Origin of the sequence: Bosea vaviloviae (assembly GCF_001741865.1) — a bacterium.
GTDB lineage: Bacteria > Pseudomonadota > Alphaproteobacteria > Rhizobiales > Beijerinckiaceae > Allobosea > Allobosea vaviloviae.
The window spans coordinates 227567-282323 of record NZ_CP017147.1 but is presented as its reverse complement, the minus strand read 5'-3'; the positions used below and the strand labels follow the sequence as shown (position 1 = coordinate 282323).

General features: G+C 65.4%; 60 protein-coding genes and 1 tRNA gene (2 of these 61 cut by a window edge). 24 read left to right on the top strand and 37 right to left on the bottom strand.

Annotated elements, in window-relative coordinates:
• From BHK69_RS01340 to BHK69_RS01330, 3 genes are all read left to right on the top strand, one after another.
• A protein-coding gene (locus BHK69_RS01340; RefSeq protein ID WP_069688545.1) for a sigma-54-dependent transcriptional regulator crosses the window boundary here: on the top strand, positions 1–770 show its 3' portion. It extends 724 nt beyond the left edge of the window; only the last 770 of its 1494 coding nucleotides appear in the window; its start codon lies off the left edge, out of view; the stop codon is at positions 768–770.
• A 189-nt stretch (positions 771–959) separates the two neighbouring features.
• Positions 960–2861 (top strand): L,D-transpeptidase scaffold domain-containing protein, encoded by a 1902-nt coding sequence (locus BHK69_RS01335; RefSeq protein WP_083269048.1) that lies wholly within the window; start codon positions 960–962, stop codon positions 2859–2861.
• 180 nt (positions 2862–3041) lie between these two features.
• On the top strand, positions 3042–4850 hold the full coding sequence (locus tag BHK69_RS01330) for a peptidoglycan L,D-endopeptidase MepK (protein ID WP_069688543.1): 1809 nt from the start codon (positions 3042–3044) through the stop codon (positions 4848–4850).
• A gap of 247 nt (positions 4851–5097) precedes the next feature.
• On the opposite strand, the gene BHK69_RS01325 is transcribed toward BHK69_RS01330, so the two are convergent.
• Positions 5098–5712: a glutathione S-transferase family protein gene (locus tag BHK69_RS01325; protein WP_069688542.1), complete on the bottom strand. Its 615-nt coding sequence runs from the start codon at positions 5710–5712 to the stop codon at positions 5098–5100.
• Between the two features lie 184 nt (positions 5713–5896).
• Here BHK69_RS01325 and corA point away from each other — a divergent pair, with 184 nt between their 5' ends.
• Entirely contained in the window at positions 5897–6964 is a 1068-nt protein-coding gene (corA, locus tag BHK69_RS01320; protein WP_069688541.1) for a magnesium/cobalt transporter CorA, read from the top strand.
• Positions 6965–7066: 102 nt separating this feature from the next.
• Here corA and BHK69_RS01315 read toward each other — a convergent pair whose 3' ends face one another.
• Together BHK69_RS01315 and BHK69_RS01310 are read right to left on the bottom strand one after the other, a co-directional pair.
• The gene (locus tag BHK69_RS01315; protein ID WP_069688540.1) at positions 7067–7309 is read right to left on the bottom strand and encodes a DUF2312 domain-containing protein; all 243 of its coding nucleotides are present in this window, start codon (positions 7307–7309) and stop codon (positions 7067–7069) included.
• 111 nt (positions 7310–7420) lie between these two features.
• Entirely contained in the window at positions 7421–8239 is an 819-nt protein-coding gene (locus BHK69_RS01310) for an N-formylglutamate amidohydrolase (RefSeq protein ID WP_069688539.1), read from the bottom strand.
• A 126-nt stretch (positions 8240–8365) separates the two neighbouring features.
• On the opposite strand from BHK69_RS01310, the gene BHK69_RS01305 reads away from it, so the two are divergent.
• The 3 genes from BHK69_RS01305 to pyk are packed head-to-tail and all read left to right on the top strand — an operon-like array spanning position 8366 to position 11569.
• Positions 8366–9670, top strand: a complete 1305-nt coding sequence (locus BHK69_RS01305) for a glycerate kinase type-2 family protein (protein ID WP_069688538.1) — start codon at positions 8366–8368, stop codon at positions 9668–9670.
• 1 nt (position 9671) lies between these two features.
• Positions 9672–10115, top strand: a complete 444-nt coding sequence (locus BHK69_RS01300) for a DUF1036 domain-containing protein (RefSeq protein WP_069688537.1) — start codon at positions 9672–9674, stop codon at positions 10113–10115.
• A gap of 14 nt (positions 10116–10129) precedes the next feature.
• On the top strand, positions 10130–11569 hold the full coding sequence (gene pyk, locus BHK69_RS01295) for a pyruvate kinase (protein ID WP_069688536.1): 1440 nt from the start codon (positions 10130–10132) through the stop codon (positions 11567–11569).
• Positions 11570–11635: 66 nt separating this feature from the next.
• On the opposite strand, the gene BHK69_RS01290 is transcribed toward pyk, so the two are convergent.
• The 4 genes from BHK69_RS01290 to BHK69_RS01275 all read right to left on the bottom strand — a co-directional run bounded on the left by BHK69_RS01290 (position 11636) and on the right by BHK69_RS01275 (position 14579).
• Entirely contained in the window at positions 11636–12601 is a 966-nt protein-coding gene (locus BHK69_RS01290) for an alpha/beta fold hydrolase (protein ID WP_069688535.1), read from the bottom strand.
• 56 nt (positions 12602–12657) lie between these two features.
• A complete protein-coding gene (locus tag BHK69_RS01285) occupies positions 12658–13299 on the bottom strand; it encodes a tetratricopeptide repeat protein (RefSeq protein WP_083269767.1) in 642 nt (213 codons plus the stop codon).
• Positions 13300–13483: 184 nt separating this feature from the next.
• The gene (gene ykgO, locus BHK69_RS01280; protein ID WP_038363015.1) at positions 13484–13609 is read right to left on the bottom strand and encodes a type B 50S ribosomal protein L36; all 126 of its coding nucleotides are present in this window, start codon (positions 13607–13609) and stop codon (positions 13484–13486) included.
• Positions 13610–13787: 178 nt separating this feature from the next.
• The gene (locus BHK69_RS01275) at positions 13788–14579 is read right to left on the bottom strand and encodes an MBL fold metallo-hydrolase (RefSeq protein ID WP_069688533.1); all 792 of its coding nucleotides are present in this window, start codon (positions 14577–14579) and stop codon (positions 13788–13790) included.
• 448 nt (positions 14580–15027) lie between these two features.
• Between BHK69_RS01275 and BHK69_RS01270 the strand changes: the two genes are divergently transcribed.
• Positions 15028–15237, top strand: coding sequence for a hypothetical protein (locus tag BHK69_RS01270; RefSeq protein WP_148663288.1), 210 nt, complete (start codon positions 15028–15030; stop codon positions 15235–15237).
• Between the two features lie 87 nt (positions 15238–15324).
• Here BHK69_RS01270 and hemC read toward each other — a convergent pair whose 3' ends face one another.
• Positions 15325–16269, bottom strand: coding sequence for a hydroxymethylbilane synthase (hemC, locus tag BHK69_RS01265; RefSeq protein ID WP_069688532.1), 945 nt, complete (start codon positions 16267–16269; stop codon positions 15325–15327).
• Positions 16270–16510: 241 nt separating this feature from the next.
• On the opposite strand from hemC, the gene BHK69_RS01260 reads away from it, so the two are divergent.
• Positions 16511–17713 (top strand): MFS transporter, encoded by a 1203-nt coding sequence (locus tag BHK69_RS01260; protein WP_069688531.1) that lies wholly within the window; start codon positions 16511–16513, stop codon positions 17711–17713.
• Positions 17714–17739: 26 nt separating this feature from the next.
• Here BHK69_RS01260 and BHK69_RS01255 read toward each other — a convergent pair whose 3' ends face one another.
• From BHK69_RS01255 to motA, 13 genes are all read right to left on the bottom strand, one after another.
• Positions 17740–18309 carry a transglycosylase SLT domain-containing protein gene (locus BHK69_RS01255; protein ID WP_083269766.1) on the bottom strand — a complete coding sequence of 190 codons (570 nt, stop codon included), beginning with the start codon at positions 18307–18309 and terminating at the stop codon, positions 17740–17742.
• A complete protein-coding gene (locus tag BHK69_RS01250) occupies positions 18269–19486 on the bottom strand; it encodes a flagellar hook-length control protein FliK (protein ID WP_069688529.1) in 1218 nt (405 codons plus the stop codon). Before BHK69_RS01250 ends, BHK69_RS01255 begins: the two co-directional genes overlap by 41 nt.
• Positions 19483–20685 (bottom strand): MotC family chemotaxis protein, encoded by a 1203-nt coding sequence (locus tag BHK69_RS01245; protein ID WP_069688528.1) that lies wholly within the window; start codon positions 20683–20685, stop codon positions 19483–19485. Before BHK69_RS01245 ends, BHK69_RS01250 begins: the two co-directional genes overlap by 4 nt.
• Positions 20682–21965: a MotB family protein gene (locus BHK69_RS01240; protein WP_069688527.1), complete on the bottom strand. Its 1284-nt coding sequence runs from the start codon at positions 21963–21965 to the stop codon at positions 20682–20684. The genes BHK69_RS01245 and BHK69_RS01240 overlap by 4 nt, the downstream gene beginning before the upstream one ends.
• Positions 21966–21967: 2 nt before the next feature.
• On the bottom strand, positions 21968–22663 hold the full coding sequence (locus BHK69_RS01235) for a FliH/SctL family protein (protein WP_069688526.1): 696 nt from the start codon (positions 22661–22663) through the stop codon (positions 21968–21970).
• A complete protein-coding gene (gene fliF / locus BHK69_RS01230; protein WP_069688525.1) occupies positions 22660–24270 on the bottom strand; it encodes a flagellar basal-body MS-ring/collar protein FliF in 1611 nt (536 codons plus the stop codon). The genes BHK69_RS01235 and fliF overlap by 4 nt, the downstream gene beginning before the upstream one ends.
• Before the next feature lie 135 nt (positions 24271–24405).
• On the bottom strand, positions 24406–25644 hold the full coding sequence (locus BHK69_RS32995) for a flagellin N-terminal helical domain-containing protein (RefSeq protein ID WP_069688524.1): 1239 nt from the start codon (positions 25642–25644) through the stop codon (positions 24406–24408).
• A gap of 192 nt (positions 25645–25836) precedes the next feature.
• Positions 25837–26901 (bottom strand): EscU/YscU/HrcU family type III secretion system export apparatus switch protein, encoded by a 1065-nt coding sequence (locus tag BHK69_RS01220; protein WP_069688523.1) that lies wholly within the window; start codon positions 26899–26901, stop codon positions 25837–25839.
• 14 nt (positions 26902–26915) lie between these two features.
• Positions 26916–27971, bottom strand: a complete 1056-nt coding sequence (locus BHK69_RS01215; RefSeq protein WP_148663287.1) for a flagellar motor switch protein FliG — start codon at positions 27969–27971, stop codon at positions 26916–26918.
• Positions 27972–28004: 33 nt separating this feature from the next.
• Positions 28005–28406: a flagellar motor switch protein FliN gene (fliN, locus tag BHK69_RS01210; RefSeq protein WP_069688521.1), complete on the bottom strand. Its 402-nt coding sequence runs from the start codon at positions 28404–28406 to the stop codon at positions 28005–28007.
• Between the two features lie 64 nt (positions 28407–28470).
• On the bottom strand, positions 28471–28788 hold the full coding sequence (locus BHK69_RS01205; protein WP_069688520.1) for a hypothetical protein: 318 nt from the start codon (positions 28786–28788) through the stop codon (positions 28471–28473).
• Entirely contained in the window at positions 28769–29716 is a 948-nt protein-coding gene (locus BHK69_RS01200) for a flagellar motor switch protein FliM (RefSeq protein ID WP_069688519.1), read from the bottom strand. The genes BHK69_RS01205 and BHK69_RS01200 overlap by 20 nt, the downstream gene beginning before the upstream one ends.
• Before the next feature lies 1 nt (position 29717).
• Positions 29718–30629 carry a flagellar motor stator protein MotA gene (gene motA, locus BHK69_RS01195; protein ID WP_069688518.1) on the bottom strand — a complete coding sequence of 304 codons (912 nt, stop codon included), beginning with the start codon at positions 30627–30629 and terminating at the stop codon, positions 29718–29720.
• A gap of 157 nt (positions 30630–30786) precedes the next feature.
• Between motA and BHK69_RS01190 the strand changes: the two genes are divergently transcribed.
• The 3 genes from BHK69_RS01190 to fliI all read left to right on the top strand — a co-directional run bounded on the left by BHK69_RS01190 (position 30787) and on the right by fliI (position 34072).
• Positions 30787–31872 carry a DUF1217 domain-containing protein gene (locus BHK69_RS01190; RefSeq protein WP_148663286.1) on the top strand — a complete coding sequence of 362 codons (1086 nt, stop codon included), beginning with the start codon at positions 30787–30789 and terminating at the stop codon, positions 31870–31872.
• 2 nt (positions 31873–31874) lie between these two features.
• A complete protein-coding gene (flgF, locus tag BHK69_RS01185; protein WP_069688516.1) occupies positions 31875–32600 on the top strand; it encodes a flagellar basal-body rod protein FlgF in 726 nt (241 codons plus the stop codon).
• A 146-nt stretch (positions 32601–32746) separates the two neighbouring features.
• On the top strand, positions 32747–34072 hold the full coding sequence (gene fliI / locus BHK69_RS01180) for a flagellar protein export ATPase FliI (RefSeq protein ID WP_069688515.1): 1326 nt from the start codon (positions 32747–32749) through the stop codon (positions 34070–34072).
• 117 nt (positions 34073–34189) lie between these two features.
• Here the strand turns inward: fliI and BHK69_RS01175 are convergent, their stop codons facing one another.
• From BHK69_RS01175 to BHK69_RS01115, 13 genes are read right to left on the bottom strand one after another with little or no spacing between them, the layout of a single operon-like run.
• Complete coding sequence (locus tag BHK69_RS01175) at positions 34190–34645, bottom strand: hypothetical protein (RefSeq protein WP_069688514.1); 456 nt, start codon at positions 34643–34645, stop codon at positions 34190–34192.
• A complete protein-coding gene (locus BHK69_RS01170) occupies positions 34642–35154 on the bottom strand; it encodes a hypothetical protein (protein ID WP_083269046.1) in 513 nt (170 codons plus the stop codon). Before BHK69_RS01170 ends, BHK69_RS01175 begins: the two co-directional genes overlap by 4 nt.
• 6 nt (positions 35155–35160) lie before the next feature.
• Positions 35161–35823, bottom strand: a complete 663-nt coding sequence (locus tag BHK69_RS01165; RefSeq protein ID WP_069688513.1) for a rod-binding protein — start codon at positions 35821–35823, stop codon at positions 35161–35163.
• A gap of 54 nt (positions 35824–35877) precedes the next feature.
• Positions 35878–36279 carry a hypothetical protein gene (locus tag BHK69_RS01160; protein ID WP_069688512.1) on the bottom strand — a complete coding sequence of 134 codons (402 nt, stop codon included), beginning with the start codon at positions 36277–36279 and terminating at the stop codon, positions 35878–35880.
• A gap of 6 nt (positions 36280–36285) precedes the next feature.
• On the bottom strand, positions 36286–37041 hold the full coding sequence (gene fliR / locus BHK69_RS01155) for a flagellar biosynthesis protein FliR (RefSeq protein ID WP_069688511.1): 756 nt from the start codon (positions 37039–37041) through the stop codon (positions 36286–36288).
• A complete protein-coding gene (flhA, locus tag BHK69_RS01150; protein WP_069688510.1) occupies positions 37038–39125 on the bottom strand; it encodes a flagellar biosynthesis protein FlhA in 2088 nt (695 codons plus the stop codon). The genes fliR and flhA overlap by 4 nt, the downstream gene beginning before the upstream one ends.
• Positions 39126–39168: 43 nt before the next feature.
• Entirely contained in the window at positions 39169–39435 is a 267-nt protein-coding gene (locus BHK69_RS01145) for a flagellar biosynthetic protein FliQ (RefSeq protein ID WP_069688509.1), read from the bottom strand.
• Between the two features lie 10 nt (positions 39436–39445).
• Entirely contained in the window at positions 39446–39721 is a 276-nt protein-coding gene (locus BHK69_RS01140; protein ID WP_083269045.1) for a flagellar hook capping FlgD N-terminal domain-containing protein, read from the bottom strand.
• 9 nt (positions 39722–39730) lie between these two features.
• Entirely contained in the window at positions 39731–40195 is a 465-nt protein-coding gene (flbT, locus tag BHK69_RS01135; RefSeq protein ID WP_069688507.1) for a flagellar biosynthesis repressor FlbT, read from the bottom strand.
• Positions 40196–40215: 20 nt separating this feature from the next.
• Positions 40216–40563, bottom strand: coding sequence for a flagellar biosynthesis regulator FlaF (flaF, locus tag BHK69_RS01130; protein WP_069688506.1), 348 nt, complete (start codon positions 40561–40563; stop codon positions 40216–40218).
• Positions 40564–40606: 43 nt separating this feature from the next.
• Entirely contained in the window at positions 40607–41659 is a 1053-nt protein-coding gene (locus tag BHK69_RS01125; protein ID WP_069688505.1) for a flagellar hook-associated family protein, read from the bottom strand.
• 4 nt (positions 41660–41663) lie between these two features.
• Positions 41664–43142: a flagellar hook-associated protein FlgK gene (flgK, locus tag BHK69_RS01120; RefSeq protein ID WP_069688504.1), complete on the bottom strand. Its 1479-nt coding sequence runs from the start codon at positions 43140–43142 to the stop codon at positions 41664–41666.
• A gap of 31 nt (positions 43143–43173) precedes the next feature.
• Positions 43174–44442 carry a flagellar hook protein FlgE gene (locus BHK69_RS01115; RefSeq protein ID WP_069688503.1) on the bottom strand — a complete coding sequence of 423 codons (1269 nt, stop codon included), beginning with the start codon at positions 44440–44442 and terminating at the stop codon, positions 43174–43176.
• Positions 44443–44853: 411 nt separating this feature from the next.
• Between BHK69_RS01115 and BHK69_RS01110 the strand changes: the two genes are divergently transcribed.
• The 12 genes from BHK69_RS01110 (at position 44854) to BHK69_RS01055 (ending at position 52380) form a co-directional block, all read left to right on the top strand.
• Positions 44854–45528: a response regulator transcription factor gene (locus BHK69_RS01110; RefSeq protein WP_069688502.1), complete on the top strand. Its 675-nt coding sequence runs from the start codon at positions 44854–44856 to the stop codon at positions 45526–45528.
• Positions 45529–45700: 172 nt separating this feature from the next.
• Positions 45701–46081, top strand: coding sequence for a flagellar basal body rod protein FlgB (gene flgB / locus BHK69_RS01105; RefSeq protein ID WP_069688501.1), 381 nt, complete (start codon positions 45701–45703; stop codon positions 46079–46081).
• Between the two features lie 39 nt (positions 46082–46120).
• Complete coding sequence (gene flgC, locus BHK69_RS01100) at positions 46121–46540, top strand: flagellar basal body rod protein FlgC (protein ID WP_069688500.1); 420 nt, start codon at positions 46121–46123, stop codon at positions 46538–46540.
• A complete protein-coding gene (gene fliE / locus BHK69_RS01095) occupies positions 46540–46878 on the top strand; it encodes a flagellar hook-basal body complex protein FliE (RefSeq protein ID WP_069688499.1) in 339 nt (112 codons plus the stop codon). The genes flgC and fliE overlap by 1 nt, the downstream gene beginning before the upstream one ends.
• Positions 46879–46907: 29 nt before the next feature.
• Positions 46908–47696, top strand: a complete 789-nt coding sequence (gene flgG, locus BHK69_RS01090) for a flagellar basal-body rod protein FlgG (RefSeq protein ID WP_069688498.1) — start codon at positions 46908–46910, stop codon at positions 47694–47696.
• Between the two features lie 12 nt (positions 47697–47708).
• Positions 47709–48173 (top strand): flagellar basal body P-ring formation chaperone FlgA, encoded by a 465-nt coding sequence (flgA, locus tag BHK69_RS01085; protein WP_069688497.1) that lies wholly within the window; start codon positions 47709–47711, stop codon positions 48171–48173.
• Positions 48173–49294 (top strand): flagellar basal body P-ring protein FlgI, encoded by a 1122-nt coding sequence (gene flgI / locus BHK69_RS01080; protein WP_069688496.1) that lies wholly within the window; start codon positions 48173–48175, stop codon positions 49292–49294. The genes flgA and flgI overlap by 1 nt, the downstream gene beginning before the upstream one ends.
• A 2-nt stretch (positions 49295–49296) precedes the next feature.
• Entirely contained in the window at positions 49297–49983 is a 687-nt protein-coding gene (locus BHK69_RS01075) for a MotE family protein (protein WP_158516139.1), read from the top strand.
• Positions 49980–50684 (top strand): flagellar basal body L-ring protein FlgH, encoded by a 705-nt coding sequence (gene flgH / locus BHK69_RS01070; protein ID WP_069688494.1) that lies wholly within the window; start codon positions 49980–49982, stop codon positions 50682–50684. The genes BHK69_RS01075 and flgH overlap by 4 nt, the downstream gene beginning before the upstream one ends.
• Positions 50684–51196 (top strand): flagellar basal body-associated FliL family protein, encoded by a 513-nt coding sequence (locus BHK69_RS32990; RefSeq protein WP_069688493.1) that lies wholly within the window; start codon positions 50684–50686, stop codon positions 51194–51196. The genes flgH and BHK69_RS32990 overlap by 1 nt, the downstream gene beginning before the upstream one ends.
• A complete protein-coding gene (fliP, locus tag BHK69_RS32985) occupies positions 51196–51930 on the top strand; it encodes a flagellar type III secretion system pore protein FliP (RefSeq protein ID WP_069693265.1) in 735 nt (244 codons plus the stop codon). The genes BHK69_RS32990 and fliP overlap by 1 nt, the downstream gene beginning before the upstream one ends.
• Before the next feature lie 90 nt (positions 51931–52020).
• Complete coding sequence (locus BHK69_RS01055; RefSeq protein WP_069688492.1) at positions 52021–52380, top strand: response regulator; 360 nt, start codon at positions 52021–52023, stop codon at positions 52378–52380.
• A 48-nt stretch (positions 52381–52428) separates the two neighbouring features.
• Here the strand turns inward: BHK69_RS01055 and BHK69_RS01050 are convergent, their stop codons facing one another.
• The 3 genes from BHK69_RS01050 to BHK69_RS31810 form a co-directional block, all read right to left on the bottom strand.
• Entirely contained in the window at positions 52429–52608 is a 180-nt protein-coding gene (locus BHK69_RS01050) for a hypothetical protein (protein ID WP_069688491.1), read from the bottom strand.
• A 265-nt stretch (positions 52609–52873) separates the two neighbouring features.
• Positions 52874–52948, bottom strand: a tRNA-Val gene (locus BHK69_RS01045).
• A 101-nt stretch (positions 52949–53049) separates the two neighbouring features.
• Positions 53050–54757, bottom strand: partial view of a B12-binding domain-containing radical SAM protein gene (locus tag BHK69_RS31810; RefSeq protein ID WP_148663284.1) — the 3' portion only. The gene runs 260 nt beyond the window's last position; only the last 1708 of its 1968 coding nucleotides appear in the window; its start codon lies off the right edge, out of view; it ends in the stop codon at positions 53050–53052.

The following is a 54757-nucleotide window of genomic DNA, read 5'->3' as shown; positions in this document are numbered from 1 at the left end:
TCTTCCTCGACGAGGTCGGCGAATTGCCGCTCGACGCGCAGGTCAAGTTATTGCGTGCCATCCAGGAGGGTGAGGTCGACCCTGTCGGCGCCAAGAAGTCGGTGCGCGTCGATATCCGCATCATCTCCGCGACCAATAAGAGCCTGCTCGACCAGGTGAAGCAGGGCGAGTTCCGCGAGGATCTCTATTACCGCCTCAACGTCTTCCCGATCACGCTTCCGCCCTTGCGCCAGCGCCGCGAGGATATCGCCGATCTGGCGCGCGGTTTCCTGGCGCGCTTCGCCGCTGAGGAAGGCAAGAAGCTGCGCGGGCTCAGCGCCGAGGCGCTTGGGCTGATCAGCGGCTATGACTGGCCGGGCAATGTCCGCCAGCTCGAGAACGCGATGTTCCGCGCGGTGGTCCTGGCCGATGGCGACGAATTGACCGTGGCCGAGTTCCCGCAGATCGCGGCCCAGATGGAGGGCTTCGACATCCGCATCCCGCCGGTGTCGGCCTCGCTGATGCGCCAGGACATGCGCAACGACACGCCGCGCATCATCCAGATGCCGGTGCGCGATCCCAATTCGCTCGAACTTGTCGCGGGGTCCGACATGCGCAAGCTCGATGCTCTCGAGCGCGAGATCATCAAATTCGCGCTGACGCATTACCGCGGTCACATGTCGGAGATATCGCGCAAGCTCGGCATCGGCCGCTCGACGCTCTATCGCAAGCTCAAGGATTACGGGCTGATCGAGAATGAGTCTGGTGCTGAAGGCGAGGACGCGGCCTGACGCATGCAGCCGAATCGCAGCTCCCTATTCGCGAATGGCGGGGTCGGTTTCGGCCGAGATCACACTAAAAATTTAAAGCCGATCGGCACTGTCTGAATAGCGGGGGCTGTTGCGCCGCCGCATCTTGTCCAAATCCGCTGACTCACGCAGAAGCGGTGAGATCTCGGCGAACATTCGAGGATAGCCAGCATGCGTCGTCGCCACTGGGCGGGCTTGGGTTCAGCCTCGGTTCTGGCGCTTGCGCTGGGGCTGACGGCAGCGCGCGCGCAAGCGCCTTCTGCCCAAGCGCCCTCTACCATGGAACCTGCGCTCGGCCTCGCGTTGCCGGAGCAGCCGGCCCTGGTCATCCTGCGCGAAGAGCGGCCGGCCGAGGCCTCTCGGGAAGAGCCCGGCATGGTGACGGGAACGGTCGCTCCCTCAGTGGTGCCGCAGAACAATCTCGTGACGTCCGAGCCGCAGCCTACGCCTGCGACGACGCCCGGGGTCGATGACCGTCCCGCAGCGCTCGACATCCCAGCCGCCGACATCCCGGCCGTCGATCTGCCGCCGCTCGATCCGGCGCTGGCGCCGCCCGAGCCGCTGCGCTCGGCTGCGCCCAGCGAGGTCACGATTCCCCCGCCGGACCTGCCCAAGGTCGTGGTCGAATTGCCCTCCGGCTCCACTCTCGCCGGTGATATCGCGGCGCGCATGAGCGAGGGGCTGGCGCTGCCGCGCCTGGCCGAACGTGAGCGCAACGAGATCCTGGCCGCCTATCAGGCGCAGGAGAACCGGCCGCTGTGGATCGACGGCAAGGGCTGGAGCGAGGCCGCCAAGCATCTCGTCGCCCAGCTCGGCCGCGCGGCTGAGGACGGGCTGAGGCCGACCGATTATCCGCTGCCGGTGTTCGAGGCGAGCGACAAGGGCAAGCTCGCAGAAGCCGATGTCAGGCTCTCGGCATTGGCCGTGCTCTATGCCCGCGATGCGCGCGGCGGCCGCATCGATCCGCGCCGCCTGTCGAAGCTGATCACGCCGACGCTCTATCTGCCCTCGGCTACCGAGGTGCTGTCGGAACTGACGGCGGTGCAGGATCCGGGTGCGGCGCTCGCCGCCTATAACCCGCCGCATGAGCAGTATCGCCGCCTCAAGGCCAAGCTCGCCGAGTTGCGCGAGCATCTCGACGATACGCCGCTGGTGCGCATTCCGGCTGGCCCGCCGCTGAAGCTCGGCATGCGTGACGAGCGCGTGCCGCTGGTCCGGGCGCGACTGGGCCTGGGCCCGTCGGAGGAACCGGTCTTCGATCATTCGACCGCGCTGGCGCTTGCCGATTTCCAGAAGAAGGCCGGGCTGCCGGCCAATGGCGTGCTCAGCGAGCGCACGCTGGCCGCGCTGGGTACGCCGGCGACCGCGCGCGGCGAGCAGGACATCATCGCCCAGATGGAGCGCTGGCGCTGGCTGCCGCCCGATCTCGGTGAGAGCCACATCATCGTCAACGTGCCGGAGTTCATGGTCCGCGTCGTGCGCGACGGCAAGGTCGTGCACGAGACCCGCGCCATTGTCGGCAAGCCCGATACGGCGACGCCGATCTTCTCGCACAAGATGGACCACGTCATCGTGAATCCGTCCTGGAACGTGCCGCCTTCGATCCTGAAGAAGGAGTTCCTGCCGGGGCTCGCTGCCGATCCGAACTATGCCGCCAAGCGCGGCTATGTGGTGACGCGGCACGGCAACAACATCTCCGTCCGCCAGCCCCCGGGCGAGCGCAACGCGCTCGGCTGGATCAAGTTCATGTTCCCCAACGACCATGCCGTCTATCTGCACGACACGCCGAACCGCCGGCTTTTCGCCAGCGAGCGTCGCGCGTTCAGCCATGGCTGCGTGCGCGTCGACAATCCCTTCCTGCTGGCGGACCAGGTGCTCGGGCCGGACTGGTCGCATGAGCGGCTGAAGCGCCTGATTGGCTCGGGCGAGCGCATGATCAAGCTGCCGCAGCCATTACCGATTCATCTGGTCTATAATACCTATGTCGTAGGCGCCGACGGCCACATGACGGTTTTCGACGATCTCTACGGCTTCCATCGGCTCGTCCGGCAGGCGCTGGAGCAGCGCGGCTGAACCCATCCGGCGGGCTGGGCACGGTTTCGCCACGTTCCGCGGTTAGCGGAACTCGGCGGAAAATTCTGGGTATGGCGATTGCCGACCTGGTAACCTTGGATTAACTCTTCTCCGCAACTGTTCGTTCACGTTCATCGCGCCGCGTCAGGCGTGCACCGAGACGGGTCAAGCAGATTGGGCATGTCTATCGCCACGCGTTCGAGACGGCTTTCGGCGCTGCCGAAGCCGGGCTTCCGCCAGTTTTTGGCGCTGAGCGTGGCGGCCACGGCTCTGATGCTCGGCGTGCGCGGCACGCAGGATGCCGTCGCCAATGGCGACACGCGCACCATCACCATCACGCATATGCACACCAAGGAGGAGACGACCGTCACCTTCAAGCGCGATGGCCGCTATGATTCCGCTGCGCTGGAGAAGCTGAACTGGGCGCTGCGCGACTGGCGCACCGACGAGCCGATCCGGATGGACCCGCGCCTGTTCGACGTCGCCTGGGAGGTGCAGCGCGCGGTTGGTTCCCAGGAATCCTTCCACGTCGTCTCGGCCTATCGCTCGCCGGGCACCAATTCGATGCTGCGCCGGCGCTCGCGAGCTGTCGCCAAGAACAGCCAGCACATGCTCGGCAAGGCGATGGATTTCTATCTGCCGGATACGCCGACGGCCAAGATCCGCGAGGCCGGCATGCGGCTCCAGCGCGGCGGCGTCGGCTTCTATCCCGGCGCGCATACGCCCTTCGTCCATCTCGACGCCGGCTCGGTCCGTTCCTGGCCGCGCATGACGCGCGATCAATTGGTGCGGCTGTTCCCGGACGAGAAGACAGTGCATCTGCCGGCCGATGGCCATCCGCTCGCGGGCTATGAACTGGCCAAGGCCGATGTGATGTCGCGCGGCGGCTCGGTCGCCGGTTACGCGAGTGCCGATTCCGATGAAGGCGCGGTGATCTCGTCGGGTCGCAAGAGCTTGTGGGCGGCCCTTTTCGGCGGCGATGACGAGGAAGCGGATGCGCGCCCGACGCGCGGCCGCGGCAATTCGCCAAAGCCCCAGCCGACGGTCATGGCCTATGCCGCCCCCGCCCGGGATGACAGCAATTCCAATGATGGCGGGCGCTTCGCCGTTGCGGTGCAGGCTCCCGCTCCCGAACCCGCCGCCCGCACGGTCGTGCGCGAGCGCTCCGAGCGGCTGGCGCCGAGAATCGTCGAGCCGCAACCGGCGCAGGTCGCCGCCGTGGCGCCCGCCGCTGCACCGGCACCGCCGGCCGACGACAAGCGGCCGAGACTGATCGACGCCCCGATTCCGCTGGCGCGACCGCGCGGCCTGACCATGCCGCTGCAGCCCGGCGATTCGATCCAGGTCGCGGCCTTGCCGGCCTCCGGCGGCGCGCTCGCCTTCGCCCCGCAAGGTGCGACCGCAGAGGATCAGAAGCTTGTCCTGGCCTCGCTGCCGCCGCGCCGGCCCGACCAGATGGTTTCGCTGATCGAGGCCGTGGTGGAAGGCAAGCCCATGAACGCGCCTATGCCGCCGACCCGCCCCGCTGCCTTCGCCAATCTGGTGCTCGCGGATCTGCGCGGCGGGACGGGAGCCTCCGCCGAGACGCCGCAGGTGCAGCCGGCTGGGCGTCTGGTCACGATCACGCATCCGCTGCCGCCTGGCCGTCCGCGCGAGGACGGTTTTGTGCTGGCCTCGATGCCCTCCGTCAGCCGGCATGCGCCAAGCCCGGCTCCGGCGACCCCGATCGTGGCGCAATATGATGCCGACCGGACGGGGCTCGATTCGCTCTTCGCGACGGTTGTGCGCAGCCCGGCCACCGCCGGCAAGGCGGTCACGGTCGCCACCGCCCGCACCAAAGCCGGGCCAGCCAACAATGCCGAACCGATTCAGGCTCCGGGACCGGCGGCCTCTCTCGGCTTCAGCCATGCCGAGCCGAGCGACGCCAAGACGGGCTCGTTCAGCGGCCCGGCGGTCAGGCCGCTGCCGACGAATTTCGTCCAGAACTGAGCGCAGCTCGTTTTGACGGCCATCTGACGCGGCTGTCTGCGCTTCCGGTGCTCACGGACTTTAGTCCGCTGCGCTCCGGTTCTCGACAACCACGCCAGCCGACTCGCACGCCAGCCGACTCGAGCAGTTTCCGAACCAATTGGATCGTTCAACAGCTCTCGCTCTTTGTTTTAACGCGTTTTCTTCACGCGAACCGGTATCCACTTCGCTCGAAAACGCTCTAGCCAGAACGATCTGCGGGCGCGCTCTACGGTTCCTCGCGGTCGATCGGCCAATGCTTGAACACGTCGAGCGCCTCGCAGGCCTTCGCTTGCGCGGCCAGCGCCGGCCAGCGTTCCTCCGGCGCATAATCAGGGATCACGAAGCGGCAGAAACCCCAGGCGATCGCGGCGGAGATGTCGCCGGGCCGCAGGTTCGGCCCAGCGCCGAGTTCGCCGCGCTTGGTCGCCGCATCGAGCAGGTCGAGGGCGGTGTCGAGCTGCGCGACGATGCGCTCCTGCCAGGGCGCGTAGCGCTGTGCGTCGGGCCGTTTGCGCTCATACTCGATCGAGACGGCCTTGTCGGCGGCGACGATGCCGATACCGGTCAGGCCGAGATCGCGTGTCCGCGCGGCTGCATCGTTCGGGCGCAGCGAGCGGCCGGCGACATCCTCGAAATGCTGGATGATCAGATTGGAATCGGTGATCACCGTGCCGTCGTCGCAGACGAGCGAGGGCGCCTTGATCAGCGGGTTGATCTTGGCGAAGGCTTCCATGTGCCGGAACACCGAGACCGAACGGTGCTCGAAATCGAGCCCCAGGAGCCTCCCCGTGACGGCAGCGCGGCGGACATAAGGGCTGTCCAGCATTCCAACGAGCAACATGGCTGTCTCCAGTTCGGGTGCGCCGCAACAATGCCGCGAGGCCGGCGGGAAGCCACGCGAATTCGCGTGATTTCACGCATCACGGGGCGTGATGGAGCCGGGCAGCGCGAGAGGGAAAATCCTTGCCCGGGTCAACAAACGCGCTAGCCTGCGGGACAAGCCCCACGGTGGACGAGGTGCGCCGATGTCTGTCGCCGAAGAACGGTCTGCCGCCGAAACCCTGTCTTTTCCGCACGCCGCGCCAGCGCCCGCCAAGGTCCCCGAGCCAGGCCATCGCCACGAGACCGGCGTCGTCGCCTCCAGCGTCTATGCCCATGGCGTGCGCATCGCCGATATACCCATCGAGGAAGCTGGCGCATGGGCCCGCAAGGACGGCCATGTCGTCTGGATCGGCCTGCTCGAGCCCGATTCCGATCTGCTCCACCGTGTGCAGCAGCAGTTCAACCTGCATCCGCTTGCGGTCGAGGACGCGACGAACGCCCATCAGCGCCCGAAGCTCGAACAATATGGCGACGCGCTTTTCGTCGTCGCGCGCACGGCCCAGCTGGTCGACAAGCGCATCGCGTTTGGCGAGACGCATATCTTCGTCGGCAATGGCTATATCGTCAGCGTCCGCCACGGCGCCTCGACCTCGTACAAGACGGTGCGACAGCACTGGGAGACCTGTCCGACCTCGCTCGCGAAGGGGGAGGATTTCATCCTCTACGCGATCCTCGATTTCATCGTCGACAACTACATGCCGGTGCTCGAGGCGATCCATGAGGAGGTCGAGGAGATCGAGGACAAGGTGCTGGCGAAGCCGATGATCCGCGACGACATCGAGCGGCTCTACATGCTGCGGCGCGATCTTCTGCGCTTGCGCAATGCAGCCGCGCCTTTGGTCGATGTCTGCCAGCGCCTCGCCAATGCGAATGTGCCGCAGGTGCGCCCGACGCTCGCGCCGATGTTCCGCGACGTGACCGACCATGTCCGCACGGTTCAGGAAAAGATCGACAGCCTGCGCGAGGTGCTCGCCTTCGCCTTCGAGGTGAGCCTGCTCATCGGCCAGAGCCAGGAAAACGCGATCACCAAGAGGCTCGCCTCATGGGCTGCTATTCTCGCGGTGCCGACGGCAGTCGCCGGCATCTATGGCATGAACTTCAAGAACATGCCGGAGCTCGAACTCCAGTTCGGCTATCACACCGTCCTGGCGCTGATCGTCAGCTCCTGCGCGGTGCTCTTTTGGCGCTTCAAGAAGAATGGCTGGCTGTGAGCGGGCCTTTGCGCTCCGAAATCGGCAACACCCGCTCAGTCATCCCGGACAAGTGGCGCAAGCCGCGCTGATCCGGGATGACGTCGAGGGTGGATAAAAGGCTCAGGCGCTCTCGCCGACGGCCTGCAGGTAGAGGTCGAGGATGGCTTCCTCCTCGGCGCGCTCATTGGCGTCGCGCTTGCGGATGGCGATCACCTTGCGCAGGACCTTGACGTCGTAGCCATTGCCCTTGGCCTCGGCATAGACCTCCTTGATGTCGTCGGAGATGGTCTTCTTCTCTTCCTCGAGGCGCTCGATGCGCTCGACGATGCTCTTCAGCTGGTCGCCAGCAACCGGATCTTCCATCTGCATATCCTTAAGCGGTGGGGAAATTTGGCCGGAGGGTTCGCACCGCGCGGGGGCCGGCGTCAAGCGCGAAGCGGCACTTCGCGCGGGATGCTCAACAGCCGCGATGTCTCAGCCGGCGCGCAATGAGGCAAGACATCCGGGCAGGATTGCGGCCAGTCGCTCGCCCCAGTCGCGTGCGGTGGCGTCGCTGGCGATCAGATCCTGGCGCAGTTCGATCAGCGTCTCGTGCAAGCCGCGGCGCGTCGCGTGACGGTCGATCGTGTCGCCGGGCAGGCCGCCGCGATAGGGTTCGTTGTCGCCGACCACGAGATCGCCCTCGCGCTGCAAGGCGGCGATCAGCAGCTGCGACAATGCGCCTTCACCGTCCCAGAGCACGCCGACATGCCAGGGCCGCGCTGCGGCCTTCCAGAATGGCGTGAAGGAGTGCAGCGAGACGATCGCGGGCGGGTGACCGGCGGCGAGTGCGGCGTCTACCGCCGCATCGATCGCCGCGTCATAGGGCTCGTAGTAGCGCGCCACGCGCTCAGTGATGCCGGCTTGATCGATATGACGGTTGCCGGGCACGATCGCGCCGTCGGAGAGGCGCATCACCAGCGTCGGGTCGTCCAGGCCGCGATTGGGGTCGATCAGCAGGCGCGAGAAATTGCTCAGCACGGCAGGCGCATTGAGCGCCCGCGCCATGGCGCGCGTCATCTCGGCCGCGCCGATGTCATAGGCGATATGGCGTTCGAGCTGGGCCGGCGGCAGGCCGAGCGAATCGAGTTCGGGCGGGATCGCGTTGGTGGCGTGGTCGCAGATCAGCAGGATGCCGCTCGCGAGATCGCCCGGAATGACCTCGACCTCGCCGGGTGCGCGGAGCACCGCCGGCTTCAGCGCTATGGCCGGTCGGGTCTTGGCCGGTTGGGTCTCGGCCGGATCGATCCGCATGCGTCCCTCAAAAAGTATGATTATATCGGGAAAAGGCTGATGACGTTCGCCCGGCCGCGACTTAAAAGAATCAGCAACGAAAGTCGATGAAATCGACATGAAAGTTCGGGCGGAAGGTGGGCGGCGGTGCAGGCGAGACGTGACGATACGACAGGCTCTCGCGCAACCGCCCGTGTGATCTTCGATGCCGCCGTCGCGCGCGCCCATCCCGCCGGCTGCCTGCCGGCGCATCTGCCGGTTCCTCCGGCAACGGGGCGCCTGATCCTGCTCGCCGCTGGCAAGGCGGCGGGCAGCATGACCGCGCTGGCCGAGGCACATTATCTCGATTCGGGCTTTCCGCAGGACCGGCTCACCGGCCATGCCGTCGCGCGCCATGGCTATGAGACGGTGACCCGCCACATCCCGATGGTCGCGGCCGGCCATCCCGTACCCGATCAGGGCAGCGTCGACAGCGCGGCGCTGGCGCTGGCGCTGGCGGCCTCCGCCGCCGCCGACGAGCTCGTGCTCGTGCTGCTCTCGGGCGGCGGTTCGGCGAACTGGGTTGCGCCGGCCGGCAGCCTGACGCTGGCCGAGAAGCAGGCGGTCAACAAGGCGCTGCTGCGCTCGGGCGCGCCGATCGGCGAGATGAACATCGTCCGCAAGCGGCTTTCGCGGATCAAGGGCGGCAGGTTGGCGCTCGCCGCCGCTCCGGCGCGTTTGCTGACGCTTGCGGTCTCCGACGTGCCCGGCGATGAGCCGACAGCCATCGCCTCGGGGCCGACCGTGCCCGACCCGACCACGCTGGCGCAGGCCCGTGCCATCGTCGCCCGTTACAAGCTCGATCTGCCGCCCGCCGCGCGCGCGCTTCTCGATGACGATGCCAGCGAGACGCCCAAGCCCGGCCATCCCGCCTTCGCCAACAGCGAATTCCGCATTATCGCCCGCCCGGCCGATGCGCTTGCGGCGGCGAGGGAGGCTGCAGAGGCTGCAGGCTATGCGGTGCATGATCTTGGCGCCGATCTCGAAGGCGAGGCACGCGATGTCGCCAACGCCCATGCGGCGCTCGCGTGCAAATTGAAGGCGCTGGGCAAGCGCACCGCCATCCTGTCCGGCGGTGAATTGACGGTGACGCTGCGCGGGCAAGGCCGGGGCGGGCCGAATCAGGAATATGCGCTGGCGCTCGCCATCGCGCTCGCCGGCGAACCGGGCATCGTCGCACTCTCGGGCGATACCGACGGCACCGACGGCGGTGGCGGCGAGGCGACCGATCCGGCCGGTGCGGTGATCGATCCCACGACTTTGACGCGCGCTGCCGCGCTCGGCCTCGTTCCTGCCCAATCGCTCGCCGACAACGATTCGACGGGTTTCTTCGAGCCGCTCGGCGATCTGCTGCGGACGGGACCGACCCTGACCAATGTGAATGATTGCCGCGTGATCCTGATAGACCCTTGAGATGACCCGCATCAGCCCGACGATCTTGCGACTATGCCTGCTGGCGGCCTGCCTCGTGGCCGGGGCTTCGCCCGCCTTCGCCGATCTGCGCATGTGCAACACCACAGGCAGCCGCGTCGGCGTCGCGATCGGCTATCGCGACGCGCAGGGTTGGACCACGGAAGGCTGGTGGAACCTCAGCCCGCGCGGCTGCGAGACGCTGCTGCGCGGCACCTTGGCGGCGCGTTTCTACTATGTGCATGCTGTCGATTACGACAAGGGTGGCGAATGGACGGGAAAATCCGTCATGTGCACGCGCAACAAGGAATTCACGATCCGTGGCATCGAGGATTGCCTGGCGCGCGGTTTCGACCGCGCCGGCTTCTTCGAGGTCGATACGGGCGAGCAGAAAAGCTGGACGATCCAGCTCACCGACACCACCGGCAATGCGCCGCAACGCCCCTGAGGGATTGAAGAAGAATGAAGCGGGAACGCCGGATCAAGATCATCGCCACGCTGGGGCCTGCCTCCGCGACCGAGGAGATGTGCGCAAAGCTGTTCGAGGCGGGCGTCGACGTCTTCCGCATCAATATGAGCCACACACAGCGCGAGACCCTGCCCGAGAAGATCGCGATGCTGCGCTCGCTGGAGACGAAATTCCGTCGCCCGGTCGGGATTCTCGCCGATCTGCAGGGGCCGAAGCTGCGCGTCGGCCAGTTCGGCGGCGATGGCGGCGTGATGCTGGAGAAGGGCGCGAAGTTCACGCTCGATTCCGACCCCGCGCCCGGCACGCTCAAGCGGGTGCATCTGCCCCATCCCGAGATCCTGACCGCGCTGGAGCCCGGCCACAACCTCATCCTCGACGACGGCAAGATCCGGCTCGTGGTCGAGAAGGCGACGCGAACCCAGGCCGTGACCCGCGTCACGATCGCCGGCCGCCTGTCCTCGCGCAAGGGCGTCAGCCTGCCGGATACGACGATCCCGGTCTCGGCGATGACGGATAAGGACCGTTCGGACGCTGAAGCCGCGGCTGCCGCCGGCGTCGACTGGATCGCGCTCTCCTTCGTGCAGCGGCCCGAGGACATGGCCGATCTGCGCAAGATCGTGCAGGGCAGGGCGCTGGCGCTCGCCAAGATCGAGAAGCCCCAGGCCTTGCTGCGTCTGGAGGAGATCATCGAGGCGTCCGACGCGATCATGGTGGCGCGCGGCGATCTCGGCGTCGAGATGCCGCTGGAGAAGGTGCCCGGCACGCAGAAGCGCATCGTCCGCATGGCGCGGCGCAAGGGCAAGCCGGTCGTCGTCGCCACGCAGATGCTGGAGAGCATGATCACCGCCCCGGTGCCGACGCGCGCCGAGGTCTCCGACGTCGCCACCGCCGTGTTCGAGGGCGCCGATGCGGTGATGCTCTCGGCCGAGAGCGCGGCCGGACAATATCCGATCGAGGCGGTGACGATGATGAACCGCATCGCCGAGGAGGTCGAAAGCGAATCGGTCTACCGCACCATCCTGGAATCACAGCGGGCCGAGCCCGAGGCGACGGGCGCCGACGCCATCGCCAAGGCCGCCCATGAGATCGCCGACACGCTGAACCTCAAGGCCGTCTGCGCCTGGACCTCTTCGGGCTCGACGGCGATGCGGCTCGCGCGCGAGCGGCCGAATTCGACGGTGATCGCCTTGACCCCGAACCGGGCCACGGCGCGCCGCCTCACCCTGGTCTGGGGCGTGCATGCGGTCGTGACCAAGGACGCCAGCGACATCGACGACATGGCCTCGCGCGCCTGTAAATTCGCGGTGCGCGAGAACTTCGCCAAGCTCGGCGACCGCATCATCGTGGTGGCGGGCGTGCCCTTCGGCACGCCGGGCGCGACCAATATGGTCCGCATCGCCTTCGTGGCGAAGGAGCATGTCGAGCAGGCGTGAGGGCAATGTCGTTTCGTGCGCGTCGCAGCACGCAGCGCTGCAACGCGTGCGGGATGACACGGTGCGTCAGTTCAGCGCCAGCCCCGATCGGGGGCCGACCATCTGGTCGATCGCCTCGACGACGATCTCCGGCGCGGCGTGGTGCGGCATGTGGCCGACGCCTGGCAGCAGGATGAGCCGGCCCTGCGGCGCTTCGCGCGCGATCGCAGCTGAATGGATCGTGGGTGAGACGATGGCGTCGCTGTCGCCGGTGATCGCGGTCACCGGCAGCTTGAGTTCGCGATAGCGCGGGGCCTGCGCTGTGACGAAATCAAGGGTCGCGGCGATATCCTGCGAATTGGCCTGGAAGTCGGCCGGGCGCAGCAGCAACCGGATCTCGCCCGTATCGAGATAGCCGGGCGTCACCGCACGCGGTGCAAAGACGCTGCTCGCACCCTCGTCCAGCATGAGATTCGCGGCGGGCAAGGCGACGAGCCTGGTGAAGAGCGGGCCGATCAAGGGCGATGTCGCGAGGTGGTGATACCAGGCGATGCCGGTCGGCCAGGGATGGGTGACGCCGCCGAGCAGGACGAGGCCCTTCAACCGCTGGGGCCGGTCGAGCGCGATGCGGGTCGAGAGCGCGCCGGCGAGCGAGTGCGCCACTAGCACGAAGCGCTCGGGCGCGATCTGGTCGAGCGCCTGCATGATCGCCGCGGCCTGGCGTGCGGGATCGGCCATTGCCGCGCCGTCCAGCCTGTCGCTCCAGCCATGGCCCGGCCGGTCGAGCGCGATGACGCGGTAATGGCCGAGCTCGGGTCCGAGCGTCGCCAGCAGGTCGGCATGGTCCGAGGAGGCGCCATGGACCAGCACGACCGTGCCATGGCTTTCGCCGGAGGGCTGGAGCTCGCGGTAGTGCAGCCGGCCGCCGGCGAGGGCGGCGAAGGCGCCCTTGGGCGGGTAGAGCCGGGCGACCTCGGCGCCGAGCCATTCGGTTCGCAGCATCAGGCCGCAGGCGAGAAGAAGGGCAGGGATGACGAGCGCGCGGATCAGCATGCTTCGCTTACGCTGCCGCGCCGGCTTCGGTTTCGCCAGGGATCACGACGCGTGCTTCAGGCGTCGCGTCCGTCGACTTCGCTCGCTAGCGATTCGACCGCGCTCTTGATCGCCTCCAGCTGTGGATAGATCGCGAGCGCGCGGCGATAGGCCACCATGGCGTGCTTGTCGTCGCCCTGCTGCCGCAGGATCGAGCCGAGGCCGATCATCGCGCCATAGTGGCGCGGCTCGCGCTTCAAGGTCTCGCCGATGTCGAGCATCGAGCGAATCGGGTCGCCGGCGATGAAGAGCGCATTGGCGCGCTGGTTCCAGGCCTCGGCCCAGTCGGGCTCCAGGCTGATGACGCGGTCGAGCAGTTCGATCGCGAGTTCAGTCTGCTTGTCGCGCAGAGCCGTCTGGGCGCGCGTCATCAAGAGATCGGCGGTGTCGGAGCCAGAGCGCGCCCAGCGACGCTGGATCAGATTGGCGATGCCCTTGGCTTCCTCGGACGATTTGGCGGCGGCGAGGCGCTCGAACAGGCGGTCGAGCGTGGCGGCTGGTGTCCTCGGCGGGGCGGGCGCGGGCGCAACCGGATTATCGTCCTTGTCTGCGGGCGGGACGAAACCGGGGCGCGGCGGCGGGCTTTCCTGAGCGCGCAGCGGGGCGGCCGAGAAGGGCGCGGCTGCGGCCAGCGCCAGCGCGAAAGCGACGGGAAGCATGCGCGAATTGATCATGCACTGCAGTGTAAAGGAGCTGCTGCGTGCGTCAATTCACGGAGAGGCGAGTTGGCCACGACGCGAAGACTTGGCCACAACGCAAAAAGGCGGGATACGCCCGAGGGCGCCCCGCCATGCCGTCCAACCGGAGCGAGAACCGCGCGACGAAGCCGCCGCGCGCCAAATCTCAGCCCTGGCGCGCCTTGAAGCGCTTCTGGACCTTGTTGATGATGTAGACGCGGCCCTTGCGGCGCACGAGCTGGTTGTCGCGATGGCGCGCGCGCAGCGACTTCAGCGAATTGCGGATCTTCATGGTCTCAACTCCGTCGATCTGCCTTTGCGGGCAAACCGGTCAAAAACTAAGCCTTCCGACGCGAACCGGAGACCGGCCCTCATCGACCACGCGAATGGTGCGGCTGATGCGATGCCGGCTGTATACGGATTTTTCCGGATATCGCAAGGGCGAAGCCGGCTTGAGCGACCAAAAAACCTCAGGCGATCGCCGCCAGATAACGCTCGAAGGAACGCTCCAGCGCCGCCTTGGCTCCGCCGGCGATGACCCGGCCCTCGAAGCCGCCATAGACCTTGTCGAAGGCGTAAGGCTCCAGGATCGCCGCGATCCGGCGGATCGTCGCGGCGTTGACCGGGATCATGTTCGGATAGGAGTAGAGCGCGCTGACATGGCGGCGATCAGCTGTGACCTGCAGCACGTCGCCGGTATAGAGCGCTCCCGCTCCCGCTGCGTGATGCAGCACGGTCGCGCCGGCGAAATGCCCGCCGCAGCGTAGCAGGGTGAGCGCGGGGCCAAGCTTCAGCGCCTCGCCGTCCCAGTGCCTGATCGCCGGATCGGGCTCGGTCACCCAGACCCGGTCGTCGGCATGGAGATGCACCGGCACGTCGAGCGCCTGCGCCCATTCCGCCATCGCGGAGTAGAAATGCGGATGCGAGATCGCGATGCCGATGATCTTGCCGCGCGCCCGGACCGCATCGAGCGCGGTTTGTGTGACCAGGCCGATGCAGTCCCAGAGCAGATTCCCTTCTTCGGCCTCGACGAGCAGCGCGCGCTGATCGATGGCGAAAGCGGGCTGGATGCGCAGGCCGAGCACGCCATGGTCCGGCACACAGGCGACATGGTGATCGGCGGCGAGCTCGTCCGTCGTCAGCCAGTCCTGCCCGCCCCAGCGAACATATTGCCGTTCGTCGAGGCAGATCGGGCAGCCGGGCGGCGGTGTCGGGGCATCGGGAAAGCGCGCGCCGCATTGGCGGCAGAGGAAGCGGGGCATGGCAAACGCTCCGGGGCGGTAAGGTCACGATGCTAGCCTCGGCGGCGCGGCGGCGTTATCTGGCGCGGAGCCGGGCCGCCATGCATGCGCGCGACGCAACCATGGCGTCGGCATGGCCTAGAGGTTGTTATGGACTATCGGGATGATTTGACGCAGGCGATTTTGTGCGAATGCCAGGAGTTCGAGGACGCAAACCTGCCGGTTTGCTACGAAGAACGACGCCGCAGTCGCGCAAAAGCGCCGCGCCCTGCGGGTGAGGTGAAAACGGCGGAGCTGCAGCGTCGCATCGTTTGCCGATACCAATGGTATCGTCTGCGCAATGCTCCTCCCATCTCCGCCGTTTTGACCTCATCAAATCGTCCCGATAGTCCATAACAACCTCTAAGCAAGGGAACTTCTGGGCATTGCCGTGCGTTTCCAACCATTGATCTCTTTTGGGAAAATCATCGTGAAAACCCTGACCCTGACTTTGCTTGCCGTGACCGCACTCGCGCTTGGAGCCTGCGGCAACCGGACGGAACAGCGCATCGGCGGTGCGGCCGTGGGCGCGGGCACCGGCGCTGTCGTCGCCGGTCCTGTCGGAGCCGTAGTCGGTGGAGCAGCTGGCGCGATCGCGGCACCGACGGTCGTGCGCGAGACGCGTCGCTCCACACGCTGAGCCCGCTCGGCGCAAGATCGGCAGAAGGCAGAAAGGCCACCCTTGCGGGTGGCCTTTCGTCTTTGTGGGAATGGGGAGCGTTGCTTCCTACGCACCGACGAATTTGAAGTGGCCGCCGAAGCTTCGATAGGATGATTCGAGGATGGCGACGCCGCCGCGAAGCCGCAAGGTTTCGGCGGTGGCGAGCCCGAGTTCGACGGCCCGTTCGGCGGTGTCTTCTTGCGTGGCGACGATGCGCTCGCGCCCGTCGAGCGAGGTGATCTGGGCGTGCAGGACAAGGCGCCCGTCCTTCCAGCTGGTGCAGACGCCGACGGGCAGGCTGCAGCCCGCCCCCAGGGCATGCAACATCGCCCGTTCGCAATCGACCTCGGCGCGGGCCTTCGGGTCCTCGATGTCCTTCAGGATCGCCAGCACATCGGCGTCGTCGCCTCTGGCCTCGATGCCGAGCGCGCCCTGGCCGACGGCATGGGGAAAGAACTGCGGATCCAAAAGCTCCGTCGTGGCGCCCGCCAGCCCCAGGCGCTGAAGCCCGGCCTGGGCCAGGATGACGGCGTCGAGGCCATGCTCCCCATCGATCTTGGCGAGCCGGGGGCCGACATTGCCTCGGATCGGCACGACCTCGATATCCGGACACAGGCTCATGATCTGGGCGCGCCGGCGCAGGGAGCCGGTGCCGACCTTGGCGCCGGGCTTGAGATTGTCCAGGGTCGCGCCGCAGAGAACGTCGCGCGCATCCTCCCGCTCGGGCACGGCGGCCAGGACCAGCCCCTCACGTAGCGTCGTCGGCAGATCCTTCAGGGAGTGGACGACGATGTCGACTTCCCGGGAGACCAGCTGCTCCTCATGTTCGGTCGAGAACACGCCGATGATGCCGAACTGGTGGAATTCGGAGACGCGGTCCTTGTCCGCGATCGTCGCGATCGGGTGCAGCGAGAACTCGGTCTCGGGGTGCTTCGCCTTGATCAGGCCGATGACGTAATTGGTTTGCGCCATCGCCAGCGGGCTGCGCCGCGTGCCTATCTTGATGTGCATGGGGACGGTTCACCTGGGCTCGAAGCCCGCTCGCGGCCATTGATTTGAGGCGCTCTATATCAGGGGCGGGTGGCGGCGACGAGTGCGGCGTTCCACCGCTCTCCGATCGGCTGGGATGGGCCGGCCGGCCGCCACCGGCGCTGCGTCATGCGTATTCCAGGCCAGAGCTTGCCTCAAACGTCGATGGCGGTGCCCCGGCTGCGGTGTAAACGTCGCGGCCCCACGCTGCCAAGGCCACCCCATGCTCGTCTTCAAACCGCTCGCAGAGCGCCGCATCGCCTTGCTGTGGGGCAGCCAGCTGTTCTCCGCGACCGGGGCCGAGTTCTACATGGTCGCGGTGGTGTGGATCGCGACCTCGCTGATCGGGCGCGATGCCGGCTACATCTCGGCGCTGCAGGCGGGAGCGCTGCTCGCAGGCAGCCTGTTCGGCGGCGTCCTGACCGATCGCTGGCGCTTCAAGACGACGATGATCGTAACCAGCCTCATTCGGGCGCTGCTCCTTGTCGTCCTGTCCGTGGCCGGCATGCTCGGCCTGATGAGCCTGCCGCTGCTTGCGATCGTTGCCGGGCTCGTGGCGCTGGCGACCTCGGCCTATGATCCGGCACTGCAGGGCACGCTTCCGGTGCTGGCGCCCGAGCCTCGCTTGCGCCACGCGGTCAACGGGCTCTTCGACGCGACGCGGCGGATGGCGCGCATCCTCGGCCCGAGCCTGATCGCGCTGGTCAACGGCATCGTGCCGATCGGGCAGTTCTTCACGATCACGGCGGCGGGCTTCCTGCTCTCGGCGATCGGCGTCGGGCGCGGCCTGAAAGGCGTCGAGATTCCGCCGACCTCGACCGGACGGGGTTTTGCCGCGGTGAGGGATGCGTTGTCGGGAGGCCTGCGTGCGATGCGTGGGCATGCCGTCATGCGATATGGCCTGATCGCCGATCTCGTCGGCAATATCGCCTGGTCGATGGGTTTCCTGCTCGGCATGGCCTTGTATCTGCGCGCGACCAGCGCCGACCCGCTCACGGATTACAGCTTGATGATGACCGCCTATGGGCTGGGCAATCTCGGCGCGAACCTCGTCCTGGTGAGCCTGCGGCCGCAGCGTCCCGCGCTATGGCTCGTCGGCTCGAAATTGATCTTCGGTGCCGGCGTCATGCTGCTGCCCTTCGCGCCCGACCGTGCCTGGCTGATGGCCTTTGCCGCCTTTGCCGCCATCAACGGCCCGCTCGAAAATCTCGCGCTGCTCCACATCATGCAGCATGATTTTCCGCCGCAGCGCCTCTCGCAGGTCTACCGCCTGCAGATGTGCGCCGTCTTCGCCGGCTCGCTGATCGGCTATCTCGCAGCTCCCGTCCTGTTCGGCCAGTTCGGGGTCGGTGTGATGATCACGGCGGCCGGCGCGGCGACCTTCGTCATGGGCGTCATCGGCCTGGCGCTCTTCGCGCGGCGCTGACCGGCCTCACCCGCAGAAAGCTCTTGTCAGCCGCAAAACGACTTGGCTTTGTCGGTCCATTGGCCGAAACCGGTCGCGACCATGTTGCGGATGACGGTGCAGACATAGCGCTGCTGGGCCGGATTGTTGTTGGGCCCGGCGTGGTAGCGGGCGACCGCCATCGTCCAGCTGTCATGGCGCGCCTTCAGGCGCTTCAGGAATTTCGCGGAATATTCGACATTCAGCCCGGGCTCGAACATCGCGTCGAGGCTGGGGAACTGATCGCGGTGGTAATGGTGGTTGATCTGCATGCAGCCGATATCGATCAGCTTCTTGCCCTCGGCGCGGGCGGCGTTGAAGGCGCTCAGGGCCTCATCCTTGGTCGCGCCGAAGAAGGGCCGGCCCTGGATATTGAGTGCGTAGGGCTGCAGCGAGCTGCGCCGGCCGCTCTCGGTGAGGCCGACCGAATAGAGCACGCCGACAGGAATGTCGTAGGCCTTGGCGACGCGGATCATGTGCTCCTCGCAGACGGTCTGCGCGACCGCCGGCGAGGCCAGGCTAGAGATAGCGAGCAGGCTAAAGATAGCGCGAGGGATCGCGGCCCTTGCTGCGGGCATCATCCAGGTCATGGGATTCGTCCTTGCTGGGGGCGATGTCGGCAACCCAGCCGCGCTGACGCGGTTCCTGCCGGTGCTCGCCTTGTCGGGATTGCTCGAAGCCGCGCCCGTCTCCATTACGCCCGCCCGAGCGCTCGTCGGAGGCGTTGCCCTGTCCGGCCTGGCGGTCCGAGGCCGGGGCATCGATATGGACCGTTTCCACGGAGACGGCGTCGATCGAATAGCCGCTCGCCTTGATGACCTCGCGCAATGCATCCTTGTCATTGGCGAGCATCTGCGCCGTCTCGGCGCGACTGGCCTCGAGCCGGATCTCCATGCCGCCCTGCGACAGCCGCAGCTTGACGGTGATGTTGCCGAGCTCGACCGGGCGCAATTCGATATGGAGGATCTTGGTGGGCGCGGAGATTTCGGCCGGCTTGTCCGATCCGAGCTCCGGCACGGCCTCGGCGCGCGAGGCGGCCAGTTCGACGGCGGCCTGCCTGATCGACTCGACCACTTGCTGGAACGGCGACAGCCGCATGACCGGCGGCAGATAGGTCTCCTGGCGCGTGATGCTGATGGAGAGCGGTTTTGCCGGTTGGCCGTCTTCCTTGCCGGCCTCAGTGGCGCCGGCCTTGTCGTCGATCAGGTCATTGAGCTGCGACAAGGCCGTCGACCCGGGCATGTCCGGGCCGGGCTCATCGTCGCTCGGCATGGCGGGACCCTGCTCTCCGGCGGGCGCTCGGGCGGCGCCCTTGGCGGTGTCGGCACCGGCCTGGCGGCCAGCCTGCGCCAGCGCACTGCTCAAGGAGGCGAGCGAGGCGTCGCGCTTGGTCGGTTCCTTGCGCGGCTCCTGAGCGTCGCGGGCAGGGGTTTGCAGGGCGCCCAGCAGCAGCCGCGCCGCCGCGTCCGGCGAGGTCGCGGCTTCCGGCTGCGGGAGCATGGCCGCTGCAGCGCTCACGTCGGACCCAGCTGCCGTGCCATCCTCGCCGGGTTCCGCGAAGGCCACTTCCGCGCCCTTCTCGGCAGGAGCGAGCTTTCCCTGCGGCGCCGTGTTGGTCACGCTCTGGAGCAGGGCGCGAAAGGCGGAGCCGCGCTCCTCGCGCCCGCCGATCCCGCCTCGCGCCTTGGCATCCTTACCGGTCGTATTCGCGGCGGCCCGGCCTTGAGGAAGGGTCGGCGTTTCGAGGTTGCTCATGGCGTCTTCCTTGCCTTCGGCCGAGGATCGAGCAGGGCCTGCGATTCACGCAGGCTTCTCTCCGCCATGGTCACGAGCCGCTTCATGCCGGGGTCGATTCCGGCGGGCTCGGACTCGGCGTTCGGCGTCGTGGTGGGGCGGGCCGGTGCATCGACGATATGCGAGGCGACGCGCAGGGCCGTCTGCAGGATCTCGGTCTCGGCGGGGGGCAGGCGGGCGGGGTCGATCGTCTTCAGCGTGACGAGCGCACCGTCGGCACGATCGACCGCGATGCGCGCGGCGGCGGCATAAAGCGAGGTGCGCGCGGCCGTGTCGGGATCGGCGCCCGGCAGCCTGGCCGCCTCGTCGGCGGCACGGCGCGCCTGTTCGAAGCGGCCTTTGAGCAGGGCATCGCGCGCGATGATCAGCAGGACGGCACGGCGCTGCTCGCGGTCGAACGCTTGCAGCGTGGCGACGAGCCGGGGAAACTTGTCGGCATCGCGGCCGATATCGAAGCGGATCAGCCCGGCCGCGAAGCTCTGGCGGAAATTCTCGGCATAGACCGAGCGGTCGAAGCGGCGGATATATTGCGCGGTCGCTTTTTCCAGGCGGTCCAGCTCGTTGATCTCGGCCGCGATGAAGACCGCGCGGCGCAGCGCGCCTTCCTCCACCAACGAACCCGGAGCGAGCAGGCGGGCCTGGTCGAGCAATTCCAGTGCGCGCTTCTGGTCGCTGCGCATGATCAGGCTGGCCTGGATGAGCGCGAGATGCCCGGCGAGCGTTTCGTGCAGGGTCGCGGGGTCCAGCGGCAGCAGCAGCGTGCGCGCCCTGGCGCTGTCGCCGGTGACATAGGCGAGCGCGCCTTCCGCCAGGCCCTGCGGCAGGCCGACGGGCTCGCCGCGTGCGAGCAATTCGCGCAGCACGGTGGGCTGGCCGCCGCTCAGCACATATTGCACGATCGCGCGGGTGTTGCGCGGATCGGCCCAGATCTCCGGAGGTTGTTGCAGCAGGGGCTGCTCGACATCCCGCAGCAGCTTGGCCTGCGCCGTATGGGCGACCTTGCTGCCGGCGGCCGCCTCGTTCTGGAGCGACTGCAAGGTCCGCACGATCTGATAGGGCTGGGGCGATGCCGCCGGGACGGCCTCGGTCTGTGCCCGCACCGGCGACGTCAGAAGGCAGATCGCCGTGGCGATCCAGAGGCCTCGCGCGCTGCGTTTCATGCCCTCTTCTCTCTGACGAGGATCTCGATCCGGCGGTTTTCCGCTGCGTTGGGATCGGCCGCGCGCGGCTTGCGGCTGGCATAGCCCTCGACATGCTCGATGCGGGTCTCGTCGATGCCGCCCTGGATCAGCAGATCCTGCGCGGCATGGGCGCGCGCGGTCGAGAGCCGCCAATTGTCGTTCTGCCGGCCGCGGAAGAGCCGCCCATCGGTATGGCCGCGAATGATGATCGCACCCTCGCGCTTGTTCAGGACGGAGGCGATGCGCTGCATGGCCTTGACCGTCTCCTGATGGGGATCGGCCGAGCCGATCGCGAACATCCCGAAATTGGCGTCGTCGGTCAGGCTGATCAGCAGGCCTTCATCGGTCTGGCGGACATCGACCTGGGGGCTGTCGCGACGCTGGCTGTCCTCCTTGCCGCCTGAGATCGCAGCCGCGATCGCCCTGGCGACGGCGGTGTCGGCCGGGGTTTGCTCGGCGCCGGGCTTCACGCTCAGGGCCGGCTCAGGCCGGGCGACGCTGCGCGGGCTCATCGGCAGCGCCGCCGCGCCCGAGGTGGCGACGGCTCCCGGCTGTTCGGCGCCGGCCTCCTTCGCCTGGGCGAGAACCGGGGCCGCTTCCGGCTCCGTCCGCCTCAGTGCCGGCGCGATGGGCATGGCCACGGGCTGAGGCGCAGGTGGGGCCGTTGTCGGCGAGGCTGTCGCGACCGCTCTGCTGTCTGGCTTGACGGCGGGATCGCCCTGCAGCGCCTGGCGCCAGAAATTCGGGTCGAACGGATCGCGCGGCACCTCGTCGCCCTTCGCGCCGGGCGCACCCGTCGCGGCCAGGGGCTGGGGCAGGGCCTTGTCGGCCCTGGCTTCGACCTTGCTCGCGGCGACCTCGGCCAGGACAGCGTAAGGATCCTCGAAACCCGCCGCGCCCTGCCTTGGATCCCTGGCCGGAATGCTCGGGCGGCGTTCGGAGCCGGAGCCGGCCGCCCCGACCTCGTGGCCTTCATGGCGGATGGCGTGCTCGGCTTCGCCGGGGTCAGCATCCTGGGGATTGCGCACGCCCTTGCGGTCGGCGGTCGTGTCCGAGAGCCGGATCGGGTTGAAATATTGCGCGACGCGCGAGCGTGTTTCGCGGTTCGTCGAATTCACCAGCCAGAGCACCAGGAACAGCGCCATCATCGCCGTCATGAAGTCGGCATGGGCAATCTTCCAGACGCCGGTCTTAGGCTGGTCCACGACCCTCGCCGCGGAGCGGCGGACGATGATGATGTCCGGCTGATCCTTGCTCATGCTCACGCGTTCCGGTTCGTTTCTGGGCCGAGAGCTTCGGATCGGCGGCGCCTACGGTCGGGGCCCTTGCCCTCCAGCCGGGCGACCCAGGCCTCGATCCGGGTCTCGATGATGGTGTCCTGTGTCACGATGCTGACCTCGACTGCGTCGCTCTCGGCGAATTCCACCGCCCGGCCTTCCGGGAAGACCGAACGCAGCGTCGCCAGGAGGCGGGCTGGACCGCTGATGCGGATGAGCGAGCCGTCGCTTCCGGCGAGCAGCGGCGCGATCTGCTCGATCAACGCCCGGCTCGCGGCATCCCTCAGCTCTGCCTCCAGGAACGGGCGCAGCAGGCGGCCGACCGTGTCGGACAAGGTCTCGCCGAGCGCTTCGAGCGCCTTGGGAAGCTCCGCCTCCAGCCGCATGGCGACGTCACCGGCCCAGTTCCGGCGCTCGCCGGCGAGCGCCTCGGCAGCCTCCTGGCGCAACGCCGTGATTTGCCTCTCAGCCTCGGCGCGGCCCTCAGTGAGCCCGGCCTGGCGGCCGTTCTCGAAGATCTGGTCGAGATCGGGAGCCGGTTCGCGTGGCAGCTTGAGCAGGAAGGGCGGCAGCTCGACCGCGGCATGCTCGTTGGCCGCGCTCTCGGCGGCGATGTTCGGGGGGCTGATCTCCTCGATGTCGAAGCTCGGGATGAAGTCGCTGGCCGGAAGGTGCTTCACGCGCGGGCTCCTTCCTGGATCCACTGCTTGAGGACGGCGGCTGCCTGGGCCTCATCGAAGTCGATGAGCTGCTCCAGCTTCTTCAGCGGCGAGCGCTGCGAGGCCTGGGTGAGATCGCCGATCAGGTTGAGGCCGAGCTCGGGCCCCGCGATCTGGGCCGGGATGTCGCCGGCCGTGACTGAGGCGACGACCGGCGCGGGCTCGGGGCGCTTCAGCAGCGCGCCGATCGAGGGTCGCAGGCCGAACCAGATGATCAGCGCCGCCAGGGCCAGGATCGTGACCGCGTTGATCAGCGTCCCGGACTGGCGCAGCAGCGCTTCGCCGATGCCGATGGGGGCGGCGGGTTCGAGGGTGCGGCTGCCTTGCAGGAAGTCGACGGCCAGCACCTTGATGTTGTCGCCGCGCTGATTGCTGATGCCGGCGGCCGAGCTGACGACCTGCCTGACCTCGTCGAGCCGCTGGTCGATCTGCTCCTGCGAGGGCGCGACCCCGAGCGATTCGACCAGGCGCGGCCGGTTGATCAGCACCGCGATCGACATCTTCGCGATCGAGTAGCCGTCGCTGATCGTCTGCGTCTTCTTCGAGGAGATCTCGTAATTCGTCAGCTCCTCGCGGCGCTGCTTCTCCTCGCTGGAGCGCTGGCCGCCATCGGCGCGCACCGCGCGCTCGGGAACGTTCTGCTCGACCGTGGTCGGCTCCTGGGTCGCGGCGTTCTGCGAAGTGTCGTTCTCGCGCACCACGCGGACCGAGCGCTCGACCTTGGAATCGGGGTTGAAGACGGTCTCGCTGGTCTCCTTGCGGTCGGTGTTCAGGTCGGTCGCGACGCTGATCTCGAAATTCTCCAGGCCGAGATAGGGGGTCAGCGCCTTGCGGACATTGTCCTGGATCTCGCGATTGACGTTCTGCTGCAGCCCGGCGAGCTTGCCCGCCTGCATCTGGCCGGGTTCGCCGCCGGCGGCGAGCACGGTGCCGTCGGTGTTCAGCACCGTCACCTTCTCGGTGGTGAGGCCGGGCACGGCGGAGGCGACGAGATGGCGCACGGCCTGCGCGATGTTGCCGGCGCCCGAGGTCTCGGTGCGCACGACGACGCTGGCCGAGGCCGGCTGCTGGTCGCGGCGGAAGGAGCCCTTGTCGGCCAGGACGAGATGCACACTCGCCGCCTTGACGCCGCGCATGAGCTGGATCGTGCGCGAGAGCTCGCCTTCGAGGGCGCGCACGCGGGTGATCTCCTGCATGAAGGAGGTCAGTCCGAGCGAGCCGAGCTTGTCGAAGAGCTCGTAGCCGCCGCTGGTGCTGCGCGGCAGGCCCTTCTCGGCGAGCAGCATGCGCGCCTGGCCGGCCTGCGACGGCTTGACCAGGATCTGCGATCCCTCGGCGTTCACGTCGAAGACGACACCGGCCTCCTGGAGGGCGGCGCCGATGCGGTTGACGTCCTCGCGCTGGAGGCCGCTGTAGAGGACCGACATCTCCGGCCGGCTGAGATAATAGGCGCTGGCACCGATCGCCCCGAAGACGAACAGCCCGATCGCGGCGAGCGCTGCGAGGCGCTTATGCCCGAGCTGCTGGAGGTTGAGCCAAATCTCTTCAGCGTATTGCCGACCCGGCATCGTCGTTCCTTCGAGCTTCGGAGGTTATGACGGAAGTATTCCTCGCCAGCCTTGCGCGAGCATTGCGTCGCGCAACGAAAAGGCCACGCTCCGTGAGGAGCGTGGCCCGTTGGCGTCGGTCGTGGCGCGGAGGCGTCAGTTGCGGAACAGCGAGAGGATGCTCTGGCTGCCGGAGTTGGCGATCGACAGCGCCTGGATGCCGAGCTGCTGCTGCGTCTGCAGAGCCTGGAGGCGGGTCGATTCGGCATTCATGTCGGCGTCGACGAGCTGGCCGACACCGCGATCGAGCGAGTCGGTCAGGGCCTGCACGAAGTCCTGCTGAAGGCCGATGCGGTTCTTGATGGCGCCGAGGTTGGTGGCGGCATCGGTAATGTCACCCAGAGCATCGTCGACGGCCGAGATATAGGTCTCGAGCTTCGCGAGGTCGGCGGCGTTGTCGGTCAGCGCCGAGATGTCGAGATCGTTGACGCTGAAGGTTTCCCACGCTGTCCCGTTATAGGCATCGTAGGACTTGTCGAGGATGCCCTTGCCGGTCTGCGTCGCCGGAGCGGTCGCCAGCGCGGCCGGTGCCGTCAGACCGCTGGTGAGGGCGATCGTGATGCCTTCCGCATTGCGGTTGGCGAACTCCAGCTGCCCGCCCGCCGTATCGACAGCGACGGTCAGCCCCTCGATGCCAAGCTTCATGATGTCCTTGGCGATGCTCTCCAGCGTCGAGGTCGCCGTCGTCGCGACGTTCAGCGTGGCGCCAGTACCGACCTGGACGGTGATGGTGCCGGCCGCGGCGACAAAGGTGCCGGTGCTGGCGCCGGTGACCACGTTGGTGGCCGGTGTCGCATCAGCCTTGCTGTCGTAGAGCTTGATCGCCTCGAGGTCGACGGTCACCGTGTCGATCTGGACCACGCCACCGGCGCGGGAGAAGGACGAGACGACCGACTTCGTCGAATTGTAGCTTGCCGAAGCGGAGTCGACGGAGATCCAGTTCTCGCCATTGAACACAGCGGAGTCGCCGGTGTTCTTGAGCTGCTTCTGGAGTTCGGTGATTTCGCTCTGGATCTTGTCGCGATCAACGCCGGGGGTACGGGCGGCGACGAGCTTGGCCTTGATCTCCGAGACGACGTCGACCGTACCGTTGAGGCCGGTATACATCGTGTCGATGGTCGCAGCGCCCAGGCCGAGAGCGTCCTTGACGGCGCCGAGAGCCTTGTTGTCCGAGCGCATGGTGGTGGCGATCGACCAGTAAGCGGCGTTGTCCGAAGCGGTGGAGACGCGCTGGCCGGTGGCGATGCGGTTCTGCGTGGTGGCGAGGTTCTTGTTGGTCATGGACAGCGTCTGCAACGCGGTCATGGCCGAGGAGTTCGTGAGAAGGCTGGTCATGGTTTCTGTTCCTCTATCGATGAATGATGGGGAACATTCCGGATTTTAACCGGTATGGCAGGGCGGCATCATGCCTTTGACGATGTGGGACGCGCCCATCAGGTCAACCTGCCATCCACTCCCTTGTCGCAGCCGAAGCTTGCGCGAGGCTGACCCCAGAATTCCCAACAGCCTCTGGGCTGCATGGAGTGCTCAAGCCACCTTGCGGGCATAGACCAGGCACAGCAGCTCGGCGACGACCTTGTAGAACTCCGGCGGGATCATCTGGTCGATCTGCACGCCGGCATGGAGCGAGCGCGCCAGGACGCGGTCCTCGATCACCGGAATGTCGTTGGCCTCGGCAATCTCGCGGATCTTCAGGGCGATCAGGTCGACGCCCTTGGCGAGCACCAGCGGCGCGCCGCCTTCCTCGGGCACATAGCGCAGCGCCACCGCGTAATGGGTCGGGTTGGCGATGATCATCGTGGCGCGCGGCACGGCGGCCATCATGCGGCTTCTGGCGCGGTCGCGGGCCAGCGAGAGCCGGCGCGATTTCAGGATCGGGTCGCCCTCGGCCTGCTTGTGCTCGTCCTTGATCTCCTGCTTCGTCATCCGCAGCGAGCGGCGCCAGGATTTCTGCGTCCAGACGAGGTCGGCGGCGACGATCACGATCGTCGCGACGCAAGCCGCCGAAAGCAGCCGGGTCGCGATGGTGAGGACCAGTTCCGGAATCGTGCTTGGGTCCTGCAGCATCGCCGTCACCACCGTGTTCTTGTCCGATTTGAGGATCAGCCAGGTCGTCACCGCGATGGCGGCGAATTTGGCCAGCGACTTTCCGAATTCCATCAGGCCCTGCGCCCCGGCGATGCGCGACCAGCCCTTCCCGGGAGAGATGCGCGACCATTGCGGGCTGATCCGTTCCAGCGAGAACTGCGGCGCGTGCTGCAGGAACGAGGCGCTCAGCCCGAAGACCATGAAGAGCAGCAGGATCGGCCCGACGAAGAGGCTGGCCTGAACGGCGACGTAGACCAGGAGCGTCGTCGTGTTCTTGTTCGTCGAGATGTCGAAGCCGGCGGGATCGCTGAGGAAGTTCGAGAGGAAGCGCGTGAGCTCGCCGCCGCTGGCGCGGATCAGGAAGACGCTTGCGATCAAGGTCGCGGCGATGCTGGCGAAGATCGGCGCCTCCTTCGAGGAGGGCGTGTTGCCACGCTCGATCGCGTCCCGAATCTTCTTCTCGGAGGCCTCCTCGGTCTTGCTTTCCTGGTCTTGCTCGGACAACGCCGGTCACCGTCTCATTGGAAGTAAGCGCCGTCCTCGCGCTCCGAATTGAGCTCGATCTCGCCGCGGCCCGCCATGTCGAGCGCGATGTCGGTGATGGCGCGGCGCGCCTCGATGACGTCGCGCTGCAGCGCCGGCTCGCCGTTCTCGAGGTCCTGCTGCACGATGCGGCGCGCGCGCGTCGCCAGGGAGGACAGGATCTGCTCCCTGAACAGGGTCTCGGTTCCCTTGAGGGCCAGGACGAGGCGGTCGGTCGCCACCTGGTCGAAGATCGCCATGCGGTCGCGGGGCGAGAGCTTGACGATGTCCTCGAAGACGAACAGCAGCCCCTTCAGCATCTCGGCCGATTCCGGGCGTACGCGCTGCAGGCTGTCGAGCGCCTCCTCCATGTCCTGGCTGTCCATCTTGTTGAGGATGTCGGCCATGCGGGCATGGGTGTCGGCGCCCTTGTTGCGCGCCAGGTTCAGGGTGAAGCCTTCATAGAGCGCCTTCTCGACGATCGCGCCCGGCTGCTCCGCCACCGGCTTGAGGTTCAGCATTCGGCGCATCAGCTCGTGGCGCTGGCCGGCCGGCCATTGCGTCATGATCCGCGAGGCGCAGGACGGGCTGAGCTTGGACAGGATGAAGGCGATGGTCTGCGGATGCTCCTTGGCGAGATAGCCCGCCAGCACGCTTTCCGACATCATCGAGACGCGGTCCCAGATCGAGCGGTTCGCCGCATCCGCCGTCTCGCCGATGATCTCGGTGATCTCCTCGGCCGGCAGCATGCCGGTCAGCAGCTTCTGGACCTCGCGCGGCGAGCCGACCAGGTTCACGCCGCTGGAAAAGCGATCGCTGAACTCCTCCACCAGTATCGCGATATTATCGGCCGGGATCGGTCCGAGCTCGGCGGCGCAGCGCATCAGCAGGCGGATCTCGCCGGGCTCGAAATGCTTCAGCATCCGCCCAGCGAGGGGCTTGCCCATGGCCAGGACCAGGACGGCCGCCTTCTGCGCTCCGCTGAGCCCGTCACCCGCCGGGACGATGGCTGGCGTGGCGTTCGCCCTGTTGTCCTTCGCAGTCCCCGTCATCGACATGATCCACTCACGCTTCGAACTTGCCACTCACGCTTCGAATTTGGCCTGGACGCCGACGATCTCGGTGAGCGACACGCCGAAGCGGCTGTTGTCGTCCTCGACGATCACGACCTCGCCGCGCGCGATGATCCGCCCGTTCACGACGACATCGACCGGCTCGCCGACGCGATGGTCGAGCTGCACTACGGCGCCGCGGCGAAGCTTCATCAGATTGGCGACCTGCATGGTGGCGCTGCCCAGCACGACCTGGATATTGACGGGAATGCGCATGACGGCGTCGAGATTGAGCATCTCATTCGCCTCAGCGACGGCTCCGGGCGCTCTGTCCGCCGTGGCCGAAACGCTCTCGGTTTCCGCCTCCGCCAGACCGGCGGGCATCTCCTCCGACGTCAGCTCGGGCAGCTTCACGGATTTGTTTGGCTTCGTCATGGGGTTCTCCGGAGACTATGGGAACGCTCTGCCGGTCGCATCCGGCAGCGGGGATGAAGGCATGTCAGGCGGCGTTGGCGTCTCGGCTCGTGCGGGGCGAGATGCGCTCGGCGCGCGTGTTGGCTGATTTCAGCTCGCGCAGGAGATTACAGCCGGTGTCGATCCGCTGTCCGAGCTCCTCGACGACCTCGCGGCCGCTGGCCTGGAGATCGCGGACGGTGGACTGGATCGCGCCCAGAGCAGCCTCGGTCTGGCTGAAGACGCTCTGGAATTCGGCGTGGAAGCTGCGCATGCGCTTGAGCTCGCTGCGCATCCGCAGGACCTGGAGGCTGGTGAGCAGCAGCGCCGCGAAGAGTACGACTTCACCGAGATAGAAGGTCATCTAGAAACTCCTGTTCCTCGTTGGCGTGGTCCTGGATGCGCAGCACATAAGAGCCGTTGCGCTGCCCGAGCTGGCACCAGAAGACGGTTTCGTCATTGCACTGGAGTTGGATCTTGGATTGCGGCGAGGCCTGCAGCTCGATCACCTGCCCGATCTGCAGCGAGCCGATCTCGCCCAGCGTCATGGCGCGCTCCTCGAGGATCGCCGAGAGCTTGACCTCGGTCCTTTGCACCTCGGTATGGATCTGCTTGGTCCAGCGCGGATCCCGGGCGGAGGATTGGCCGGAATGGACATGGGCCAGGTTCTGGCGGATCGGGTTCAGCGCGGTCTGCGGGATGACGACGAACATCTGGCCGCAATTGTCGAGGCCCTGGACCAGGAACTGGGCCTTGACGGCGAGGTTGCTGCGGCTGCCGATCGTGGCGAAATACATGCGCGTCTCGACACGCTCGAAATCGAAGGAGACGTCGCAGACCGGGGCGAAGGCGCTCTTCAGGTTGCGGGCCGCGAGTTCGAACAGCGCCTGGGCCACCTGGATCTCGATATTGGTGTAGGGGCGCTCGTCATCGGGGAAGTCGGGCTCGTATTTGAACGGCGCCTCGCTGCCATCGGCCCCGAACATCACCTCCAGCAGGGTGAAGATGAAATCGCGGTCGAAGCCGATCAGGATGCGTGAATCCCATTCGCGCGCATGGAAGATGCCGGCGATTGCGTTGTAGGCATGGGCGTTGAGCGCGTCGCCGATGCGCTGGCTCTGGACGCCGGCGAGCGAGAAATAGGCCGGCGAGGAGGACATCTGCCGCACCGCGTCGGCACAGCTCGTCGCGAGCCGGTCGAAGACCATCTGCAGCATTGGCAGCCGGTCGATCGAGATGCCCGTCGAGTCGAGCAGCTTGTCCTCGCGGAGGGGCTGTGCAGCTGTGCTCATGTCAGGCGGCTTCCTGCTGGGGACGGTCGTTGGCGGCGACGGCGGCAGCGCCGCGCGGCGGAGCTGCGCTGATCGTCTTGTCTTCGACCTCGTCGATCGAGGGCCTCTCGCTGGCCGAGATGACCTTGCGGCCATATTCGAGCGCGACCTGCGGCGCGGCGCCGCCGATGAAGGCGAGGATGGTCTGCTTGACGACGATATAGACCCGCCCCTGCTTCTCTCGCGTCGTCTTGATCTTCTGGGCGATCGGCCCGATCACCGCATAGGAGAAGAAGATGCCGGCGAAGGTGCCGACGAGCGCCGCCCCGATGAAGCCGCCGAGCAGGGCCGGTGATTGGTCGATCGCGCCCATGGCCTTGATCACGCCCAGGACAGCGGCGACGATGCCCAGCGCGGGCAGGGCCTCCGACACCATGCCCAGCGCGTAATAGGGCTTCAGGCTGTCCTGGAGCTGGCTCGTGATCTCCTCGTCGAGGAGGGCCTCGACCTCATGGGCCTGTGCCTTGCCGACGATGACCAGGCGGAAATAATCGCAGATGAAGGTCGTCAACTTGGCGTCCGCCAGGACGCTGGGCGCATTGGCGAAGAGCGCGGATTCAGCGGGAGCTTCGACATGCGCCTCGACTTCGGCGCGGCCCTTGTTGCGCAATTCGCGCATCAATGCATAGAGGACGCCGAGGATCTCGAAGTAATGCGCCTGGCTCGGCACGGCGTTTCGCAGCGCTTCGGTCACCGCCGTGCCGGTATCGGCTACGGTCTTCATCGGGTTGGCGATGATATAGGTTCCGATCGCCGTTCCCAGGATGATGACCAGCTCCCATGGTTGCCAGAGCACGGCGACGTGCCCGCCCATGGCGGCAAAACCACCGATCAGCGAACCCACTGCTATCGTCAGTCCGATCAGTACGCTCAACGCGCCGCTCCTTCTCGCAATCTACATGGCGAGGAGTAGACGAGCTGGCTTGCGCGAGGCTGAAACCGGCGTGCTCATCTCGGTCAGGTCCACGCAAGCCTTGCGCGGGACCGTGATCGGCGAAGATCGCAATAACCCCGTTGCTGCGGAGGCGCCGATGACCACGACGATGATCGCTTATCAGGCGGTGACGCGGAACCTGACCCAGTCGCTCGCGCGGACAGCGGCAAAGCCTGACGTCGCCAGTCATGCAGCCTATTTCGAGAAGAACATCGGCAAGGTGAAGACGCTCGACGACTTCATGAAGGACGATCGACTCTACCGCTATGCAGTGGAGGCCTTCGGCCTGGGTGACATGGCCTATGCCAAGGCCTTCATGCGCAAAGTCCTCGCAGGCGGGGTCAAGGATTCCAACAGCTTCGCCAACAAGCTCACGGACCCGCGCTATCGCGAACTGGCGGCAACGTTCGATTTTTCGACCGAGACAGCCGACACGACCTATTTCCAGACCAATATCGGCAAGGTGAAGACGGTTACCAGTTTCACGGACAAAAGCGCCTCGCGCATGTTCGACTACGCGATCAAGGCGTTCGGTCTGGAATCCGTCGTCGACACGCCGAAGGAGAAGGAAGCCGTCACCCAGGCGCTCCATCTCGGAAAGGATTCGCCGCTTCACTTCGCCGATCCGGCGATCGACAAGCAGTTTCGCGCATTCCTGAAGGCCTTCGATTTTGCCGACAAGGGCGCAAAGGCAACCAGCGACAAGGCCATGATGCAGCAGACGGTCGATCGCCATAACGCGGCCGTCAGAAGCGACCAGACGAAGACCACGGTCGAGAAATACACGCGCCAGAAGCTCGAGCAGGATGCGGGCGCCAGCGACGACAGCGTTCGTCTCGCGCTCTATTTTGAACGCAAGGCGCCAACGATCAAGACCGCCTACCAGATCCTGGCGGACGCCGCCCTGTTGAAGGTCGTCCAGACGGCGCTCGGCATCCCCTCGGAGACCTCCGCGATGCCGATCGACAAGCAGGCGACGATGATCGAGAAGAAGCTCGACCTCAAGACGCTGCAGGATCCAGACGGGCTCAAGCGCTTCATGCAGCGCTTCACCAGCCTGGCGGGCGCGGGGAGCGGCGCTTCCTCGAACCCGACCATGCTGCTCTTCAGCCAACCCTCCTCCGCCCTCATCGGCCAGGACGTGCTGGCGAGCCTGCAGAAACTTCGCCTCGGAGGCATCTGACCATGCAGTCTGCCATCTATGTCGGCCTTTCGGCCCAACTCGTCCTCGAAAAGCGGATGGAGACGCTCGCCCGCAACGTCGCGAACATGAACACCGCCGGCTATCGCGCCGAGGAGGTCAAGTTCAGCACCTTCCTGTCGAAGAAGGGGCCCGACGGCGTCAACTTCGCCTCGGAGGGCGAGAGCTTCATCAACCGGATGCATGGCGGCGTCGACAAGACCGGGAACCCGCTCGACGTCGCGGTGGAAGGCGACGGTTTCCTCGCCATTTCGACGCCGGCCGGCACGGTCTATACGCGCGACGGCCGCATGAAGATCACGGCCCAGGGCGAATTGCAGACGCATTCGAATTATCCGGTCCTCGATGCCGGCGGCTCGCCGATGCTGCTCGATCCGGAAGGCGGCCCGCCCGTCATCGCCAAGGACGGCATGATCTGGCAGGGCACCCAGCAGGTCGGGGCGCTCGGCCTGTTCACGATCGACCCCAATGCGAAGCTGCAGCGCTACGAGAATTCAGGCGTGATCCCCGACAAGGCGGCGACGCCTATCCTTGATTTCGTCATCAATGGTGTCCGCCAGGGCTTTGTCGAAGGCTCCAACGTCAATCCCATCCGCGAGATGGCGAAATTGATCATGGTGACGCGCGCCTTTGAGAGCGCGGCGAATGCGATCGACAAGGGCGAAAAGTCCGTCGACGGCGCCATCCGTTCGCTTGGCGAGACCAGCTGACCGTCTGGCCGGACCGAGAGCAATGTCCGATCCGATTGGATGGTTCAATTGCCCCAGGTCCTTGTTCTAACGCGTTTCTTCACGCGAACCGGTATCCACGTCGCTTCAAAACGCTCTGACCCTTTCGCCCCCTGCACAGGATTGCGATGAACGCGCTCGCCCGTCTCGAACAAGCCATCGCCGGTGGGCCGCAAACGCATGAATTGGTGCGGATCAGCGGCGCGGTCTCAGAGGTCACGCCGGCTGCGGTGCGCGTCGCCGGGCTCTCCCGCTTCGTCCGGCTCGGCGAACGCATTGCGCTCTCCGCGAATGGGCGGGAGGAGTTCGGCGAGGCCATCCGCATCGACCGGGACGGCGTTCTGGTCAAGCCGTTCGCGACCACCGTCGGCGTCGGGCTCGGCGCGCGCGCCAGCGTCGCCGGCGCGATGACGCTGCGGCCGGCGCAGAGCTGGAAGGGCCGCGTGATCAACGCCTTTGGCGAGCCGCTCGACGAGGCCGGGCCGCTGCTGCCTGGCGATACCGCGATGCGCGTCGACGGGCCGCCGCCGGAAGCGATGAAGCGCGCCCGCGTCACGCGGCCGATCCGTACGGGCGTGAAGGTGATCGACCTGTTCACGCCGCTTTGCGCAGGGCAGCGCATCGGCGTCTTCGCCGGCTCCGGCGTCGGCAAATCGAGCTTGCTCTCGATGCTGGCGCGGGCGCCGGGCTTCGGCACGATCGTCATCGGGCTCGTCGGCGAGCGCGGGCGCGAGGTGCGCGAATTCCTTGACGACACCTTGGGCGCGATGCGCGCCAACGCGGTCGCGGTCGTCTCGACCAGCGACGAGAGCGCGATGATGCGCCGGCTTGCCCCGAACACGGCGATGGCGGTGGCGGAGTATTTCCGCGACCAGGGCGAGGATGTCCTGCTCATCATCGATTCCGTGACACGTCTCGCCCATGCCGCGCGCGACGTGGCCCTGGCGGCGGGCGAGCCCGCGGTTGCGCGCGGCTATACGCCGAGCGTGTTCAGCGCCCTGCCCAAGCTCCTCGAACGGGCCGGCCCGGGCATCGAGGGGGTGGGCGCCATCACCGGGATCTTCTCGGTGCTGATCGACGGCGACGACCATAACGATCCCGTCGCCGACAGCATCCGCGGCACGCTGGACGGGCATCTCGTGCTCGACCGCGCCATCGCCGATCAGGGCCGCTACCCGGCGGTGAACGTGCTGTCCTCGGTTTCGCGCCTGGCGCACCATGTCTGGACCCCGGAGCAGCGCGTCCTCGCCACCCGGATGAAGGGCCTCGTCGCGCGCTTCGAGGATACGCGGGACCTGCGCCTGATGGGCGGCTACCAGGCCGGAGCCGACGCCGAGCTCGACACGGCGATCGCGCTCGTGCCGCGCATCTACACGGCGCTGCACCAGGACATGGGTGCGCCGCTGAGTGCTGACGTGTTCCAGGATCTGGCGAGCGCGCTGCAGCAGGGGTGACTGGGTTTTAGACGGCACAGCGTCATTGCGAGCGTAGCGAAGCAATCCAGGAAGTCTCGCTCTACGTCCTCTGGATTGCTTCGCTACGCTCGCAATGACGCTGTGCCTTGCGGGTCGTCAGCTGCGCAACTGCTCCCTGCGCACATAATTGAATTCCTTGACGAGCACGTCCTTGATCAACTCGCCGCCGAGGCGGGCGTTGACATTGGTCTTCACGCTTTTCAGCAGCGCGTCGATATCGACCCGTTCCAGCCGCGAGAAATCGATCTGGGTATTCGAGTAGATCGCGCGCAGCGCCTCGTCCCGGACGAAGGGATGAGGCTTCACCGTCATCTGCCGCAAGGTGTGAGCGTCGGCCGTGAAGACGAACTGGGCCGCGACATAGCCCTTGACCTCGCCGCCGGCCAGGATCGGCACATGGATCAGGCTGGTTTCCTCATATTCCAGCCCCTCGAAGAAGGGCGTCTCCGTGGCGGGCGGCCGTTCGGCCCGCCAGGTCAGAGCGAGATGGCCCGAGATCAGGGTCACCCCGCAAACCCAGGCGCCGAGCAGGAAGAGGCGCGCCGTCGTCATATCGCAGGCGCTTTGGCGGGCATCGGCGCGGCGAGCTGCGAGGTGACCGTGGCGGAGTAGGTGCCGTCCGAATCTGCATCCATCAAAGTGGTGGCCATCGCGGCGGCGATCTCGCGGACCGCGTCGAGATGCATGGCGATGGCGAGGCGGTTGTGCTCGAGCTTCAACCGCAGCGTCGACAATCGCGCCAGGAGCGGGCCGTCGACGGTTTCGTTGCTGATCGCCCGTACGGCGCGGCTCGCATCCAGGAGCAAGCGGCTCTTGGTCTCGTTGAGGCGGTTGAGGTCGGCGTTCCTGAGCGCCATCAATTCGGTGGTCTCATGGTCGAGCACCTGTTCGAGATGATCCAGCACGGTCCACATGGCGCGCCCGGCCTCCGAGGGCATCTGCGGTGCCGCCGGGCTCGCGCTCCTGAGCGCGATGGCTCCGGCCGAACCCCAGGCGTCCGGCGTGTCCTGGGTCGGCAGGTTCGGTTCGAGCAATGCGATGTCGTCTTGCTGTTCGCTCATGATGCGTCACACCTGTCGGGTTGTGGAGGTTCGACCCACGCCGATCGCGCTAGGCCGGGTGATGTTCAGGAGCTTGCGTTCGACCGCGAGCGGAATGGCGAGGTCGCGCGAACTCGCGCCGGCGCTGGCCGTCGAAGCCAAGGTCTTCTGGGTCGTTGCGACCACCGTGCCGGGCTCTGCGCCCGCTGTGTTGCCGGACCGCGCCGCGAGCGCGGCCATGACCTTGCTGCGGATGCCGAGGCCGCCCGTCTTGGCGATCTCGCCGGCGATCTGCTCAGACAGCATCGAGCGCCAGACGCCGCCCGAGAGGCCGCTGCCGAAGGTGTTGGTCGTGGCCTCCGGCATCATCTGCTCGATGAAGGTCGAGATCACTTGCGCCTCGAACTGGCGCAGCGTCTTGGCGGTGGCGCTCTGGTCGCCTGCTGCAGCGGCAGACGGCTTGGCAAATGACGGCTTGGCGAGCGTCAGGCTGGCGAATTTATCGCGTGCGCCGGCCAAACCCGGAGCCTGCAGGACGGCGCCGGCGCCTTCGATGGCCGAGGCGAACTGCGTAGCGGCCGCGCCAGGCACAGCCATGCGGGCAAGCCGGTCGAAGGCTGCGCGCTGACGCTGCGGATCGGCGGCGAGAGCGACGTCGAGAACGATGTCGGATGGAGGAGAAATCGCCATGGTCGCCTTTCCAAGGTCATTGAACGATCACGCCGGGAGATTGCACCATCAGGCTTATTCGAGGCTTGCCGCTCGCTTGCCCTCGATGCTGTCGATGATCTCGACCAATACCTCGTCCTGGTCGGCACGAAGCTTGATCCGTCGAACATGATCGGCGAGGCGCGCGGTTTGTTTCTCGCGCCCGGTTTCCGCAACGACGCGCTTTGCTTGCTCGGCCGCGGCGGCCTGCAGCTCCCAGAGCGACAGCGAGACCCGATGCAGGCGCTTGGCCGTCATATCCGCGAACAGGCCGTCGACGAGGCCGTCGCCATTGAGCGAGGCGACAAGCGCGCGCGCCTCGTCCTTGGTCTCGGTGGCTTTCCGCTCGATCGCCTTCTGGCGCCATTCGGCGAGGCTGCGGATCCGCGACTGGATCGCCAGGATCCGCTCGATTGCTTTCAGGCGCTTGCGCGGCATCCCGGTTCAGCCATGCGCGAGCCAGGAGGAGAAGGCCGTGATGAACAGCCTCAGCGCCTCGGGCCCCGTGAAATAGAGCAGGAACAGGCCGCCGGCGATGACGAAGGGCAGCGAGATGAAATAGACCGGGATCTGCGGGGTGAGCTTGTTCATCAATCCGATGGCGAGATTGACGACCACCCCGTAGATCATGAACGGACTGCCGATCCTCAAAGCCAGGAAGAAGCTGTCCGAGGCGCGGTCGGCGAGCTGGATCAGGCCGGCCTGCGCATCGAAGGCGGTGCCCGGCGCGATGCGCGCATAGGAGCCGGCCAGCGCCCGGATGACCTCGGCATGCTGGTTCGTCACGAACATCAGCGTCGCCGCGGTCATCGTGATCAGCGTGACGAAGGGCGCCGACGCTTCCGCCTCGTCGATCGGCAAGCCCGGCAATTGTCCAAGCCCTGCGGTGGTCGCCATCGCGGTCGCGATCGTCTGCAGGGCGAGGAAGAAGAAGCGGGCCATCAGCCCGATCAGGGCGCCGGTCATCGTCTCGGAGACGATGAGCCGCAGCAGCGTCGCTGGGCCGGGATCGGCGCCGACAGTCGCGAAGGCCGGCAAGGCGAAGGGCGCCAAGGCCAGGGTGATGCCGCCAGCCATGAGCAGGCGCAGCCGCACCGGCACGCGCGGGCTGGAGAAGCCCGGCATCAGCATCAGGCATGCGCCGATGCGGCAGAAGATCAGGAAGGCGTGCAGCAGGATCTCGGGCGTGACCAGCGTCACGAGATCGTGCCCAGCAGATTGACCTCGAGCCCGCGTGCGATCTCGACATGGGAGAGGACGGGCAGCGCCGGGAAGATGCGCTCGACGATCATGCGGACGTAAGGGCGCGCATCGGGGCTGGTGACCAGGACGAAGTTCTGCGCCTGGTCCATCCGGCTGCGGATCGCGGTCGTCGCCTCGGCGGCGAACTCCTCGATGAGGCGCGGATCGATGTCGAATTCGATGACGTCGCCCTTGGCGTCGCGCCGGAGGCTCTCATGGAAGGCGAGGTCCCAGCGATTGCCCAGGCGCAGCATGTTGAGCACGCCGCCCTCGGCGAGATCGCCGCAGATCTGCTGGGCCATGCGCATGCGCACATGCTCCGCGATCGGCTCGGCCCGGCGCACATGCGGCGCGATCTCGGCGATCACCTCCAGGATGAGATGCAGGTTGCGGATCGACACCCGCTCCGACAGCAGCAGGCGCAGCACGGCCTGCAGGCTCGACAGTGACATATGCGCCGGGCAGATCTCGTCGAGCAGCTTCTTGTATTCGGGGCCGAGCCGGTCGAGCAGGCCGCGCATGTCCTTGTAGGACAGGAGCTGGCCGAGATTCTTGCGGATCGTCTCGCTGAGATGGGTGAGCAGCACCGAAAGACGGTCGACCGGGTGCATGCCCTCGCGCTTCACCTCATTGGCGTAGCTCTCGGAGACCCACATCGCCTTGACGCCGAAAGCCGGCTCACGAACTTCCTCGCCCGGCAGATCCGGCAAACGGCCATCGCCGACGACGACGAGCATGCTGCCCGGGCGCATTTCGCCGGAGGCGACGACCGTGCCGTGGATGCGGAACTCATAGGCCTTGGGTGACAGGCGCAGGCTGTCGGAGAGTTTGATCTCCGGCACGACGAAACCGTATTGCGCCGCGAATTTCTTGCGCATCTTGGCGACGCGATGGGCGAGTTCGCTATGGGAGTTCAGCATCTCGGCCGACAACTGCTTGCCCAGGCTCAATTCGATCTCGCAGATCGCCAGCGAGTCCTTGATCGTGTCCTTGCTGTCATGGACGGCCTGCTCGGCCTCCATGGCGCGGATCTCCTCGGCGGCCGCCTCGCGCTCGGCCAGGCGCTTGGGAATGGTGTAGCCGACGAAGGCCATCAGCCCGCCGAGCAGGGCGAAGGGCAGGAGCGGCAGTCCCGGTACCAGCGCCAGGATCAGCATCAGGAAGGCGGCGACGAAGAGCGCGCGCGGGTAATGCCCGAGCTGGCCGAGGATCGCCTGCTCGGCCGTCCCGCGCATGCCGCCCTTGGAGACGAGCAGGCCGGCCGCGAGCGAAACGATCAGGGCCGGGATCTGCGTGACGAGGCCGTCGCCGACGGCCAGTTTCACGAACACGTCGGAGGATTGCGACAGCGACATGCCGTGGCGCGTCACGCCGATGATGATGCCGCCCAGGATGTTGACGGCGGTGATGATCAGGCCCGCGATCGCGTCGCCGCGAACGAATTTCGAGGCGCCGTCCATCGCACCGAAGAAGGAGCTCTCCTCCTCCAGCTCGCGCCGGCGCCGCTGAGCCTCGGGCGCATCGATCAATCCGGCCGAGAGATCGGCGTCGATCGCCATCTGCTTGCCGGGGATGGCGTCGAGCGTGAAGCGGGCTCCGACCTCGGCGATGCGGGTCGCGCCCTTGGTGATCACGATGAAATTGACGGTGACCAGGATGATGAAGACGATCAGCCCGATGACGAAATCGCCGGCGATGACGAAGCGCGAGAAGCCGTCGATGATGTAACCGGCCGCGTGCGAGCCCTCATTGCCATGCGAGAGGATGACGCGCGTCGTGGCGATGTTGAGGGAGAGGCGCAGCATCGTCGCGACCAGCAGGATCGTCGGGAACGAGGAGAATTCGAGCGGCCTCTGGATCCAGAGCGCGACCATCAGGATCAGGACCGATAGGGCGATCGAGAAGGCGAGCCCCAGATCGATCACGAAAGCCGGGATCGGCAGGAACAGGATCGCCAGGATGCCGATGATGCCGACTGCGAAGCCGACATCGCGTCCGCTGTTCGGTACAGCCTTGCCCAATGAGACGTCCTGGATCGTCATGCTGAGTTTTGTCCTGCCGCCGGAAGGGGTTGCGGGCCCTGGGCTAGAACCCGCGCTCGATGCGCCCGTAGACGCGTTCGGTGAAGGCGAAGATTTGCGCACCGGTGAAGGATCCGGTGGTCGCCATCACCACGAGGATGACGACGATCTTGGGCACGAAGGTCAGTGTCGCCTCCTGCACCTGCGTCAGGGCCTGCATCAGCGCGATCGTGACCCCGATCGCCATCGCGGCGCCGACGGCCGGCCCGGCGCCGAGGATGATCGCCCAGACGGCGTCGCGCATCAGGTCGAGCGCATCGGCCTCGTTCATGGCGTGCTCCTCAGGTCGCGGTCGTCGTCTTCAGGCTGTCGAGGCTCGCGATGATCTGGTCGAGCTTCGAATTGGTCGAGACCGATTGCTCGACCTGAGACAGCGCGGCGAATTGCTGGACATATTGGGCCGGGTCCGTCGGATTGGTCGGATCCTGGTTCTTCGCCTGCGCGATCAGCAGCTTCAGGAAGGTATTGTAGTCGGCCATGCCGCTCGAGGTGGTCGATTTGGTCGTGCTGGCGCTCGTAGTCGAGCTCTGCGCGCTGGTTGTGCTGGCCACGTCCATGATCGCCTCCTAAGCAACCTGTGAGGTGAGTATCGGGGCTGCGATCGCCTTGGTCGGGACCACAGCATCGAGCTTAGACGCCGGAGCCTGTCCGGAGCTTGCGAGGATGGCGGCCTCAGTGGGGTAGAGGCAGCGCAAATGCTTCAACGCTTCGAAGAAGCGATCTTCCGTCACGAGGAGGTCGATGTGCTGGAGGCCGGCGAGCACAGTCGCATCCTCGAACATCTGCGCCGTGGTCATCAGCATGCGCTCGAACATCAGCTTGATGAGGCCGCTGTTCTTGGGCTCGATCAGCATCGCCTGGATGGTGAAATAGAGCTGCCGAAGCGGCGTCGTGGTTTCATCGGCCTGGATGACATGGCTCTCGAGCAGGAAGGTCGCATCGTTGAGCAGCTCGAGGCTGACCTTGCGATCGAATTTGAGGATCGCTCCGTTGATGTAGATCTTCTCGTTGGCGCGCAGGGACAGGTTCATTGTCTTTCTCACCTCCTGTCTCACGCCAGGCCGTCCCTGATCATCCGGTTGACGTCGATGATGGAGTCGAAGTCCTCGGACTGGCCGAGGCGCAGCAATTCGCCTTGCCTGAGCGCGAACAGGCCAATCGAGATGAGCGAGGCGCGCAGCGCCTCGGGGAGCGCGTTGTCGGAGTTCGCCAGATCCTCGATCAGCAGCGTCCAGAGGCGTCCGACGAAGGAGATCGCCTCGATCGTCTCGCGCGAGGCCGATCCGGTCGGTCGGGCCGTTTCGAGCAGCTTGACCGCCTGGTCCAGCGCTCGCCATTCGGTTGCTCGCGCGACGGTGCAATCGTCTTCGGCCGCGGCGATGTACGAGCTGTGATACATGGGTGTCCTCCAGCTTGATCGGGGGGTGAGCGGAGCGGAGTGCTCAGCGCATGTAGTTGAGGATGCTGAGGCTCTGCAGCTTCACGGTCAGCGCATAGGCCGTCTCCACCTGGGTGGTGAGCTGGTCGACGCGGACCTTCGCCTCATAGGGGTCGACGCCCTCATTGGAGAGGATCTGCTGGGCCAGGATGTCACGCTGGGTCGTGAGCCTCTCGCTCGCGGTGGTGACCCTGGCCTGTGCCGAACCCAATTGCGCCTGATTGGCGATGAGACCCTGGATGGCGCCATTGACGACCTTGATCGCCTCGTCGACCAGCGCCTGGTAGGCGTTCTGGTTCAAGCCCTTGGTGCCGGTATCGGCGACCATGGTGTAGACCTTCGCCAGATCGCGCATCTGCTGCGAATTGGCGTTGGCCGAGACCTCGACGACCTCGTTGGGAGAAATCCGGCTCTGGATGTTCCTGTCGAGTGCGGTCGACCAGTTCGCTCCCCAGGCAGGATCGGCGAATTCATCGGAGAAGTCTGTCTGCAGGAAGCTCGTCATGTCGGCGGCCGTGATGGTGGCGGCGGCCGGATCGTCCTGGGTGAAGCCGAAATAGCTGGTGAAGGCCGCATCGGCCGCCGCCTTGTTGGGGGCGGTGGCGCCCGAGAAATAGTCCGTCAGCGGCTGCTGCTGCGTGTTGATGCCGGCGAAGATGTATTGCCCGCCCATCGAGCTGTTGGCCGCGCCGATGGTGGCCTGAAGATTGTTCGTGGCCTCGGAGACGAGGACGTCGACGCCGCTCTCGCCGTTGCGGACGCTGAGCAGGGTCTTGAGGAAATTCTGGGCGGTGTCGAGCATGCCGCCGAGCGCCTGCTGCGTCACCTGGAGCCGTTGCGAGACGAGCCCGTTAGTGTCGATGATCCCGGAGGTGCGGTCGTGCTGGTTGCGCAGATTGACCGTCACGCCGGTGCGGGCGCCGAGGCTGAGGCCGATATCGGCATAGCGGCCCGTCGTCATCTCCTTGTTGGCGCCGACCAGTTTCTCCTGCGCCTTCAGGATCGTGCTGCGCAGCATGGTCGACAATGAGGAGGAGGAAACAGAACTTGTCTTCATGACGTCACCTCACGGCCTCGAGCAGCGAATTCAGCATCTTGTCGATCGTCGTGATCAGGGTCGAAGAGGCGCTGTAGGAGCGCTCCAGCTCCATCATCAGCGTCATCTCCTCGTCGATACTGACGCCGGTGGCGTTCGACAGGGCCTCGGAGGTGCGCTCCAGCAGGGCCTTTTGGTAGCCCAGCGTGGTGGTGCTGGACTGGCGCTGCGCTTCCAGCCAGCCGACGGAGGAGCTGGCGAAGCCTGTCAGGCTGGTGCTGGGGTCGGCCTTGGCCGCCGGATCGAAGGAGCGATCGGCCGCCAGGGCGGTCAGCAGGCCCTGGATCCGGTCCGAATAACTGGCCGCGCCGCTGGAATTGTAGACGTAGTTCGGGTTCGACGGGTCGGAGATGCCGCCGTCCCGGAGACGGTCGAGATCGCCGCCCTGGGTGGGATCGGCATTCGGGTTGATGCGGATCGAAGCCGCCAGGCCCGGCGAGACGGTGCCCGTCGCCGGAACCGCCGGGCCGCCGGGCCAGGTGAAGAGGCCGGCCTGGTCCGGCAACGTCGCCGGCGTGCCCTGGTCGCTTTCCGCGAAGGCCTCGACGAGGCCGCGGGCGATCTCGTCGAGCTGGTTCTGGTAGGTCACCGCGACATCGTCGCGGATGACCGAGGAGCCGTAGATCTGGCCGGATTTCAGCGGCATCACGGAGTTGGCGCCGGTCACGGCGACACCGTCGATGAAGACCGCGTTGCCGGAGGCGCCGGCGCCAAGAGCATAGCTCGGCGCCATCGTCACGCTGCGCGGCGTCGTCTCGAACAAGGTGACGCCGCCATCGGTGTAGATCACCATGTCGTTGCCCGAGCGGGTCGAGACGCTGATGCCGATCTCCTCCGAGAGTTGGGACAGGATGCGGTCGCGCGAATCGAGCTGGTCGGTGATGTCGGAGCCGGCCTGGGTGCCTTTGACGATCGCCCGGTTCACTTGCTCGAACTCGGCGAGGAGGTCGTTGACGCGGTCGACGCCGGCAGCCATGTCGGCATCCGCCTGTTCCCGGACGCCGCCGACCGTATCGCTGGCCTGGTTGAGCGCACGGGCCAGCGCGTCCGCGCCGCTCAGGACATTCTGAGCCAGCAACGGATCGTCGGGCGTGATGCTGTATTGCTGTAGCGCGTTGTTGAGGCTGCCGAGCTTGGCGGCGACCGACTGGTCGAGCTCGGGATCGTTCACCGTCGCCTCGAGTTGGTCGAGCCCGTTGACGATCGCCTGCTGGGCGGAGGTCGTGGAGGTCGCGCTGAGCTTGTTGGTGAACAGCACTGTGTTCATCGTCCGGCCGATCGAGGCGACCTTTACCGCGCCGCCATAGGTCGTGACCACGAGACCGCTCTTGCGGTTGTAGTATTCGCTGTCGGCGCCCGCGACATTGCGCGAGATGACGGCAGTCTGCAGTCCGGTCACGGAGAGCGACGACTGGGCCACGTTCAGGGCGGATGACAGGCTCATTGGAGTGCTTTCCGTTATCTGTCGCCGCGGCTCAGCGCTTCAGGTTGACCAGGACGTCGAGCAGTTCGGAGCCGGTCTGGAAGACCTTGGAATTGGCGGTGTAGCTGCGCTGCGACTCGATCATCGCGGTCAGCTCGGTTGCCAGGTCGACATTCGACTGTTCGAGCGCCTTGGAGTTGATGGAGCCGAGACCGCCGCTTCCCGGGAAGCCGACGATGACGTCGCCCGATAGCTGGCTGACCGCATAGACGTTGCCCGATAGCGGCGTGAGCTGGTCGACGCTGGGCACCGTGGCCAGCGGAATCTTGTAGGTGGCGATCCGGTTGCCGTTCTCGAACACGGCGTAGACCGTTCCGTCCGCGGCGATGTCGACGCTGTCCACGGCGCTGGGCGCGTTTCCGTTGACGGCGAGCTCCATGTTCGTGTCCATCGCGACCTGGGAGGTCGCTCCGAAATCGAGCGTCATCGTGCTGCCGCCGGGAATAGCGACACCGACCGTGGCCGGCGCGGTCGTCAACTGGCCGGCACCGTCGAAGGCCAGCGTCGCCGTCGCCAGTGGCGCAGAGCCGGCTGCGCCATAGGGGAAACCTCCGGTGGCGGGGTTGGCGTTGGCCTTCGCGAAGATCGCGGCCTGCCATGTATCGGGGCCTGTGCCAGTCTTCGTCATGTAAACGTCGAGATAAACCTTGTTGCCCAAGGTGTCGTAAGTCACGATCGACGCCTTGCTGGAATAAGTGCTTCCGGCCACGTTATCCGAGGGCAGGCTGCCCGCCGCGACGATCGTCGCGTTGGAGTTAAGAACGCCCTTGAGCGTTCCGCTCGTGGTGGCGTTCGCCTCATAGGCGACGTTGGCCAGATTGACGCGCTGCAGCCCGTCCAGGCTGTTGGCCACTACGGAGACGTCGCCATTGGTGATCGGGTAGCCCATCAAGTAAAAGCCGGCCGAATTGACCAGGTCATGGTCGCCGTTCTCGACGAAGGCGCCGGCGCGGGTCAGATAAGGCGTGCCGCCGGCATCCGAGACGACGAAGAAACCTTCCCCGTTGATGGCGAGATCGGTGGTGGAGGTCGTCCCCATGATCACGCCTTGATTGGAAATGGCGTAGCGGGAGGTCGTCGAAACACCGCCGGAATTGTATTCGCCCGCGCCTCCTTGAGAAATGAACGAGGAGAATTCCGTCGAGGCGCGCTTGTAGCCGGTGGTGTTGACGTTGGCGATATTGTCGCCGACCGCGCTCATCTTGCTTGCCTGCGCCGCCATGCCGGACACGCCGGTTCGCATGATGTCGAAAATGCTCATCGCCACTCTCCAAGCTCAAGTCTCGAGTGGCATTACGCAATGATTTGCTTGTGTGGAGCTTTCGTCTTGTTTCTTGTAAATCTTTAATAAATTTCTCATCGCGCAGACAGGAATTATACTGGATTCCTCTCTTTATATAATAGGGCCGTTTTTCGCGGCCCTGGAGACTCCCAGCGGAGGCTCCCCCAGAGTCGGTTTGCCTGGCTGCGGCGGCGCGAGAATCCCGCATGCTTAATTATTGGTTTATTCAACCAAATAAATACGTATCTGGATATTCATTCCGGGTTTTCGCAGCGTTGTTGTTGTTTTGCGTTGCAACAATATTATATTGACGCGCAACAATCCGACACACAATCTGCTATTGTTCCTTCCTCCTGTGAGGCGGGCCGAGCCTGACGCTGGGGGGTGTCTATGTATATTGTTGTCGATGATCGAATTTTGGTGACGGAGGGATATCAATCCCTTTTCACCGGCGAGGGCGTGCCATCAATCGGGTTCTCGCCATCCCGTTTCCAGGAGTGGGTGGAGGATACACCTGCCGACCATATCAAGAATGTCGAGGCCTTCCTTCTTGGTGATTGTGAAGGTCGCGCAAGTTTCCCCATGATGATCCGTCGCCGTTCGCAGGCTCCGGTCATCGCGATGAACGAGGCGTCCTCGCTCGAGAAGACCCTCGAACTCTTCGCCGCCGGCGTCGACGATGTGGTCCGCAAGCCGGTTCATGTTCGCGAGATCCTGGCGCGGGTCCATGCGATGCGGCGCCGAACCGACAAGCGGCGCTCCACCGACGATGAGATCAACCGGGGCGACATCACGGTGTATTTCGATGGCCGTGATCCCGATGTCGGCGGCAAGGTCATGATGCTGCCGCGGCGTGAACGCCGCATCCTTGAATTTATGATGCGCAATCGCGGACGCTGGGTCACCAAGTCGCAAGTCTTCAATGCGGTCTATGGTCTGTTCGACGCGGAAGTGGACGAGGCCGTCGTCGAAAGCCATGTGAGCAAGCTGCGAAAGAAACTTCGTGCCAGACTTGGCCACGATCCGATCGATTCCAAGCGTTACCTCGGCTATACGATACTCTGACCTTTCGGGCGCCGACCTTGAGGCCGGCGTCCCGCGATGAAGCCAAAACGCTTTGGCTCGATGTCGCCCTAAGCTCAATTTGAGCCGATGTTTTCCCTAAAATCCACAACAACAGCTTCACGCAAGTAACGCTTCGTATTGTTGCATTGCAACGATTTCGGGAGCGTCCCAGGTGGAGCCGATTTACCTCTTCGATATTGCCGCCAAGAAAGCGAATTGGCTTGCCGTTCGACAGAACGCCGTGGCGCAGAACGTCGCGAACGCCAATACGCCGCGCTACGGAGCGGTCGATGTCGAGCCTTTCGACGCCATCGTCAGGAAAACCACGCTCACCGTGGCGGCGACATCGCCAAACCACATCACCACGACGCCGGCAGAGACCATGACGGCCAAGCAGCGCAAGGGCGAGAGCTGGTCGGTTGTCCATTCCGGCAATTCGGTCAGCCTCGAACAGGAAATGCTCAAGGCCGGCGACATCGGCCGCAACTACGCGCTGATGACGAATCTCGTGAAAAGCTTCCACCGCATGATGATGACCGCAGTCAAAAGCTGAACCGCTCGGACCTAAGCTTGAAAGAGGCAAGATTAGACCATGATCGACCCTATTGACGCATCGCTCCGCATCGCCGGCGCCGGCCTCCAGGCCCAGTCGACGCGTGTGCGCGTGGTCTCCGAAAACCTGGCCAACGCGCAGTCGACGGGCAAGACCGCCGGCGCCGATCCTTACCGGCGCAAGACCGTGACCTTCGAGAATACCATGGATCGTGCGCTCGGCGCGGCGCTGGTCAAGATCAAGGGCGTCGGTGTCGACAAATCGGCCTTCCGTGTCGAGTTCGAGCCGAGCCATCCGGCCGCCGACGCGAAGGGCTACGTCAAGCTGCCCAACGTCTCGATGCTGCTCGAAATGGCCGACATGCGCGAGGCCAATCGCTCCTACGAGGCCAACCTGCAGATGATCAAGCAGGTGCGCTCGATGCAATCCATGACGATCGACCTGCTGAGGAACGGCTGATGTTGAACGCAATCTCCGCACTTGCCCCGGTCGCGGGCCAAATCGGGCAGGGGCTGCAGAGCCTCGCTGCTTCGGCCGTCCGGCCGGGCTTTACGGCCGAGGCCGCGACCCAGGCTCCGGGCGCCGATTTCGGCTCGGTCTTCGCGAGCGTCTCGCAGGGCTTCGTCGACAATCTGGCGCAGGGCGAGGCCGCAGCCGTCGCCGGCGTCCAGGGCAAGGCTGCCGTCCAGGACGTGGTCCAGGCGGTGATGTCGGCGGAGCAGTCGCTGCAGCTGGCGATGGCCATGCGCGACAAGGTCGTCTCCGCCTACCAAGAATTCATCCACATGGCGATCTGAGGAGCCAATTCCATGAAAGTCCAAATCTCATGAAAGTCCTCGCCATCGCCGCGACCGGAATGAGCGCTCAACAGTTGAATGTTGAGGTCATCGCCAACAACCTCGCCAATATCAACACGACCTCGTTCAAGCGTGCGCGGCCCGAATTCACCGATCTGCTCTACCAGACCGAGCGCTCTCGCGGCGTGCCCAATCGCGGCGGCGATGGCTCGATCCCGGAAGGCGCCTCGCTCGGCCTGGGCGTGCGCGCCGCAGCGATCCGCAACCTGCACATCCAGGGCGCGCTGACCCAGACCGGCAACAAGCTCGACCTCGCCATCGACGGCCGCGGCTGGTTCAAGGTCACGGCGCCGGAGGGCGAGACGCTCTACGCCCGCGCCGGAACCTTCAACACCAATGCCGATGGCGACATCGTCACGGCCGATGGCTATCTGCTCGACCCCGTCATCCGCGTCCCCGCCGATGCGACCGACATCACGGTCAACGAATCCGGGCTGGTGCTGGCCAAGATCCCGACCGAGGTCCAGCCGCGACAGCTCGGCCAGATCACGCTGGTCAACTTCGCCAACGACGCTGGCCTGGAACCGCTGGGCAGCAATCTCTACCGGGAAACCGTGGCCTCGGGCCAGCCAGTCGACGGCACGCCGGCGAGCACCAGCTTCGGCAAGCTGCGCCAGGGCTATCTCGAGGCGTCCAATGTCGATCCCGTGAAAGAGATCACGGCGCTCATCGCGGCCCAGCGCTCCTATGAGATGAACGCCAAGGTGATCACCGCCGCCGACCAGATGGCCGGCACCGTCTCCACCGGCATCCGGTAAGGAAGCCCAGCCATGACCCGAGTTCCGGCGCGATCATCGCTTCTGGCCGCCACCCTGTTCTGCCTGGGCGCAAGCTGCGCGCAGGCGGCGCCCGGCGACGTCATGCTGCCGGTGCCCGTCGTCACGCTTTATCCCGGCGACGTCATCACCGATTCCCATCTCGTCGACCGCGCCTTCAGGCTGGCGATGCGGGCATCGGTCGACAACCGCCTGGCGCTTGTCGGTAAGGTGGCGCGGCGCACCCTGCTGCCGGGCCAGCCGATCCCGATCAATGCGGTGGACGATGCCAAGATCGTGCGGCGCGGCGTGCCGACGCAGGTCGTCTTCCGCGAGAGCGAGATGGTGATCACAGGGATCGTCGAGCCGCTGCAATCGGCCTCGGTCAACGAGATGGTGAAGGCGCGCAATCCGGATACCGGTCTCACGGTCATCGGGGTTGTCCAGGCCAACGGCACCATCCGCGTCGGAGGCGAGTGATGGCGCTCCGGTCGAGACTGGTCGCCTTCATCTGCACGCTCATGGTGGCGGTTCAGGGCGCCGCTCCCGCCGGGGCGACCGTCCGCATCAAGGACATCGCCGGGCTTCAGGGCGTGCGCGACAATCAGCTCGTGGGCTACGGCCTGGTGATCGGCCTGCAGGGCACGGGCGATAGCGTCCGCAATTCGCCCTTTACCGGCCAGGCGCTGCAATCCATGCTCGACCGGCTGGGCGTCAATGTCCGCAACAGCACGCTGCGCACCCGCAATGTCGCGGCGGTTATCGTGACGGCTGACCTACCTCCCTTCGCCGGGCGCGGCAGCCGCATCGATGTCAGCGTCGCCTCGATGGGCGATGCGACCTCGCTGCTCGGCGGCACGCTGGTGGTGACCTCGCTGCTTGCGGCGGATGGACAGACCTATGCGCTGGCGCAGGGCCGGCTCAATGTCTCCGGCTTCTCGGTCCAGGGCGAGGCGGAGCGGGTGACGCAGGGCGTCGCCACCGCGGCGCGGATTCCGGGTGGGGCGCTGGTCGAGCGCCAGGTGGCCGACCAGCTCGCCAGCCTGCATGTCCTGTCGCTTGAATTGCGCAATCCGGATTTCGTCACGGCCGAGCGGGTTGCGGGCGCGATCAACGCCTTCAGCCGCGAGCGCTATAAATCGACCGTCGCCTTCGCGCTCGACCACCGCACCATCAGCCTGACGCGGCCGGTCAATCTCTCGACCACCCGCTTCATCGCCGAGATCGAGCGCCTGACGCTGGAGCCGGATTCGCCCGCCCGTGTCGTCGTCGACGAACGTACCGGCACGGTGGTGATCGGCCGCGACGTCAAGATCTCCACCGTCGCCGTGACGCATGGCAATCTCACTGTCCGCGTCACCGAGACGCCGACGGTGTCGCAGCCCGAGCCATTCAGCAACGGCGAGACGGTCGTCGTGCCCCGGACCACGGTCACGGCGACGCAAGGGGGAACAGGCCGGCTCGCCATCATCAACGGGGCGAACCTGCATACGCTGATGCGGGGCCTCAACCAGATCGGGCTGAAGCCTGCCGGCATCATCGCGATCCTCCAGGCGATCAAGACCGCGGGCGCCCTGCAGGCAGATCTCGTCGTTCAATAGCTTTGCTGCAGCATCGAGAGGCGCCGGGATCAGGTGTTGATCCCGGCGTTTTTCTTAAGATTTGCAAGATCTATTTCGCCGAGGTCAGCCTCGCGAAAGCATCGCACCCAATAATCTCATCATACCATTCAAGCGAGTTGCTCGTAATGCTGCTGAGGACATCTCTGGGCGGTCCGTTGCTGTCAGTCGCCATCCTGGCGTTGGCCGGCATGCCGCTGGCCTCGCAGGCGCAGACGCCGAGGACGACACCGCCCGCAGCAGCTTCGGGGACCTCCGACGCTGCGAATTTCTGCGCCAGCATCCGCGATTCCGCGGCCGAGGCCCGTTTCGCATGGCAGGCCAATACCTTGAAGACGCTCGAAGCCAAGCTGACCGACACGCTCAAGAAGCTCGAGGAGCGGAAAGCCGAGCTCGAGACCCTGACCGCCAAGCGCGATGCCGAAATCCAGCAGACCGAGACGCGCATCACCGAGATCTTCGCGCGGATGCGGCCCGAGGCGGCGGCGCTGCAGCTAGCGGCGATGGATGAGGCGATGGCCGTCTCGCTCCTGGGCAAGCTGCCGCCACGCACGGCCAGCGCCGTGCTGAACGAAATGGAGGCCGCGCGCGCGGCCCAACTCGCCGAAGCCCTGGGCGGCCGCCGTACGCCCGCCAACAGAACGCCAACAACCGGAGTCCAGACCCGATGAAGGCTCTCATCCTCGCGGCTTGCGCCGTCACGCTCGGCGGCTGCTCGCAAGACCTGGCCGAACTCAACCGCGAACCGCAATTGTCCCGCGTCGGGAGCGGGCTGTCGACGCCGCGCGAAGCGATCCCGGTCAGCCAGCAATCAGGCCGCCTGGTCGATGTTTCGTTCAACTCGATCTACACGCGCCACAGCGAGGATCTGTTCCGCGACACACGGGCAATGAAGCTCGGCGACGTCGTCACGGTGCGCATCTCGATCAAGGACAAGGCCAAGCTCGACAACAACTCCAACCGCTCGCGCAATTCGGTCGCCAAATTCGGGCTCGATTTCCTCGCCGCCTTCGGCGGCAATTCGAGCTCGGCCAATATCAGCTCGAATGTCGATTCCGAATCCTCGTCGCGTGGCAAGGGGCTGACCGATCGCTCGGAGGAGGTCGATCTCTCGATTGCGGCCGTGGTCACGGAAATCCTGCCCAACGGCAATCTGATGATCAACGGCTCGCAGGAGGTGCGCGTGAACTACGACATGCGCGTCCTCAACATCGCCGGCATGGTTCGGCCGCGCGACATCACCGGCACGAATACGATCTCCTACGACAAGATCGCCGAGGCGCGGATTTCCTATGGCGGCCGCGGCCGCGGCATGGAGGTGCAGCAGCCGGGCTGGGGCCATCAGGTCTATGACCGGGTCATGCCCTTCTGATGGCCGCGCCCAAGCTCAAATTGCCGGCTGGCCGGAAACGCTCCAGAGGTTCCCTACCGGCACTGCGGGCAGCCGTGCCGACCGTGCTGCTGACCCTGCTCGCGGCCGGCGCCGGGGCACTCTGGGGCACTCGTGTCATCGGCACGGTCGAGACCACCGTGATGAAGCGGATGGAGGAGGCCTCGCCCCATCTCAGCGTCAATCCTGCGATGGCCGGCGGGCTGGTGCTCAAGCGGCTCGCGCCGATCGTGACCAATCTCGCCGCGCCGGCGAATGCCTGGGTGCGCATCGAGGCGGCGCTGGTGCTGGAACAGAAGGCGGCACTCAGTGCCGAGCCGCTGATCGGCGCCATCACCGAGGACATCCTGGCCTTCCTGCGCAGCGTCACGGCGCGGCAGATGGAAGGCGCCGCGGGCCTGCGAAACCTGCGCGAGGACCTCACCGAGCGGATCGCGGTGCGCTCGAAAGGCCTCGTCCGCGACATCGTCATCGAAACCCTGGTCGTCCAGTGATCAAGCTAGCCACGACGCTCATTTTCCTGTTGGCCGGGGTCGCCGCCGCCGGTGCCCAGTCGCTCGGGCTCGACGGGTTGTTGCCCTCGGGCGGGGCCTCGGCTTCGGGCCGCATCGTGCAGATCGTGGCGATGCTGACGATCCTTTCGGTCGCGCCCGGGCTTCTGATGATGGTGACGAGCTTCAGCCGCTTCGTGATCGCCTTGTCGTTCCTGCGCTCGGGGCTCGGCCTGCAGAGCACGCCGGCCAATCTGATCCTGATCAGCCTGGCCCTGTTCATGACCTTTTTCGTCATGGCTCCGACCTTCGACAAGGCCTGGCAGAACGGCGTCCAGCCGCTGGTCGAGAACAAGATCAGCGAAGGCGAGGCCTATACCAAGATCACCGAGCCGTTTCGGGACTTCATGCTGACGCAGACCCGCCCGGCCGATCTGCGCCTCTTCGCCGATATCGCGCCGCAAAGCATCCGGCCGACCGACCCGACACAGAGCGTCGATCTGCGGATCCTGATCCCGTCCTTCATGATCTCGGAATTGCGGCGCGCCTTCGAGATCGGCTTCCTGATCGCCCTGCCATTCCTCGTCATCGACATGATCGTCGCGACGGTGGTGATGTCGATGGGCATGATGATGCTGCCGCCGACCGTGATCTCACTGCCCCTGAAGGTGATCTTCTTCGTCCTGATCGACGGCTGGAATCTCCTGATCGGCGGCTTGGTCAGATCGTTTTCCTAGATTTGTGTGGGGGTGTTCGAGTTGTGCCGTGGCTGTCCAAATCAGATGACCGGCGCGTCATCGCAGCGCGCTTGTTCTGGAGTGAGGTGAATGAAGATCCTGGCCATCGACGACACCAAGACCCTGCTCAGCCTGCTGTGCCTGACATTGCGCAATGCCGGCCATGACGTGGCGGCGGCGGAGAACGGCGAGGAGGGCTTGGCGACTTTCGACAAGTTCAAGCCGGATCTGGTGATCACCGACCTCAACATGCCGTTGATGGACGGCATCCAGTTCACCCGCGCCTGCCGGGCGAAGCCCGAGGGGGAGAACATCCCGATCATCATGCTGACCACCGAGAACGGCGCCGAGATCAAGGCGGAAGGTCGTCGTGCCGGCGCCAGCGCCTGGATGGTCAAACCTTTTGAGCCCTCGACCCTGCTCGGCATCGTCGCCCGCTATCAGGGCTGAGGGCGAGAACAGGGGTGTCGATGGTGAGGCTTGCGTCGGCGCCGCCCGTCAAAGCCAGTCGGACCAGCACTCCTGATGGCTTTCCCAGCGCTCGACCGCTTCCAGCAGGGCGAGGAGTTCCGCCTCTTCGCGCGAGCCTGCCGAGGCATGCGCGATCTCGTCGATCCGCTGTGTCGCGCGTTCGTGGTCGTCTTCGGTGTGAATGCGCACGCGCTGCTGCAAGGTCATCGGCAACTCCACTGATCGCGGGCTCATAACCCGCGTTCGATGTCAGTTTCACGAAGGCGATGGCTAGCAAGAAAGATGCCGGCGGCGGGTTTTTCGTTGCCCTATGCGGCTTGCCCGAGTCGCGCTGTCCGGGCGCGCATGGATCATTGCTGCGGCGGGCTGCTCGTGCGAATCGCGGCTCGGGATTTTGCGCTGCTTCCGGCCCAAAGCAAAAAGGCCGCCCTTTCGAGGCGGCCTTTTGTCCCGGTATCTCAAGGGCTTCATATGGTGGGCGCGACAGGGATCGAACCTGTGACCCCTACGATGTCAACGTAATACAGCATTCCCAAGAATGCAGCCCAGCAAGGCCTCATCCGTTTAAATGCAACGGCTTAGGCATTTTCCTTTTGCGGACTCGCCTGCCGGCACCGTATTTACGGTGACGTACTTCTTGTGGGGTCATTAAGGCAAAGGAGCACTCTCTTGAAGAGAGATGCCGAGGACAGCAGCAAACTCCGGACGAAGGCTAACACCCTTGGCCTTAATCCCTACCTGCACCGCCCAGGATGCGGCCCCCGTTCGGTCAGTCGAAGTTTCGAGCAGGAAGTCGAGCACCGATTGGTTGGACGGAAATCGTTTGGACAGTGCCACAAAGCAGGCGTAAGGGCTTTCATCTTGCAGCAACAGTCCGATGACCTCCGCGACTTCGTGGGATGCAAGCAGAGCTGTATCGAGTTCGATTGCCTGCCGCCCTAATTCTGTGCAGATCAGACGGAGCGGGGTCGATAGGTGCCTACCCAGCGTGGAGTTTTCTTCCGCGAGCCGCTCAGCGAGTACAAGATCCCCGCATTCCGGACCTAAAAAGCCAGTCGTCCCGGGTACAGTGTCTGCCAGGAGGTTCCACAAAGACGCGGCAGAATTACTTTCCAGAAATGACCTCCAAAGCCCATGCGACCATGGCGATCGAAGCGCAGTGAGCAAAATGTCAGCCCAATTATCCTCAAATTCGTAAGCCCTGCTCAAAAAACACCGCTCAGCATAGTGAAAAAACGATAATAGAGCTTCTTCCGAACCTGCGGCTTCCAGAAGGGGGGGAGCAAAGAAATAAGTGGGACAAATGATGTTCATTGTAGACGAGTGTGATGAATCACGGCGATACGTGATTGGCAAATCAGATCCTGGTATACCCGACCCTATCGATACTCCTTCGAATGCACGAGTTGCACCGCCCACACTGGCTTCTAGAAAATGCTTCTGAAAGCCGCATTGATCGAAAACATCGAGCGAATTTTTAAGCACCGAAGGCGACGAAAAAGCATTTCCCAGGAACATGGAAAAAGCTCTTTTGCGACCTTCATGAATGTTGGAGCAGACGGCAATTGTGTTAGCGAGATGCTGCACTGCATCTTTCGATCTGTAGGGGACTCTTGTCTTTCGTAAGTTCTCGTCATCAAAGGATGGGTAATCATTCCACCCGCCACGAAAACCCGAGCGATAAAGGAGATCGAGTGTTGAGCGAGTGATCCACTTAGGAAGGTGATATGCACGCCATCGTACCTTTGAAGTGCGCTTCGAGTTGAAGGCGATGAATTTTTCGGCGAGTTTGACCGCGAGTTCCTCGTTTCCAATATTGAGTTCTGAGCACACTAGCCAAATATTATTTAGCCCGAAAGAATTGAGAAACCCAATCTCCCCGAAAACAACGTCAAGATCCCTGTATCGAACGGTGCGCCCCTTCACGGTTGGTTCCGTGCAAAAATAGCACGCATAGGGGCAACCGCGCGCCAATTCCACCGCTATGCTTGGTTGATTCGTTCCGTACAGCGTTTCTGTGCCGTAGAATCTCTCTAAGGATTGTATGGATGTGGCATCATACTCTCTTTCCGGGTTTGGGCCGTAAAAACAGCGATGATTTGAAGCAACGGTGTCTTCGTTGTACCAAATCAAGTTGGGCACAGCGTGAAGATCGCGGCCCGCGATGAGGTTTTCGAAATAGGTAAACAATGGGTCGCCGTCGCCAGCGCACCCGTAGTCCAGCCCGAGATGTTCGAAAGTGCGAGATGCGTGAACGGTGAACCCGAACCCACCCCCAATTAGCGGTGCTGAACTCACTCGTCGGGCAATCTCGACTGCGAAGCGCGTGTCGTCGAGCGGAAAGAAATCGGACTTC

Excerpts from the sequence above, each read along its gene's own strand:
- BHK69_RS01335 (WP_083269048.1), top strand. The coding sequence starts at position 960 with ATGCGTCGTCGCCACTGGGCGGGCTTGGGTTCAGCCTCGGTTCTGGCG.
- BHK69_RS01330 (WP_069688543.1), top strand. The coding sequence starts at position 3,042 with ATGTCTATCGCCACGCGTTCGAGACGGCTTTCGGCGCTGCCGAAGCCG.
- BHK69_RS01325 (WP_069688542.1), bottom strand. The coding sequence starts at position 5,712 with ATGTTGCTCGTTGGAATGCTGGACAGCCCTTATGTCCGCCGCGCTGCC.
- corA (WP_069688541.1), top strand. The coding sequence starts at position 5,897 with ATGTCTGTCGCCGAAGAACGGTCTGCCGCCGAAACCCTGTCTTTTCCG.
- BHK69_RS01315 (WP_069688540.1), bottom strand. The coding sequence starts at position 7,309 with ATGGAAGATCCGGTTGCTGGCGACCAGCTGAAGAGCATCGTCGAGCGC.
- BHK69_RS01310 (WP_069688539.1), bottom strand. The coding sequence starts at position 8,239 with ATGCGGATCGATCCGGCCGAGACCCAACCGGCCAAGACCCGACCGGCC.
- BHK69_RS01300 (WP_069688537.1), top strand. The coding sequence starts at position 9,672 with ATGACCCGCATCAGCCCGACGATCTTGCGACTATGCCTGCTGGCGGCC.
- pyk (WP_069688536.1), top strand. The coding sequence starts at position 10,130 with ATGAAGCGGGAACGCCGGATCAAGATCATCGCCACGCTGGGGCCTGCC.
- BHK69_RS01290 (WP_069688535.1), bottom strand. The coding sequence starts at position 12,601 with ATGCTGATCCGCGCGCTCGTCATCCCTGCCCTTCTTCTCGCCTGCGGC.
- BHK69_RS01285 (WP_083269767.1), bottom strand. The coding sequence starts at position 13,299 with ATGCTTCCCGTCGCTTTCGCGCTGGCGCTGGCCGCAGCCGCGCCCTTC.
- ykgO (WP_038363015.1), bottom strand. The coding sequence starts at position 13,609 with ATGAAGATCCGCAATTCGCTGAAGTCGCTGCGCGCGCGCCATCGCGAC.
- BHK69_RS01275 (WP_069688533.1), bottom strand. The coding sequence starts at position 14,579 with ATGCCCCGCTTCCTCTGCCGCCAATGCGGCGCGCGCTTTCCCGATGCC.
- hemC (WP_069688532.1), bottom strand. The coding sequence starts at position 16,269 with ATGCACATCAAGATAGGCACGCGGCGCAGCCCGCTGGCGATGGCGCAA.
- BHK69_RS01260 (WP_069688531.1), top strand. The coding sequence starts at position 16,511 with ATGCTCGTCTTCAAACCGCTCGCAGAGCGCCGCATCGCCTTGCTGTGG.
- BHK69_RS01255 (WP_083269766.1), bottom strand. The coding sequence starts at position 18,309 with ATGCCCGCAGCAAGGGCCGCGATCCCTCGCGCTATCTTTAGCCTGCTC.
- BHK69_RS01250 (WP_069688529.1), bottom strand. The coding sequence starts at position 19,486 with ATGAGCAACCTCGAAACGCCGACCCTTCCTCAAGGCCGGGCCGCCGCG.
- BHK69_RS01245 (WP_069688528.1), bottom strand. The coding sequence starts at position 20,685 with ATGAAACGCAGCGCGCGAGGCCTCTGGATCGCCACGGCGATCTGCCTT.
- BHK69_RS01240 (WP_069688527.1), bottom strand. The coding sequence starts at position 21,965 with ATGAGCAAGGATCAGCCGGACATCATCATCGTCCGCCGCTCCGCGGCG.
- fliF (WP_069688525.1), bottom strand. The coding sequence starts at position 24,270 with ATGCCGGGTCGGCAATACGCTGAAGAGATTTGGCTCAACCTCCAGCAG.
- BHK69_RS32995 (WP_069688524.1), bottom strand. The coding sequence starts at position 25,644 with ATGACCAGCCTTCTCACGAACTCCTCGGCCATGACCGCGTTGCAGACG.
- BHK69_RS01215 (WP_148663287.1), bottom strand. The coding sequence starts at position 27,971 with ATGACGGGGACTGCGAAGGACAACAGGGCGAACGCCACGCCAGCCATC.
- fliN (WP_069688521.1), bottom strand. The coding sequence starts at position 28,406 with ATGACGAAGCCAAACAAATCCGTGAAGCTGCCCGAGCTGACGTCGGAG.
- BHK69_RS01205 (WP_069688520.1), bottom strand. The coding sequence starts at position 28,788 with ATGACCTTCTATCTCGGTGAAGTCGTACTCTTCGCGGCGCTGCTGCTC.
- BHK69_RS01200 (WP_069688519.1), bottom strand. The coding sequence starts at position 29,716 with ATGAGCACAGCTGCACAGCCCCTCCGCGAGGACAAGCTGCTCGACTCG.
- BHK69_RS01190 (WP_148663286.1), top strand. The coding sequence starts at position 30,787 with ATGACCACGACGATGATCGCTTATCAGGCGGTGACGCGGAACCTGACC.
- flgF (WP_069688516.1), top strand. The coding sequence starts at position 31,875 with ATGCAGTCTGCCATCTATGTCGGCCTTTCGGCCCAACTCGTCCTCGAA.
- fliI (WP_069688515.1), top strand. The coding sequence starts at position 32,747 with ATGAACGCGCTCGCCCGTCTCGAACAAGCCATCGCCGGTGGGCCGCAA.
- BHK69_RS01175 (WP_069688514.1), bottom strand. The coding sequence starts at position 34,645 with ATGACGACGGCGCGCCTCTTCCTGCTCGGCGCCTGGGTTTGCGGGGTG.
- BHK69_RS01170 (WP_083269046.1), bottom strand. The coding sequence starts at position 35,154 with ATGAGCGAACAGCAAGACGACATCGCATTGCTCGAACCGAACCTGCCG.
- BHK69_RS01165 (WP_069688513.1), bottom strand. The coding sequence starts at position 35,823 with ATGGCGATTTCTCCTCCATCCGACATCGTTCTCGACGTCGCTCTCGCC.
- BHK69_RS01160 (WP_069688512.1), bottom strand. The coding sequence starts at position 36,279 with ATGCCGCGCAAGCGCCTGAAAGCAATCGAGCGGATCCTGGCGATCCAG.
- flhA (WP_069688510.1), bottom strand. The coding sequence starts at position 39,125 with ATGACGATCCAGGACGTCTCATTGGGCAAGGCTGTACCGAACAGCGGA.
- BHK69_RS01145 (WP_069688509.1), bottom strand. The coding sequence starts at position 39,435 with ATGAACGAGGCCGATGCGCTCGACCTGATGCGCGACGCCGTCTGGGCG.
- BHK69_RS01140 (WP_083269045.1), bottom strand. The coding sequence starts at position 39,721 with ATGGACGTGGCCAGCACAACCAGCGCGCAGAGCTCGACTACGAGCGCC.
- flbT (WP_069688507.1), bottom strand. The coding sequence starts at position 40,195 with ATGAACCTGTCCCTGCGCGCCAACGAGAAGATCTACATCAACGGAGCG.
- flaF (WP_069688506.1), bottom strand. The coding sequence starts at position 40,563 with ATGTATCACAGCTCGTACATCGCCGCGGCCGAAGACGATTGCACCGTC.
- BHK69_RS01125 (WP_069688505.1), bottom strand. The coding sequence starts at position 41,659 with ATGAAGACAAGTTCTGTTTCCTCCTCCTCATTGTCGACCATGCTGCGC.
- flgK (WP_069688504.1), bottom strand. The coding sequence starts at position 43,142 with ATGAGCCTGTCATCCGCCCTGAACGTGGCCCAGTCGTCGCTCTCCGTG.
- BHK69_RS01115 (WP_069688503.1), bottom strand. The coding sequence starts at position 44,442 with ATGAGCATTTTCGACATCATGCGAACCGGCGTGTCCGGCATGGCGGCG.
- BHK69_RS01110 (WP_069688502.1), top strand. The coding sequence starts at position 44,854 with ATGTATATTGTTGTCGATGATCGAATTTTGGTGACGGAGGGATATCAA.
- flgC (WP_069688500.1), top strand. The coding sequence starts at position 46,121 with ATGATCGACCCTATTGACGCATCGCTCCGCATCGCCGGCGCCGGCCTC.
- fliE (WP_069688499.1), top strand. The coding sequence starts at position 46,540 with ATGTTGAACGCAATCTCCGCACTTGCCCCGGTCGCGGGCCAAATCGGG.
- flgG (WP_069688498.1), top strand. The coding sequence starts at position 46,908 with ATGAAAGTCCTCGCCATCGCCGCGACCGGAATGAGCGCTCAACAGTTG.
- flgA (WP_069688497.1), top strand. The coding sequence starts at position 47,709 with ATGACCCGAGTTCCGGCGCGATCATCGCTTCTGGCCGCCACCCTGTTC.
- flgI (WP_069688496.1), top strand. The coding sequence starts at position 48,173 with ATGGCGCTCCGGTCGAGACTGGTCGCCTTCATCTGCACGCTCATGGTG.
- flgH (WP_069688494.1), top strand. The coding sequence starts at position 49,980 with ATGAAGGCTCTCATCCTCGCGGCTTGCGCCGTCACGCTCGGCGGCTGC.
- BHK69_RS32990 (WP_069688493.1), top strand. The coding sequence starts at position 50,684 with ATGGCCGCGCCCAAGCTCAAATTGCCGGCTGGCCGGAAACGCTCCAGA.
- BHK69_RS01055 (WP_069688492.1), top strand. The coding sequence starts at position 52,021 with ATGAAGATCCTGGCCATCGACGACACCAAGACCCTGCTCAGCCTGCTG.
- BHK69_RS01050 (WP_069688491.1), bottom strand. The coding sequence starts at position 52,608 with ATGACCTTGCAGCAGCGCGTGCGCATTCACACCGAAGACGACCACGAA.